General features: G+C 73.0%; 48 protein-coding genes. 28 read left to right on the forward strand and 20 right to left on the reverse strand.

The genetic code is table 11. The features are described from left to right. Window positions 1–303 precede the first annotated feature (303 nt). The 3 genes from ACFYNP_RS02040 to ACFYNP_RS02050 form a co-directional block, all read right to left on the reverse strand. Window positions 304–1,725 (reverse strand): hypothetical protein, encoded by a 1,422-nt coding sequence (locus tag ACFYNP_RS02040; RefSeq protein WP_388781733.1) that lies wholly within the window; start codon window positions 1,723–1,725, stop codon window positions 304–306. A 230-nt stretch (window positions 1,726–1,955) separates the two neighbouring features. Beyond that, a complete protein-coding gene (locus ACFYNP_RS02045) occupies window positions 1,956–3,527 on the reverse strand; it encodes a peptidoglycan-binding protein (protein WP_388413613.1) in 1,572 nt (523 codons plus the stop codon). 50 nt (window positions 3,528–3,577) lie between these two features. Further along, a complete protein-coding gene (locus tag ACFYNP_RS02050; RefSeq protein WP_388781735.1) occupies window positions 3,578–6,871 on the reverse strand; it encodes a BTAD domain-containing putative transcriptional regulator in 3,294 nt (1,097 codons plus the stop codon). A 292-nt stretch (window positions 6,872–7,163) separates the two neighbouring features. Between ACFYNP_RS02050 and ACFYNP_RS02055 the strand changes: the two genes are divergently transcribed. From ACFYNP_RS02055 to ACFYNP_RS02080, 6 genes are all read left to right on the forward strand, one after another. Then, window positions 7,164–8,612: a hypothetical protein gene (locus tag ACFYNP_RS02055; protein WP_388781737.1), complete on the forward strand. Its 1,449-nt coding sequence runs from the start codon at window positions 7,164–7,166 to the stop codon at window positions 8,610–8,612. A 174-nt stretch (window positions 8,613–8,786) separates the two neighbouring features. After that, a complete protein-coding gene (locus ACFYNP_RS02060) occupies window positions 8,787–8,942 on the forward strand; it encodes a hypothetical protein (RefSeq protein WP_388413622.1) in 156 nt (51 codons plus the stop codon). A gap of 393 nt (window positions 8,943–9,335) precedes the next feature. Beyond that, the gene (locus tag ACFYNP_RS02065; RefSeq protein ID WP_388781740.1) at window positions 9,336–10,928 is read left to right on the forward strand and encodes a phage tail sheath family protein; all 1,593 of its coding nucleotides are present in this window, start codon (window positions 9,336–9,338) and stop codon (window positions 10,926–10,928) included. 58 nt (window positions 10,929–10,986) lie between these two features. Beyond that, window positions 10,987–11,430, forward strand: a complete 444-nt coding sequence (locus ACFYNP_RS02070) for a phage tail protein (RefSeq protein ID WP_100575464.1) — start codon at window positions 10,987–10,989, stop codon at window positions 11,428–11,430. Beyond that, window positions 11,430–11,876: a hypothetical protein gene (locus ACFYNP_RS02075; protein WP_167158572.1), complete on the forward strand. Its 447-nt coding sequence runs from the start codon at window positions 11,430–11,432 to the stop codon at window positions 11,874–11,876. The genes ACFYNP_RS02070 and ACFYNP_RS02075 overlap by 1 nt, the downstream gene beginning before the upstream one ends. Further along, entirely contained in the window at window positions 11,873–12,031 is a 159-nt protein-coding gene (locus ACFYNP_RS02080; RefSeq protein WP_162952566.1) for a DUF6760 family protein, read from the forward strand. The genes ACFYNP_RS02075 and ACFYNP_RS02080 overlap by 4 nt, the downstream gene beginning before the upstream one ends. Window positions 12,032–13,164: 1,133 nt before the next feature. On the opposite strand, the gene ACFYNP_RS02085 is transcribed toward ACFYNP_RS02080, so the two are convergent. Further along, window positions 13,165–13,320 carry a hypothetical protein gene (locus ACFYNP_RS02085; RefSeq protein ID WP_388781743.1) on the reverse strand — a complete coding sequence of 52 codons (156 nt, stop codon included), beginning with the start codon at window positions 13,318–13,320 and terminating at the stop codon, window positions 13,165–13,167. Between the two features lie 246 nt (window positions 13,321–13,566). Continuing rightward, window positions 13,567–14,745, reverse strand: coding sequence for a hypothetical protein (locus ACFYNP_RS02090; RefSeq protein WP_388781746.1), 1,179 nt, complete (start codon window positions 14,743–14,745; stop codon window positions 13,567–13,569). Between ACFYNP_RS02090 and ACFYNP_RS02095 the strand changes: the two genes are divergently transcribed. The 9 genes from ACFYNP_RS02095 (at window position 14,744) to ACFYNP_RS02135 (ending at window position 23,760) form a co-directional block, all read left to right on the forward strand. After that, a complete protein-coding gene (locus ACFYNP_RS02095; RefSeq protein ID WP_388781748.1) occupies window positions 14,744–15,787 on the forward strand; it encodes a hypothetical protein in 1,044 nt (347 codons plus the stop codon). The genes ACFYNP_RS02090 and ACFYNP_RS02095 overlap by 2 nt on opposite strands. Window positions 15,788–15,835: 48 nt before the next feature. Then, window positions 15,836–16,273 carry a phage tail protein gene (locus ACFYNP_RS02100; RefSeq protein WP_100575468.1) on the forward strand — a complete coding sequence of 146 codons (438 nt, stop codon included), beginning with the start codon at window positions 15,836–15,838 and terminating at the stop codon, window positions 16,271–16,273. 2 nt (window positions 16,274–16,275) lie between these two features. After that, window positions 16,276–16,998: a LysM peptidoglycan-binding domain-containing protein gene (locus ACFYNP_RS02105; RefSeq protein ID WP_388413637.1), complete on the forward strand. Its 723-nt coding sequence runs from the start codon at window positions 16,276–16,278 to the stop codon at window positions 16,996–16,998. Then, window positions 16,995–18,920 (forward strand): VgrG-related protein, encoded by a 1,926-nt coding sequence (locus ACFYNP_RS02110; protein ID WP_388413640.1) that lies wholly within the window; start codon window positions 16,995–16,997, stop codon window positions 18,918–18,920. The genes ACFYNP_RS02105 and ACFYNP_RS02110 overlap by 4 nt, the downstream gene beginning before the upstream one ends. A 10-nt stretch (window positions 18,921–18,930) precedes the next feature. Next, window positions 18,931–19,371 carry a GPW/gp25 family protein gene (locus ACFYNP_RS02115; protein ID WP_100575471.1) on the forward strand — a complete coding sequence of 147 codons (441 nt, stop codon included), beginning with the start codon at window positions 18,931–18,933 and terminating at the stop codon, window positions 19,369–19,371. Continuing rightward, complete coding sequence (locus tag ACFYNP_RS02120; RefSeq protein WP_388413643.1) at window positions 19,371–21,317, forward strand: putative baseplate assembly protein; 1,947 nt, start codon at window positions 19,371–19,373, stop codon at window positions 21,315–21,317. The genes ACFYNP_RS02115 and ACFYNP_RS02120 overlap by 1 nt, the downstream gene beginning before the upstream one ends. Next, entirely contained in the window at window positions 21,314–21,883 is a 570-nt protein-coding gene (locus ACFYNP_RS02125; RefSeq protein ID WP_388781751.1) for a phage tail protein, read from the forward strand. Before ACFYNP_RS02120 ends, ACFYNP_RS02125 begins: the two co-directional genes overlap by 4 nt. A gap of 6 nt (window positions 21,884–21,889) precedes the next feature. Then, window positions 21,890–23,173 carry an NADase-type glycan-binding domain-containing protein gene (locus ACFYNP_RS02130; protein WP_388781753.1) on the forward strand — a complete coding sequence of 428 codons (1,284 nt, stop codon included), beginning with the start codon at window positions 21,890–21,892 and terminating at the stop codon, window positions 23,171–23,173. A gap of 239 nt (window positions 23,174–23,412) precedes the next feature. Further along, complete coding sequence (locus tag ACFYNP_RS02135) at window positions 23,413–23,760, forward strand: hypothetical protein (protein ID WP_388781756.1); 348 nt, start codon at window positions 23,413–23,415, stop codon at window positions 23,758–23,760. 108 nt (window positions 23,761–23,868) lie between these two features. On the opposite strand, the gene aspS is transcribed toward ACFYNP_RS02135, so the two are convergent. Continuing rightward, the gene (aspS, locus tag ACFYNP_RS02140; protein ID WP_388414272.1) at window positions 23,869–25,635 is read right to left on the reverse strand and encodes an aspartate--tRNA ligase; all 1,767 of its coding nucleotides are present in this window, start codon (window positions 25,633–25,635) and stop codon (window positions 23,869–23,871) included. Window positions 25,636–25,813: 178 nt separating this feature from the next. Here aspS and ACFYNP_RS02145 point away from each other — a divergent pair, with 178 nt between their 5' ends. Both ACFYNP_RS02145 and ACFYNP_RS02150 read left to right on the forward strand, forming a co-directional pair. Beyond that, window positions 25,814–28,015, forward strand: a complete 2,202-nt coding sequence (locus ACFYNP_RS02145; protein ID WP_388781757.1) for a SpoIIE family protein phosphatase — start codon at window positions 25,814–25,816, stop codon at window positions 28,013–28,015. Window positions 28,016–28,193: 178 nt separating this feature from the next. After that, window positions 28,194–29,174 (forward strand): hypothetical protein, encoded by a 981-nt coding sequence (locus tag ACFYNP_RS02150; protein ID WP_388781760.1) that lies wholly within the window; start codon window positions 28,194–28,196, stop codon window positions 29,172–29,174. A 48-nt stretch (window positions 29,175–29,222) separates the two neighbouring features. Here the strand turns inward: ACFYNP_RS02150 and ACFYNP_RS02155 are convergent, their stop codons facing one another. The 5 genes from ACFYNP_RS02155 to ACFYNP_RS02175 all read right to left on the reverse strand — a co-directional run bounded on the left by ACFYNP_RS02155 (window position 29,223) and on the right by ACFYNP_RS02175 (window position 33,337). Beyond that, window positions 29,223–30,299, reverse strand: coding sequence for an AI-2E family transporter (locus tag ACFYNP_RS02155; RefSeq protein ID WP_388781763.1), 1,077 nt, complete (start codon window positions 30,297–30,299; stop codon window positions 29,223–29,225). A 340-nt stretch (window positions 30,300–30,639) separates the two neighbouring features. Further along, window positions 30,640–31,596 carry a pirin family protein gene (locus ACFYNP_RS02160; RefSeq protein WP_388413662.1) on the reverse strand — a complete coding sequence of 319 codons (957 nt, stop codon included), beginning with the start codon at window positions 31,594–31,596 and terminating at the stop codon, window positions 30,640–30,642. 187 nt (window positions 31,597–31,783) lie between these two features. After that, window positions 31,784–32,245 carry an SseB family protein gene (locus ACFYNP_RS02165; protein ID WP_388413664.1) on the reverse strand — a complete coding sequence of 154 codons (462 nt, stop codon included), beginning with the start codon at window positions 32,243–32,245 and terminating at the stop codon, window positions 31,784–31,786. A 44-nt stretch (window positions 32,246–32,289) separates the two neighbouring features. Next, window positions 32,290–32,505 (reverse strand): DUF397 domain-containing protein, encoded by a 216-nt coding sequence (locus ACFYNP_RS02170; protein ID WP_388781766.1) that lies wholly within the window; start codon window positions 32,503–32,505, stop codon window positions 32,290–32,292. After that, on the reverse strand, window positions 32,486–33,337 hold the full coding sequence (locus tag ACFYNP_RS02175) for a helix-turn-helix domain-containing protein (RefSeq protein ID WP_388781769.1): 852 nt from the start codon (window positions 33,335–33,337) through the stop codon (window positions 32,486–32,488). Before ACFYNP_RS02175 ends, ACFYNP_RS02170 begins: the two co-directional genes overlap by 20 nt. A 119-nt stretch (window positions 33,338–33,456) precedes the next feature. Between ACFYNP_RS02175 and ACFYNP_RS02180 the strand changes: the two genes are divergently transcribed. The 6 genes from ACFYNP_RS02180 (at window position 33,457) to ACFYNP_RS02205 (ending at window position 41,267) form a co-directional block, all read left to right on the forward strand. Next, window positions 33,457–33,675, forward strand: coding sequence for a hypothetical protein (locus tag ACFYNP_RS02180; protein ID WP_388781772.1), 219 nt, complete (start codon window positions 33,457–33,459; stop codon window positions 33,673–33,675). A 115-nt stretch (window positions 33,676–33,790) separates the two neighbouring features. Continuing rightward, window positions 33,791–35,620, forward strand: a complete 1,830-nt coding sequence (locus ACFYNP_RS02185; RefSeq protein WP_388781774.1) for an acyl-CoA dehydrogenase — start codon at window positions 33,791–33,793, stop codon at window positions 35,618–35,620. A gap of 220 nt (window positions 35,621–35,840) precedes the next feature. After that, window positions 35,841–37,136: a M18 family aminopeptidase gene (locus ACFYNP_RS02190; protein WP_388413675.1), complete on the forward strand. Its 1,296-nt coding sequence runs from the start codon at window positions 35,841–35,843 to the stop codon at window positions 37,134–37,136. Between the two features lie 119 nt (window positions 37,137–37,255). Continuing rightward, the gene (locus ACFYNP_RS02195) at window positions 37,256–37,471 is read left to right on the forward strand and encodes a DUF6458 family protein (RefSeq protein ID WP_189764787.1); all 216 of its coding nucleotides are present in this window, start codon (window positions 37,256–37,258) and stop codon (window positions 37,469–37,471) included. Window positions 37,472–37,623: 152 nt separating this feature from the next. Further along, complete coding sequence (locus ACFYNP_RS02200; protein ID WP_388781777.1) at window positions 37,624–40,308, forward strand: BTAD domain-containing putative transcriptional regulator; 2,685 nt, start codon at window positions 37,624–37,626, stop codon at window positions 40,306–40,308. Window positions 40,309–40,466: 158 nt separating this feature from the next. Then, the gene (locus ACFYNP_RS02205; RefSeq protein WP_388781780.1) at window positions 40,467–41,267 is read left to right on the forward strand and encodes a DUF4232 domain-containing protein; all 801 of its coding nucleotides are present in this window, start codon (window positions 40,467–40,469) and stop codon (window positions 41,265–41,267) included. A 136-nt stretch (window positions 41,268–41,403) separates the two neighbouring features. On the opposite strand, the gene ACFYNP_RS02210 is transcribed toward ACFYNP_RS02205, so the two are convergent. After that, window positions 41,404–43,224 (reverse strand): NHL domain-containing thioredoxin family protein, encoded by a 1,821-nt coding sequence (locus ACFYNP_RS02210; RefSeq protein ID WP_388781782.1) that lies wholly within the window; start codon window positions 43,222–43,224, stop codon window positions 41,404–41,406. A 76-nt stretch (window positions 43,225–43,300) separates the two neighbouring features. Here ACFYNP_RS02210 and ACFYNP_RS02215 point away from each other — a divergent pair, with 76 nt between their 5' ends. After that, complete coding sequence (locus tag ACFYNP_RS02215) at window positions 43,301–43,795, forward strand: LURP-one-related/scramblase family protein (RefSeq protein ID WP_388413687.1); 495 nt, start codon at window positions 43,301–43,303, stop codon at window positions 43,793–43,795. Between the two features lie 475 nt (window positions 43,796–44,270). Here ACFYNP_RS02215 and ACFYNP_RS02220 read toward each other — a convergent pair whose 3' ends face one another. Then, window positions 44,271–45,101, reverse strand: coding sequence for a carbon-nitrogen family hydrolase (locus ACFYNP_RS02220; RefSeq protein ID WP_388413689.1), 831 nt, complete (start codon window positions 45,099–45,101; stop codon window positions 44,271–44,273). A gap of 165 nt (window positions 45,102–45,266) precedes the next feature. Between ACFYNP_RS02220 and ACFYNP_RS02225 the strand changes: the two genes are divergently transcribed. Next, entirely contained in the window at window positions 45,267–46,091 is an 825-nt protein-coding gene (locus ACFYNP_RS02225; RefSeq protein WP_388413691.1) for a maleylpyruvate isomerase family mycothiol-dependent enzyme, read from the forward strand. Between the two features lie 25 nt (window positions 46,092–46,116). On the opposite strand, the gene ACFYNP_RS02230 is transcribed toward ACFYNP_RS02225, so the two are convergent. The 6 genes from ACFYNP_RS02230 to pdhA all read right to left on the reverse strand — a co-directional run bounded on the left by ACFYNP_RS02230 (window position 46,117) and on the right by pdhA (window position 52,497). Next, a complete protein-coding gene (locus ACFYNP_RS02230) occupies window positions 46,117–47,415 on the reverse strand; it encodes a nitrate/nitrite transporter (protein WP_388781785.1) in 1,299 nt (432 codons plus the stop codon). Continuing rightward, window positions 47,412–48,074, reverse strand: coding sequence for a GntR family transcriptional regulator (locus tag ACFYNP_RS02235; RefSeq protein ID WP_388781787.1), 663 nt, complete (start codon window positions 48,072–48,074; stop codon window positions 47,412–47,414). Before ACFYNP_RS02235 ends, ACFYNP_RS02230 begins: the two co-directional genes overlap by 4 nt. Before the next feature lie 88 nt (window positions 48,075–48,162). Continuing rightward, entirely contained in the window at window positions 48,163–48,726 is a 564-nt protein-coding gene (locus ACFYNP_RS02240; RefSeq protein WP_388781789.1) for a hypothetical protein, read from the reverse strand. A gap of 195 nt (window positions 48,727–48,921) precedes the next feature. After that, a complete protein-coding gene (locus tag ACFYNP_RS02245; RefSeq protein WP_388781792.1) occupies window positions 48,922–50,349 on the reverse strand; it encodes a dihydrolipoamide acetyltransferase family protein in 1,428 nt (475 codons plus the stop codon). A 10-nt stretch (window positions 50,350–50,359) separates the two neighbouring features. Continuing rightward, entirely contained in the window at window positions 50,360–51,340 is a 981-nt protein-coding gene (locus tag ACFYNP_RS02250) for an alpha-ketoacid dehydrogenase subunit beta (protein ID WP_388413704.1), read from the reverse strand. 2 nt (window positions 51,341–51,342) lie between these two features. After that, window positions 51,343–52,497 (reverse strand): pyruvate dehydrogenase (acetyl-transferring) E1 component subunit alpha, encoded by a 1,155-nt coding sequence (pdhA, locus tag ACFYNP_RS02255; protein WP_388413706.1) that lies wholly within the window; start codon window positions 52,495–52,497, stop codon window positions 51,343–51,345. A gap of 385 nt (window positions 52,498–52,882) precedes the next feature. Here pdhA and ACFYNP_RS02260 point away from each other — a divergent pair, with 385 nt between their 5' ends. The 3 genes from ACFYNP_RS02260 (at window position 52,883) to ACFYNP_RS02270 (ending at window position 55,097) form a co-directional block, all read left to right on the forward strand. Beyond that, window positions 52,883–53,545, forward strand: coding sequence for a response regulator transcription factor (locus ACFYNP_RS02260; RefSeq protein WP_100575501.1), 663 nt, complete (start codon window positions 52,883–52,885; stop codon window positions 53,543–53,545). A gap of 106 nt (window positions 53,546–53,651) precedes the next feature. Further along, complete coding sequence (locus ACFYNP_RS02265) at window positions 53,652–54,068, forward strand: pyridoxamine 5'-phosphate oxidase family protein (protein ID WP_100575502.1); 417 nt, start codon at window positions 53,652–53,654, stop codon at window positions 54,066–54,068. A 15-nt stretch (window positions 54,069–54,083) separates the two neighbouring features. Further along, on the forward strand, window positions 54,084–55,097 hold the full coding sequence (locus ACFYNP_RS02270) for a phosphotransferase (protein ID WP_388413712.1): 1,014 nt from the start codon (window positions 54,084–54,086) through the stop codon (window positions 55,095–55,097). A gap of 15 nt (window positions 55,098–55,112) precedes the next feature. On the opposite strand, the gene ACFYNP_RS02275 is transcribed toward ACFYNP_RS02270, so the two are convergent. After that, window positions 55,113–56,825, reverse strand: a complete 1,713-nt coding sequence (locus tag ACFYNP_RS02275) for a protein kinase (RefSeq protein WP_388781797.1) — start codon at window positions 56,823–56,825, stop codon at window positions 55,113–55,115. Between the last annotated feature and the right edge of the window lies 1 nt (window position 56,826).

Genomic DNA, 56,826 nt, shown 5'->3' on the forward strand with positions numbered 1-56,826 from the left:
CCGGCGTCCCCCGGTCGCGCCCACCCGGCGGAGCCGCGCGAGTGCCACAGTCCCGCGCCCCTGTAGGTGACCCCGAATGCCTCGGTGCTGGCCCGCACCGGGCATTTCAGCCCGTCCGGCGATTGAGGACGAGCGCCCTTAAGGCGCGAACGGGGTCTGGGGCAGAGCCCCAGGGCTCAGCTGATCCAACCCGCCGCACGGGCGGGAGGGTGGGCAAACCCGCCGGGGTCTGGGGCAGAGCCCCAGGGGCCCGGAACCAACCAACCCCGGGCAACGGGCGGGCGGGTGGGCGAACCCCCCGGGCTACGGGACGATGCGCCAGCGTTGCTGATCCGCGGGCAGCGCCCCGCAGGGGCGAACCTCGATCACCTGGAGGTGCACCGTGTCGTTCGGCGTCAGGTCGGACATGCACCAGCCCCCGTCCTTGCTGACCAGGCGGACAAACCCGTCCGCCCCGTCGATCGGCTGGATCGACCACTTCTGGTTGCTGGTCATCTGCCCGTTCGTGAGCGAGGGGTCCCCACCCGAGGCCCCCCACATCTGCACCTGGTTCCCCTCCCGCGTGTTGTCCGCGACAGCCCACTTCTCGGACGACGCGCTGAAGGCGAACTCGTCCTTCGGCAGCGGCCGGACGTACCAGTACTGGTCCCACGTGGGGCTGTCCCGGATCTCGTGCGCCGCGTAGACGTAGCGCCCCTCCGGCTTCTGGTCCGTCGCCGTCGTGAGGTACATGCCGAGGCCGGACTGGATCCGGACCAGCTTGGTGGGGTCGTACTGCGGCTTCTTCGGACCGCCCCCGCCCCCACCACCGCCACCGGACCCGCCGCCATCCTGCTTCGGCTTGGGCGCCGGCGGCGCCGGGGCCGAGGGCGGCGGCGGAGCCGGCTGGGTCGACGGAGTGGGCGGCGCGGACGGCAGCGGGCTCTGCGAACCCTGCGGCAGCGGTATCTGCTTGGCGGGCGCCTGCTCCGAGGCCTGGCTCTTGACCCCGGTGTCGTGCCGGAGCCAGATCATCACGAACACCACGAGCAGCGCCAGCAGGATCGAACCCACCGCCAGGACCCAGCGCGGGAAGACCGACGGCTGGAGGTAGGTACCGCGCAGCTCCTGCGGAGCCGCGTCGCCGGACCTCAACACCCCCACGGTGAACGGGTGTTGACGCGTTCCGCCGAACCAGCTCACATTCACCGCGGTGAGCTCCACCTCCGCGAAACCGGCCCGGCCGGGGTCGACCTGCACCGCGGTGGGGTTGGCCTCGACATTGGCGGCGTCACCGTTGTCACGCGTGGAGAACGACGCGGTCAGAGGCTGGTTGCCGAGGTTGTCGACGGCCAGCCGGCCCCGCGCACGACGCCGGCCCCGCACCGAGCGCGGCACCAGCTCGGCACGCATCTCGGCGAACGGCCCGACGGTGAGGCGCCCCTCGACGACATCGGCCTCGTGCGGATGCTCACGCGGGTCCACCCGGATACCGAACACACTCGGCCCGGCGACCGCGTCCGAGGTGCGCGGCGGCGCGAACGTGAGGTCGGCGGTGCCCTCCGCCCCGGGATACAGCCGCAGCACGGCCGGCTCGATCCGCGCCCACCCGGCGGCATCCCCGACCGGAGTGAGCCGGTACTCCTCGACGGTGTCCCCCGTATTGCGCACCCGCAGCCTGACGACGGCGCTGTCACCGGGGGCGACGGTGGTGGCGGGGGGCTCCAGGGCAGTCCACATACTCACGCCACGAGTCAAGTGGGACGGGCATCGAAGTACAGGGCCGGAAGGGGCAGTTCCGGGGGCAGGAGTCGCTGCCCGACCGGCCATCCCCGCTGGTCCGGTGGCCCGGGCGGGGGGCCGCCCCGGAGAGCCGGCCCCGGACGGTCGCGGGGGAACGACCGCCCGGGAGTAGGGGGAGGCGAGCAGCTTCGCAGGCCTCGATCAGCAGGGCCTAACGCCCGCTAACGCCGACGCTAACGGCCCGGGTTTCCCCGGCCCTTCACATCGCCGCCGACCAGCCAGTTGATGGTCTTCGTGTCGGCGGTGCCGGTCGGCGGGAGGCCGACGGCACTCTGGTAGTCCTTGATCGCCTTGGCGAGGCCGCCGTCCGACTTCATCAGATGGCCGTTCTTCTGGCCCGCCTTGAAGTAGTCGATGCCGAAGTGGGCGTAGTCGCGGTCGCGGCCGAGGTCGACGTCCGAGATCTGGGCCTGGTTGGCCCACCACAGGGCGGCGGCGAGCTGGGTGACCTGATAGGTGTGCGCGCCGGGCTTCACGTCGTCGGCGCGGATGCCCTGCGCCCACATCGAGGTGAGGGTGGCCCGCCCCAGGGTGCCGAGCTTCTTGTCGGTCGCCGTCAGCTGCATGCTGCTCTTCTTGTCCCGCATGACGTGCTGCTGGTAGCAGGTCAGCGAGTCCTTGGTCGCCTGGTCGATGACCCCGGCGGTCCAGCCGGGCTTCAGCGTGCACTCGTTGCCGAGCGTGGCCAGGCGGTACTGGGCGAACGTGACGATGTCGTCCGGCTTGTAGCCCATGTCCCACACCGGGCCGGCCGGCGCGTTCGGCGCGGCGGCCGCCTTCTTCGGGGGCGGCGGCACGACGGGCGGCCCGCCGCCGAGTTCGGAGGCGGCCTCCCCGCCGCCGCCACCGCCACCGGAAGCGCCGCCCGAGCCGTCCCCGGCCGGGGCGGACGCGCCGTTCTGGGCGGGAGGCGCGGGCGGTGGGGCCGACGGCAGCGGGGCCTCGGCGCCCTGCGGCACCGCTCGCGCACCGGCGGCCGCCTGCATCTCGCCCGTCGCGGTGTTCACCTTCGGCTGGAAGGCCAGCCACAGCGCGACGCCCGCGATCGAGGCCGTGACGAGACCGCTGCCCACCATGAGCAGCCAGCGCGGCAGCACCGGACGCTGCTCGAAGCCGCCGGTCACCTGGAGCGGGGTGTCGTCGCCGGAGCGTCGCACCGACAGGGTCATGCGGTGGTGCTCGGCCGAGCCGGTCCAACGGACGTGCTGGGGGCGGATGTTGAGCCGGGCGAACGCGGCCCGGCCCGGCGCGACCTGGACCGAGTTCGGGGTCAGCTCGTAGGTGAGCCGGTTGGTTTCGTCGCGTACGGTCAGCGACGCCGTGAGCGCGGTGTTGCCGAGGTTGTCGACGGCGACCTGGGCCCGCCCGCGGAAGCGGCCCACCAGGTTCGGCGGCAGCAGTTCGGCGCGCACCTCGGTGAAGGGCGCGACCGTGACCTGGCCTTCGAGGACGTCCCGCACCTCGGAGTGCTCGCGCGGCTCGACCCGGATGCCGTACGGGGCCGGGCCCGCGGGGGCGTCGGGGGAGCGCGGCGGCGCGAAGGAGATCTCCGCGGTGTCCTCGCTGCCGGGGTACAGGCGCAGGGTGTCGGGCTCGATCCGGGCCCAGCCCGCGGGGGCGCCGACGATCGAGAGCCGGTACTCCTCGACCGTGTCCCCGGTGTTGCGCACGCGCAGCCGTGCGGTGGCCCGCCCACCGGGATCGACGGCGACGGCGGCCGGGTCCAGAGACGTCCACATGGTCATGGGGGAAGGCTAGGGGGCACGCCGAACCGGCCCCTGCCCAAAAGGCTCTGTCAGAGGGCAGCCCTGGCTGCACTCGCGGCCCCGCGGCCCGGCGGGGCGCCCGGCCGGCGCGGCACCGTGGGCGCGGTCCACAGCAGCGAGGTCAGCTCGTCCGCCTCCGCGGCGCCGCGCGCGCTCAGCAGGCGGTGCGCGGTGCGCAGCGAGGCCAGCGCCGAGAGCGCCGGGGTCTCGCCGAGCGCGAGCAGCGCCCGGCCGCGGGCCGCGAGCGCGAGCCCGCGGCAGAACGGGTCCCCGAGGTCGCCCTCGATGGCCAGGGCCTGCGTCGCGCAGGCCGCGGCCTCCCCGGGCCGTTCCCTGGCCAGCGCGCAGTGCGCGAGCCGGGCCCAGGCCAGCGCTTCCCAGCGCAGGTCCCCCACCCACTGGTGGTGCTGACGCGACTCGCGCAGATGCGCGGCCGCCCGTACCGGCCGGCCGCCCGCGAGCAACGCGCAGCCGATCTGGTACAGCACATGACCGAGCGTACCCCGGTCCCCCAACTCCCGTGCGGCGCGCAGCACTTCGTCGGCGGCGGCCTCGGCGCGCTCGCGGTGGCCGAGCACCATGTGGGCACGTACGACATGGGCGAGGACGCGCACCTCGTCGCCCCGGCTGCCCACGTCGACGAACCGGGCACAGGCCTGCTCGAACAGCGGCAGCGCCTCGTCGGTGCGGCCCATCGCGGCCAGGATCATGGCGAGTTCGTACGCCGCCTCGGACTCGGTCAGCGGGTCGCGGGCGAGCGCCGCGAACCGCAGGGCCTGGCGCAGGGTGCGTTCGATGCCCCGGTAGCTGTCGGCGCCCGGCTGCGGCACGGCGGCGATCAGCCGCAGCGCCCGGCCCGCCGAGCGGGCGTCGCCGTGGCAGTGCGCGAGGGCCAGCGCGCGCCGCGCGGGGCCCTGGAGTTCGCGGCGCCGGGCCGTGCCGAGGACGAGGTGCGCCCATCCGGTCAGGAGGTCCACCGCGGGCCGCAGCGCCGCTTCGCCCAGGTCCGGCCAGGGCCCCTTGCCCAGGGCCTGCTCGGCGGTGGCCCGGATCAGCTGGTGCGAGTCCTGGAGCCAGGCCCGGGCGGCCTCCGCGTCGGTGGGCCGGTAGCCGGGCGCCTGCGCCGCGCACAGCAGGTCGGGTACGCCGCTGAGCGGGCGCAGACAGCGCACGACGTGGGTGACGGTGGCCAGGACGTGGTGGAGCAGCCTGTGCTGGGCGGCGGGCCGCGCGACGGCGTCCGGGGAGTCGGCGAGCACCCGCCGGGCGAAGATGCGTACGAGATCGTGGAAGCGGTAGCTGTCGACGCCGGGTGCCTCCAGGAGACCGGCGTCGACAAGGGCCTCCAGGGCGTCCTCGGCCGCGTCCTCGTCGAGGTCGAGCAGGGCGGCCGCGGTGGCCCGGCCGAACAGCGGCACGGCGGCGGCGGAGGTGAGACGGAAGGCGCGGGCGGCGTCCGCGTCGAGGCCTTCGTAGCTGAGCCGGAAGGCGGCGTCCACGCCGAGCCCGTCGGCCTCCAGCTCGTCCAGGCGGTGGCGCTCGTCGCCGAGCCGGACCGCGAGGTCGGCCACCCCCCAGTCGGGGCGGGCGGTCAGGCGGGCCGCGGCGATCCGTACGGCGAGCGGCAAGTGACCGCAGGCGGCGACGAGTTGGCGGGCGGCGTCGCGGTCGACGGCCACGCGCCCGTCGGCCACGATCGTCTCCAGCATCGCGAGCGCGTCCTGTTCGCTCATCGCCTCCACGTCCAGGAGCCGCGCGCCGGGCAGGCCGGCGATCCGGGTGCGGCTGGTGACGAGGACCGCGCTGCCGGGGGTGCCGGGCAGCAGGGGGCGCACCTGGGCGGTGTCGCGGGCGTTGTCGAGCAGGATCAGGACCCGGCGGCCCGCGAGGAGCGAGCGGAACAGGGCGCCGCGCTGGCCCGCGTCGTCGGGCACGCCGCCTTCGGCGACGCCCAGGGAGCGCAGGAGGTGGGCCAGCACGTCCGCGCTGTCGGCGGGCTCGGCGTCCGCCCCGCGCAGATCCACGTACAGCTGCCCGTCGGGGAAGGCCCGGCGCGCGCGGTGTGCCGCCGCGGCGGCCAGCGCGCTCTTGCCGACGCCGCCGAGGCCGGTCAGCACGGCCAGACCGACGGCCCGGGACCCGGACGCCTCCTGGAGGAGCGTGGTCAGCTCGTCGAGCGGCCCGTCGCGTCCGGTGAAGTCCCGCATGGGGGGCGGCAGTTGGGTGGGACGGGTGCCGGCCCGGGGGCCGGCGGGAGCGGCCTTGTGCCCGGACCGCGGCGCGGGCGCGAGGGCGGGTGCGAGCGCGCCGGTCCGTGCGGGCGCGCGGGTGCGGGCGGGGGCGGGCGCGACCGCGGCGGTCCGCGCGGTGGGGGCGGCCACGGGACGCGCGGGGGAGGCGGAGGCAGGGGTCGCGCGCAGGGGGGCCGGGGCAGCGGGCCGGGCGGCGGCTGACTGCCGGCCGGGTACGGGCGGGGTCGGCGCGGGGCGCGCGTCCGCGGCCGGAGGCACGGCGGACTCCCGCCGGGTCAGCAGGCGGGTGTGCAGGGCGGTCAGTTCCGGGCCGGGCGGGACGCCGAGGTCCTCGGCGAGGGTGCGGCGGGTGGCCTCGTAGACCGCGAAGGCGTCCGCCTGCCGGCCGGCCCGGTGCAGGGCCAGCATCAGGAGGGCCTGGGTGCGCTCGCGCAGCGGGTGTTCGGAGGCGAACGCGCGTAGCGAAGCGATCGTGGAGACATGGCGGTCCAGCGCGAGGGCACCGTGGAAGTGGTCCTCGCGGGCGGAGAGCCACAGTTCGGTGAGCCGGTCGCGTTCACGTTCGGCGTGCGGACCGGGCAGCCCCGCGAGCGGGCTGCCGCCCCACAGGTCGAGCGCGCCGGAGAGTTCGCGGTGGGACGCCGCTACGTCCCCCGCACCGCGCAGCCGCGCGGCCTCGGCGAGCCGCGCCTCGAAGACGCTGGTGTCGAGCGCGGCCGAGGGCACCCGCAGGGCGTAGCCGTCGTCGGCCGACACCAGGAGCCGGGCCGGGGTGCGGGCGGGGCGGTTCGGCTCCAGGAGGGTGCGCAGGCGCGAGACGTAGGTGCGCAGGGTGCCCACTCCGCGCGGGGGCAGCCGTTCGCCCCAGATCGCGTCGAGGAGTTCCGGCATGGACACGGGCCGGCCGCCGCGCAGCAACAGCACGGCGAGCAGGGCCCGTTGCTGGGGTGGACCGAGTCGTAGGGGCCGGCCGTCGAATTCTCCCTCGACCGGCCCGAGCATCCGGAACCGCAGCCCGTCGGCTCCGCCGCCGGTTATGCCACCTTCGCCCGTTCCGCCGGATTCCGTCACGCGCCGCCGCCTCTTCCTCTCACTCGCCCCGGCCGTTTCGTCCCCCGACGTTTGCCCTTCCGGCCCCCCGGATCCTGTTCGTCCGGTCACCGAAACGCTACGCCAGGACCTCCCACGGGCCCGCATCAGCACATGTGTCGCCCAGGGAGTTGGCTTGAACTGTCCCCTGTATCCCGTGAGTAACCGGACGAAAGGGCACCCTCCCTGCCCCCAAGACGGTCCGGACGCCTCTCCCGTTCCGTAGGAGCGGCGTAAAGAATCGCGAGGCAACGAGCGAGGGGAGTGCACCACCGTGCGGGTCCAGCAGGAACAGCAGGCCGAGCGGGGACGCAGCACCCCGCCGGGCCGCCCCGCGCGCGGATCCGCCTCGGCGCTGGCCGCGCTCCACGCCACGGCCGGCAACGCCGCCGTGGCCCGGCTGTTCGGGCCGGCCGCCTCCCGCACCCGGGAGCCGGCCCCCGTCCAGCGGATCACCGACCACCCCGGCGGCTCCTACGACGCGCGGCCCCAACCCGGTGAACGAGGACCCTACTTCGTCTCGCAGGGCCCCGAGGCCCGCTGGGCCATGGGCGCCGGTGACGGCCGCGAGCCGCGCGACATCCGGGAGCGGCTGCGCTACGAACTCGCCGAGGTCGGCCCGGCCGACGCCCCGCTGCGCGTGGCCGACGACGGCACGCTCGCCGTGCACGGGGTGGACGAACCCAAGGAGTTCTACGCGACGCAGGCCGTGGTGGATTCGGCCAATGCCTCGCTGCGCGCGGTCAACAGCACGGTCGAGCTGACCACCGGCGGCCGCAGCATCGGCGTCGGCGGACTGCGCCTGCTCCGGGTACAGCCCACGGTCCTGAGCGAGCAGTCGACCGAGGGCCAACTGGGGCAGTTCGCCTCGCTGTTGCGTTCCACCTGCATCTCGGTGGCGTGCAGCCTGATCGGTTCCGAGCACTCCAAGCGCGCCCGGGCGGTGCTCGGCGACGGCACCGACTTCCTGCTCACCCCCGGCTCCGACAGCGACGACCGCGCCAACCGCCTGGCCGACGCGGTCGCCGGGGACACCGCGGGCACGCTCGGCACGGCCGGGGCGCTGGCCGCCGCCCGCGGCAGCCAGACCCCGGGCGCCGACCTCGGCAAACGCTATGGCGAGGCCACCCGGGACGGCGGCCGGGACGCCACCGAGGAACGCCTGGGCATCAACAAGTACGCCTCCCCCGGCCCCGGCGAAGGCTTCGCGATCTTCAGCATGCTGGCGGCCGACGACCGCGACCACTCGGTGTCGCCCCCGGTCGAGCGCGGCGAGAACGTGTGGGGCTACCACTTCGCGGCGGTCGTCGCCCGTTCCCTGGACGGCAGTTGCCAGGTCACGCTGGAGAACTACAGCCGCAACGAGTTCGGCGAGAAGGCCCGCTCGGACCTGTACGCCGTGCTGCTCAAACGGGCCAAGAGCGGCGGCGGCTGGTTCTCGCAGCTGAAGCCGCTCCTGGAGAGCGACGACCAGCAGGCGTTCAAGGCCAAGTTCGACGAGGTGCTCGCCGCGCTGGTCCGTGACCCCGAGGTCAGGAAGAACCGGGGCCTGCCCCGCCTCCAGCTCCAGCGGGACTTCGAGGACCACACCTGCCGATCCTGGTTCTTCCGGGTCTACGGCGGCGGCGCCGGCGAGAGCTTCCACGAACAGCAGGCCGCCTCGGGGTACTTCAACAACCCCATGACGCTACGGGTGGCCCGCCCGGATCCGGCCGGGCAGTAGCGGCCGGCCCCACCGGTCCTGGCCCATAAGGGAGTTGCTCGGCCGCACCCACTGGCCAGGGGCGGCATCGGGGGAGCACGCTGCTTGCAGCACGTACGTACGGACGGTTACTGCACGATCACGGGCTGGGGCGGCGTGGACGGAGCCGGCACATGTGCCTAGGGGGTACGCGCCATGGGTGACAGCAGTGCGGAACAGCAGGCGGCGGAGGACCGGCGACGGAGGGAGGAGCTGTTGGAGAAGGTCCGCGAGGCGAACCGGCTGAGCACCGGGCGGCCCTGCCCGCCCGCGGGCCCGGCGGTGGGGAACGACGAGGAGGACGAGGGCTGACCCCCCTCTCCCCCGGCGTACCGCCGCGGGGCACCCGCCCCTTCCGGGTTTCCGCCACGGGGAGCCGGGCACCGGTCCGGTACGCGCCGGGCACGGGACGGGTACGCGCCGGGCACGGGACCGGTGGGCGCCGTACCCGATCCGGCCGGACGAACCCCCGGCGATGACCGGAAGGGCAGCTTGTGCTGCCCTCGCCCACGCACCTTCTTCCCTCCCCGCGCCGCCCGCGCTACGCGAGGCTGGTCCGGTAATTGGCCGGTGGCAGCGTTTCGGGGGGCGGGACGACCGCATGCAGCTCGGATGCGGAGCGAGCCGTCCGCTCCGCTTCGTGGGCCCCTCAGCTTCTGGGCGCCAGCCCACCTCCGTACACCCAGCATCAAGGAGCAGCTTCCCGTGCCCAACTACCTGTCCCCCGGCGTGTACGTCGAGGAAGTCGCCAGCGGATCCCGCCCCATCGAAGGGGTCGGCACCTCGGTGGCCGCCTTCGTCGGGCTCGCGCCCGTGGGGCCGCTCAACGAGCCGACGCTGGTGACCAACTGGTCCCAGTACGTCGCCGAGTTCGGCGAGTTCACGGACGGGTACTACCTGGCGCACTCCGTCTACGGCTTCTTCAACAACGGCGGTACGGCCGCCTACGTGGTCCGTGTCGGCGGCACCGACGACGGCGCCGGAAAGGCCGCCGCCCCGCAGGCCTCCGCCACCGCCGCCCCGCAGGCGATCACCGCCGGCGAGGCCGTGGCGCTCGGCACGTTCAAGGTTTCCGCGATCACGGCCGGCACCGCCAACAACGGCGCGCTGACCGTCGAGGTCCAGGACGCCGAGGGCGAGGGCAACGGCGACCGCTTCAAGCTGGTCGTCAAGGACGGCGAGACCGTCGTCGAGAACTTCGACGTCAGCGCCAAGAAGTCGGCCCGCAACTACGTCGTCACGCAGGTCAAGCAGCGCTCCAAGACGATCACCGTCGAGGAGGCCGTGGCCGGCGGCCAGCTGGCCAAGCCGGACGCGCAGGCCGTCACCCTGGCCCCGCCGACCCCCGCCGCCGTGCCCGCCCCGGCGAGCAACGGCACGGTCGCCCGGATCGAGTCCGGCCAGTTCATCGGCGACTCCGCCGACCGCACCGGCTTCGGTGGCCTGGAGGCCTACGACGAGATCAACATGGTCTCGGTGCCGGACCTCATGTCCGCCTACCAGCAGGGCCTGATCGACCTGGAGCAGGTCAAGGCCGTCCAGCTCGGCCTGGTCTCGCACTGCGAGCTGATGGGCGACCGCATGGCCGTCCTCGACCCGCCGCCCGGGCTCAACGCCCGCGACATCCGCAAGTGGCGCATGGACGTGGCCGGTTACGACTCGCGCTACGCCGCCCTGTACTACCCCTGGATCAAGGTCTTCGACCCGTCCAGCGGCCAGACCAAGGTCGTCCCGCCGTCGGGTCACATGTCCGGCATCTGGGCCCGCAACGACTCCGAGCGCGGTGTGCACAAGGCCCCCGCGAACGAGATCGTGCGCGGCGCGGTCGACCTGGAGCTCCAGATCACCCGCGGTGAGCAGGACCTCCTGAACCCGGTCGGCGTCAACTGCATCCGCGCCTTCCCGGGCCGCGGCATCCGCGTCTGGGGCGCCCGCACCCTCGCCTCCGACCCGGCCTGGCGCTACCTGAACGTGCGCCGCTACTTCAACTACCTGGAAGAGTCGATCCTCATCGGCACCCAGTGGGTGGTGTTCGAGCCGAACGACCAGGCGCTGTGGGCCCGGATCCGCCGCAACATCTCCGCGTTCCTGGTCAACGAGTGGCGCAACGGCGCCCTGTTCGGCCAGCGTCCCGAGGACGCCTTCTACGTGAAGTGCGACCAGGAGACCAACCCGCCGGAGTCGGTCGACCTCGGCCGCGTGGTCTGCGAGATCGGCATCGCGCCGGTCAAGCCCGCCGAGTTCGTCGTCTTCCGGCTCGCCCAGTTCTCGGGCGGTGGCGGCGAGCTGGAGGAGTAAGTCACACCCCAACTCGCTCGTCCCACAGCCTTTTTCGCACGAACAGGAGTAAACCAGCATGTCGCTTCAGCCTGGTGATGCGCTCACTACACACAACTTCGGCCTCCAGATCGACGGTGTCATGGTCGAGTACTTGCAGGAGGTCAGCAGCCTCTCGATGGAGCAGGACGTCATCGAGTACCAGCAGGTCTCGGCCGACGGCAAGCCGATCATCAAGAAGCTCCCCGGCGTCAAGAAGGCCGGCGAGTGCACGGTGACCCGCGGTGCCACGCAGTCCGCCACGTTCTCCGAGTGGATCAAGCAGTCCATCGACGGGAACATGGGCTCGGCCCGCAAGAACGCCTCGATCATCATGATGGACTACCAGGACAACCCGGTGAAGCGCTACAACCTGCGCAACGCCTGGTGCACCAAGGTGGAGGTCAGCGCGGTCAAGGCCGGCGACGCCTCGGCCATGACCGAGCAGGTCACCATCACCTTCGAAGAGCTGGTCATCGAGTAATGCGCCGCGAAGGTCCTGGAACGGCCGGCGCGCCCGGGGTGGACACCGCCCCGGCCGCGTCCGGCGCGCGGGAGACCCTGCGCACCGAGTTCGAGTTCGAGCTGCCGCGCGGTTACGTCGACGAGTCGGGCACCGTGCACCGGCGCGGCGCGATGCGGCTCGCCACCGCCCGCGACGAGCTGGTCCCGCTGCGGGACGTACGGGTCCGCGAGAACCCGGCGTACCTCTCGGTGGTCCTGCTCGGCCGGGTCATCACCCGGCTCGGCACGCTCGGGGACGTCCACGACGGCACGGTGGAGAGCATGTTCGCCTCCGACCTGGCCTTCCTCCAGGACTTCTACCGGCAGATCAACGCCGAGGGCCACACCCGCGCCGCGGTGGCCTGCCCGCACTGCGAGCAGTCCTTCGAGGTCGAGCTGGCCGGGAGCCGCCTGGGGGAATCGTGACGTACGCGGCCGACCGGATCGAGGAGGAGACCGCGTACCTCGCCTACCACTTCCACTGGGACATGGACTCCATCCTCGACCTGGAGCATGCGGACCGGCGGGCGTACGTACGGCGGGTGGCGGCACTGGTGGAACAAGGCGAAGGGGAGCGGTGACGGGGGATGGCCCTGTTCAAGCGCCGGCGTAACCAGCCGTCGGAGGCCGCGGCGGCGGCCACGGCGGCCCCGGACGTCGCGCCCCCGGGCGCCCCGTCGCCGTCCCCCGCACCCGAGCGGGGGGACGGCGGCTGGGCCGCCGCGCCCGTGATGCAGCGCGCCCTGGCGGCCCCCCGCCTCACGGCCGAGTCGGGCTTCGGCTCGACGCTGGCCGCGCACCAGGACCTCTCGGTCGTCCGTCCGCTGACCCACGCGGTCTCGCCGACGGCCCCGCACGGCGTCCTCCACAACGCCCTGACCCCGGTCGCGGGCAGCCCCTCGCCCCACCCCCTGCCGGTGCTCCGGCTGCCGGTGGCGGCACGGGAGGCGGCGGGCGGGGGTGCGGCTGCCGGTGCGGGTGCCGGTGATTCCGTTGCGGCGCCGTTCGGTGGGCCGGCCGTCCAGCGGTCGGCCTCGGCCTCGGCTCCGGCCACCTCTTCGGCTCCGGCCGCTTCTCCGGCTCGGGGCTCGGCTCCGGCTCCGGCCGCCTCATCGGCTCCGGCCGCCTCTCCGGCTCGGGGCTCGGCTTCGGCCGCCAACTCGCTCATATCCGGGCGCAGTTCAGCCGCTACATCCGGTGGCTCTGCCCCCGCGCCCGGTGCTTCGGCTCCGGCTTCCGGTGGTTCGGCCCCGGCCTCGGGGCCTTCCGCCCGGGGGCTCGCTCCTTCCGCTCCGGCCCGCGGCGGGCCGGGCTCCGCCCCGGGTGGTTCCGCCCCGGCCCCCGGCCGTCCGGCCGCCGCGCCCGGCTCCTCGGCCCCCGCCTCCGGCGGTTCGGCCGCGGCTCCGGCTCCGGCTCCGGCTCCGGCTCCGGCTGTGCAGCGCTCCGCCGCGCCTTCGGCCGCCCCGGCTACCGCCCCTGCGGCCACCCCGGCTCCCGCCGTACAGCGCGCGGCGACGCCTCCGCGTGCCGCACAGGGGAGCGCCGGCACGACGCCGCGTTCCTCGACGCCGCCCGCCTCCTCGACCTCGGCCCCCTCAACCGGCGCCGAGCAGAGGCCCGTTGGGCCCGCATCACGTCCCGCGAGCAATGTCGCACCCTCGGCTCCGGCCACCCCGGCCGCCTCCGGTCCGGGGCCCGCCGTGCAGCGAACGGCTCAGCCTTCGTCCGGCCCGTCCGCGCCGGCCCAGCCCATGCCGGTCAAGCCCTCGCCCGGCGCCGCGAACACCCCCGCGCCGACGGCCCCGGCCGCCCCGGCCGTCCAGCGTGCGGCCACCCCGCCGAACGCTGCGGCGAGCGCCCACCCCGCCACGCCTCCGGCGACCTCGCCCCGCTCAACCCCGGCCGCCCAGCGCCCGGTTCAGCCCGCGCGAGGGACCACGCCCGGAGCGGGTAACGCCCCGGCGACCGCGAGCCCCGCTCCCGGCGCCCGGCTCCCCGACGCACCCGGGAGCGCGACCACCGCCTCAACGGATGCTGTACAGCGCCGAGTTGAGCACTCCGTCCAGCCCGCACAGGCACCCACCCCCGCACCCGCGACGCCCCCGACGACCGCCGTTCAGCGAGCCCGGGCCGACCGGCCGGCGACACCGGCGGCCCCGGTGCCTCCCGTACCCGCGGTGTCCCCCGCGCTGCCCGACGCTCCGCAGGGCGACACGGGCCTTCCCGTGCGCAAGAGCGGGCGCGACGAGCCCCGCTCCCCGGGGTCGTCCGGCATTCCCGCCGTGCAGCGGACCGCCACGCCGCCCGGGGCATCCTCAACTGCCGCCCCGGGCAAGGCCAGTGCTCCCTCCGCCCCCATGACTCCGGCCCCGGCAACCGGTGCCGACCCCGGCCCCGCCGTGCGGCGCCCCGTACCGCCGAGCCCCGCCGCGCCCGAGGCCATGCCCGTACGCGGCGAGGGGTCCAAGCCCGGCGCGACGCCGGCGCCGACTCCCGCACCGGCACGGACTCCCGCAGCCGCGCCCGCACCGGCGTCCCCGGTCCAGCGGGCCACGCCCGCGCCCGGGCCGCAGACCACCCCGCCCGCCCGCGCGGACAAGCCCGTTCCGGCGAGCCCCATCGGGCCGCCGATCCAGCGTTCCGCCGTGGTGCCGCCCAGCGCCGCGAACACCCCTCCGAGCACCGGCCCCGCCACCCGGCCGGGCACCACCGCGCCGAACCGGGCCGCGTCGGCACCGGCGCCTCGGGCCGCCGACGCCCCCGCGGTCGTGCAGCGGGCCGGTACGGAGGGCGGTCCGGTGGAGGCTCCCCGTGCGGCGACCCGGCCGACAGTGGGGTCGACTCCGCCCCTGCACATGCCGGTTGGGCCGTCGGCCGGCTCCGCCACCCCGGCAAGTCCCGCGAGCCCGTCGGGCAGTGCCGGGCACGGGGCGTCCGGGGTGACGTCCGGGGGTGGGGTACCCGGGTCGCGCCCGACGGGGCCCCGCTCGGCGGCTGCTCCGTCCAGCGGGTCCGGGGCGAGTCCCGCGGTGCAGCGGGCTGCCACGGCCCCGACGAGCCACCCCGGCTCGGCTGCCCCTTCCGCGGTGCCGCAGAGCCAAAGCCGTCCGGCCGCGCCTTCGGCGACCCCGGGGGGCGGGTCCGGTCCTGCCTCACCCTCGGCGACCCCGGCAGGCGCGACCCCGGCGGGCACGGTCCCGGCGGGCAACGCCCCGTCCGCCGCATCCACCGCAGCCCCGCAGGCCGCGCCCGTACGTCCGACCACCACGAGCGCGTCACCTCCCGTGCTGCCCATGCCTGTTCAGCGTGCCTCGGCCCCGGGCGGGCGCTCGCTCACTTCCGCCCCACGTGCGGTGGTGCCCTCGTACCAGCTCGACCCCGTCGGCGTGGTGCGGCGACCTGCCGCGCCGCCGGCACAGCCCGCGCCCCCCGCGTCCACCCCCGGCACGACTCCCGCTCCCGCTCCCGCCCCGGCCCCCGCTCCGGTGGAGGCCGCGCCCCCCGTGCAGCGCAAGCCCATGGTGCGGCGGGTCAGCCGGGTGCAGAGTCCGACGGCTCCGGAGGCCGGTCGGCGGCGGCCGCTCATCGGGGCGCCCATCACCCCGGCCCCGGCCCCCGCCCCCGCGCAGGCCCCGGCCCCCTCGCCCTTCGCCACCCCGGCCGCCGCTCCCTCCGCTCCCGCCGTCCAGCGCTCCAGCGCCCCCGAACCGGCGGTCCCGCCGACCCCCGCCGTCCCCTCCGCGCCCGTCGAGCCGCTCCGGAAGGTCCGCCTTCCCGGGCCGGCTCCCTTGCAGCGCGCGATCGCCGCCGGGCCCCCGCTCGCCTCCGCGCGCCCCCTCACCACCCGGCACCAGAGCGCGCCGAGTCTGCCCGGCGTGCCCAACTCCCAGGCTGCGGGCCGGAGTTCGGCCGCCCACCCCGCCCCGCTCAAGCAAGCGCCCGCCACCGGTGACAGCCGGCCCGTCGTGCCGCTGCGGGGTCCCGCCCCGCGGCCCGGCATCCCGCAGCCCACCGTGCAGCGGGCCGTCGCCGAACCCGCACCGGCGCCCGTCGTCCCCGTACGCCGGAGCAGCCCGATGCCCGCCGCCCCGGCCCCGGCGCCCGCGCCGAAGCCCGCGTACTCCGCCCCCGTACAGCGGCAGGCGGGTCCGACCCCCGTGCAGCGGACGGAACCGGCCGGTCACGCCACCGCGAGCGCCCCGCCCGCCGGGGACGCCGAGCCGCCGACGCACGACATCGACGCCCTGGCCCGCAGACTCGTCGCCCCGCTCTCCCGGCTGCTCCGCGCCGAGCTGCGCGGCGACCGTGAACGGATCGGGCGGCTGCGCGACCGCTGACCGGCCACCACCTGCCCGTAACCACTCCCACCGACGGAAGACCACCCCATGCCCTCCACCCTTGACCCCGGCTCCACCGTCTTCTTCAAGCTGACCATCGACGGCCAGAACCTCGGCCTGTTCAACGGGTGCGACGGTCTCGCGTCGGAGGTCGAGGTGGAGCAGCGCCAGGAGGGCGGCAACAACGGGTTCGTGTGGCAGCTGCCCACCCGGGTCACGTTCTCCACGATCCGGCTGACCCGGCCGCTGACCGCCGACACCTCCAAGGTGGCGTCCTGGATCTCCTCGCTCGCCACCGGCATCACCCGGCCCACCGCGCAGATCGCGGCGCTGCGCGCGGACGGTTCGATCGTCGCGCAGTGGGGTCTGGTCGAGGTCCTGCCGGTGCGCTGGACGGGTCCGAGCCTGGACCCGGCGAGCCCGAGCGTGGCCACCGAGACCCTGGAGATCGCCCACCACGGATTCACCGACGCGGGAGGTGCGTGAGCATGGCCGCTCCCACCGGAGGAAAGTCGGCGGGCCTGTCCCGCGCCACCCTCGCCATCCACCAGCCGCCCACCGACCTGGGCGGCTCGATGGGCGGGCGCATCGGCGAGGTGAAGTTCCAGTTCAACCCGTCCCAGGTGCAGCTCGGCCGGTCCGCGAACTGGATCACCACGCCCGCCATCTCCTACAGCAGGGGCGCGCCGCCGAAGTTCACCGGCGCGATGCCGGCCTCGCTGCAACTGGAGGTGTTCCTCGACGCCTCGGGCACACCCAGCTCCAACACCGTGCAGAACCAGGTGGAGTTGCTCCTGTCCTGCTGCGAGGTGACCTCGCAGAGCATCAGCGCGAAGGCGCCCTCGCCGCCGTGGGTGGAGTTCAGCTGGGGTTCGTTCTCGACGGTCCAGTTCGTCGCGTACGTCACGAGCGTGAACGCCAACTACACGCTGTTCAGCCCCAACGGCATGCCGCTGCGCGCCACGTGCACGCTGTCGCTGACCGAGGTGTCCAGCGAGACCAAGCGCCAGAACCCCACCTCGGGCGCCCTGTCCGCGCGCCGGGTGCACCGCACGGTGGCCGGGGACACCCTGGCCTCGCTCGCCTGGCGCGAGTACGGCGACGCCACCCAGTGGCGTGTGATCGCCGAGGCCAATGAGATCGACGACCCGATGCGGCTGCGGCCCGGCACCGAACTGCTGCTGCCCGCTTCCTCGGAGGACATCGCGTGACCGAGAAGACCTTCACCACCGTTCTGCACGTCCAGCTGAACGGCACCGTGCTGCCCGACCCGCTGGCGCTGCGCCTCATCGAGGGCTGGGTGGACTCCTCGGTCAATGTGCCGGCCGCCTTCCAGCTCACGTTCAGCGACAAGGACAGCCAGCTCACCACCAAGTTCCCGATGCTGAAGATCGGGGCCAAGGCGGTCCTGAGCCCGTTCACCGACGGCAGGCGGGGCGACCCGATGCTGACCGGCGAGGTGACCGCGATGGAGGTCGACGCCGAGCCCGGCGCCGGCCGCACCCTGGTCGTGCGCGGCTACGACCCCGGCCACCGGCTGCTGCGCAACCGCCGGGTCGAGGGCTACCCGAACATGACGGCCTCCGACATCGCGCGCCGCGTGGCCGGGATGAACGGCCTGTCGATCGGCAAGATCGAGTCGACGTCGACGGTGTACGACCTGGCGACCCAGCCCAACATCACCGACTGGGACTTCCTGTCCCGCCTGGCCGCCGAGAACGACGTGCGCCTGTCCTTCGACAACAAGGGCAAGTTCAACTTCGCGGGGCTCGCCCCCGCCTCTGGCGCCCCGTCCGACACCACGGCGGCCGCACAGAGCCCGTTCGTCCTCGACTTCGGGGCGAACACCCTGCACAGCCGGGCCTCGATGACGGCGGCCGGGCAGGTGCGGAAGGTGAACGTGCGCGGCTGGGACATGCGCACCCGCCAGCAGCTCAACGCCCCTTCCCCGGCGGTCACCAGCAAGGACATCGTCGCCGACATGACCCCGGGCCAGGTGACGCTGCCCTTCGGCCCCGCCGAGCTCACCGCGACCCAGGTCCCGCACACCACCCTGTCGGAGGTCACGCACGCCTCGCGCGCCCTCGCCGACGACGTGACGGGCGCGTTCGCGGAGCTGGAGGTCGCCGTCACCGGCAACCCCGAGCTCAAGCCGGGCACCCCGATCGCCGTGAAGGGGGCGGGCTTCCCCTTCGAGGGCAAGTACACCGCGACCGGTGTCCGCCACGTCTTCGCGTCCGGCGAGAAGTACACGACCTGGCTGAACGTCTCGGGCCGCCAGTTCCGCTCGCTGTACGGGCTCGCCTCGGGCGGCACCGACCAGGCGCCGCAGATGCCGGGTGTCGCGGTCGCCCTGGTCACGAACACCAAGGACCCGCGGCGCATGGGCCGGGTCCGGCTGCGCTTCCCGTGGCTGTCCGCGACGTACGAGAGCGACTGGTGCCGGGTCGCGCAGTTCGGCGGCCGGGACGGCGGCGGGCTGCTGCTTCCCGAGGTCAACGACGAGGTGCTGTGCGCCTTCGACCGGGGTTCGCTTGAACACCCGTACGTCATCGCCGGGCTCTACAACGGCATCGACAAGCCCACCCGCGAGCCCGACAACTATCCGGCCGTCGACCCGACCAGCGGCCAGATCAACTGGCGTTCCCTGACGGCCCGCAGCGGGCACACCGTCGAGCTGCTCGAAAGCGGCGGGGCGGCCCGCATGTCCAGCGGCATCCGGCTGCGCACCGGCAAGGGCAGGCTGCACATCCAGCTGAACGAGGCCCGCACCTCCCTGACGATCAACAGCGACGGCAGCGTCGAGATCAAGGGCATGCGCACCGTCGACATCGAGGCGGGCGGCAACCTGTCCCTGAAGGCCGGCGGCAACCTGAGCCTGAAGGCGGGCGGCGCCATCGAGATCGACGCGGGCATGGCCATCAACGTGAAGGCGGGCCTCGCCCTGGACATGAAGGCGGGCGGCGAGGCCTCCATCGGCGCGGGCGGCCTGATGGCGCTGAACTCGGTCGGCGCGACGACCATCAACGCCATCGCCAACCTCACCATCGACTCGGCGACCGTCCTCGTCAACGCGCCCGCCTTCTCGATCCAGTCGGCGGCCCCGCTGGTCAACGGCATGCCGATCGTCTAGGAGAGTTGAGATGAGCGAACACTTCGTCGGGGCCGGCTGGGCCTTCCCGATGCGCACCGAGCCGGGCGGCGGCATCGCCCTGGCCCGGCGCGACCGTGAGATCGAGGAGTCCATGCGCCTGGTGCTCGCCACCGCGCCGGGCGAACGTCCCATGCGTCCCGAATTCGGCTGCGCGGTGCACGACTTGGTGTTCGCGCCCGTCAACGACGCCACCGCCGGGCGCATCCGCTACGAGGTGCGCACCTCGCTCGACCGCTGGGAGCCCAGGATCGAGGTCGAGGACGTCACGGTGACCCCGGCACCCGACGAGCCGACCGTGCTCCACATCGACGTGCGCTACTCGGTGCGCGGCACCAACAATCCGCGCAGCCTCGTCTTCCCCTTCTACGTGATTCCCTCCGAGGGCGGCGACCAGCCAGGCCCGACGCCCGGCGAAAGCGAACGAAACTGATGGCCCTGCCCGCACCCCACCTCGACGACCGCCGCTTCCAGCAGTTCGTCGACGACGCCAAGCGCTACGTCCAGCAGCGCTGCCCCGAGTGGAGCGACCACAACGTCTCCGACCCGGGTGTCACCCTGATCGAGGCCGTCGCGCACATGGCGGACCAGCTGGTGTACCGGCTCAACCGGGTTCCCGAGAAGAACCAGCTGGCCTTCCTCGACCTGCTCGGCGTGACGCTGTTCCCGCCGTCGGCGGCCAAGGCCTCGGTGACGTTCTGGCTGTCGGCCCCGCAGTCGGAGCCGGTCGTGCTGCCGCGGGGCACCGAGGTCACCACCGGCCGCACCGAGACCGAGGAGGCGGTGGTCTTCGCGACCGACGACGATCTGACGATCGTGCCCTGCCGGCTCGACCAGGTGCTGCGCCAGCCGGCGGGCTCCGCCCCCGAGAACTGCTCGCAGGACGTGCTCGGCGGCACCGACGTCTCGGTGTTCAGTTCCGGCCCGCTCCCCGGTGACGTGCTGCTCTTCGGCCTGTCGGCGGCCCTGCCGAACTGCACGGCGGCGCTGCGCCTGGAGAGCCGCGTCGACGGTGTCGGCGTCGACCCGCGCCAGCCTCCGCTGGTGTGGGAGGCGTGGACGGCCGACGGCTGGGCCGAGTGCGAGGTCGCCGAGGACAGCACCGGTGGTCTCAACCGCCCCGGCGAGGTCATCCTGCACATGCCGCCCGCGCACACCGTCTCCCGGATGGGCGGCCTGGACGCGGGCTGGCTGCGCTGCCGCGTCACCGAGGCGGCGCCCGGCCAGCCGTTCTACAGCGTCTCGCCGACCGTGCGCGGCGCCTCCGCCTTCACCATCGGCGGCACCACGCGCGTCTCGCACGCCGAGTCGGTGCGCGACGAGTCGCTCGGCGAATCCGAGGGCGTTCCGGGCCAGCGCCTGATGCTGGCGCACGCGCCCGTCGTCGGCGGCGTACGCCTGGAGATCTCGGCGGGCGAGGGCTGGGAGGAGTGGGAGATGGTGGGCGACTTCGCGTCCTCGTCGCCCTTCGACCGCCACTTCACGCTCGACGCGGCCACCGGCGAGCTCGCCTTCGGCCCCTCGGTGCGTCAACCCGACGGCTCGGTAAGGCAGTTCGGGGCCGTGCCGATCAAGGGCGCGGCCATCCGCGCCTCCCAGTACGGCACCGGCGGCGGGCGCTCGGGCAATGTGGCCCGGGGCGCGATCCAGGTCCTGCGCAGCTCCATCCCGTACATCTCCCGGGTGGAGAACCGGGAGGCGGCGCGCGGCGGGGTCGACGGCGAGACCGTCGAGGAGGCCAAGACGCGGGCGCCGATCGCGCTGCGCGCCCAGGAGCGCGCGGTGACCGCGCGCGACTACGAGGAGCTGGCCCGCAGAGCCGCGCCCGAGACCGCCCGCATCGCGTGCCTGGCGGCGGACGCGGACGAGTCCGGCGACAACGCGGTGCGCGTCCTGGTCGTCCCGCAGGCCGTGCCGGACCGGGGCGGCCGGCTGCGCTTCGAGCAACTGGTGCCCGGCGACGAGCTGTTGGGCCGGGTGACGTCGTTCCTGGACGACCGCCGCCCGCTCGGCACCCGCCTCGCGGTGGGCCCGCCGTTCTACCAGGGCGTCACGGTGGTGGCGACCCTGCACTCGTTCCGCGCGGCCAAGGCCGACCACGTGCGCGACGAGGCCCTGAACGCGCTGTACTCGTACCTGGACCCGCTGACCGGCGGCGCCCACGGCACCGGCTGGCCCTTCGGGCGTCCGCTGCGGGCGGGCGAGATCTTCGCGGCGCTCCAGCGGGTGCCGGGCGTGGAGCTGGTGGACGAGGTGCTGCTGCACCCGGCCGACCCGCTGACCGGCCGCCGCGGCGACGCCACCGACCGCATCGAGCTGTCCCCCTCCGCCCTGCTGTTCCCCTTCGACCACCGCGTCCGCGTCATCGAGGCCCGATGAGCGCGCGCGGATCCGTCGACGGGCTCGCCTCCTCGCACCCGCTGGGCGGCCAGCTGCCCGCGGTGTACGCGGACGACGACTTCGCGCAGCGGTTCGTCGAGGGCCTGGACGTGGTGCTGGCCCCGCTGTTCAACGTCCTGGACTGCCTGGAGGCGTACTTCGACCCGGCGATCGCGCCGGAGGACTTCGTGGACTGGCTGACGAGCTGGGTCGGCACGGAGCTCGACGGCACCGAGCCGCTGGAGATCCGCCGGCACGCGGTGGCGACGGCGGTCTCCCTGCACCGCGTCCGGGGCACCGCCGAGGGCCTGTCGCGGGCGGTCGAACTCGCCTTCGGGGTACGGCCCGAGATCAGCGAGAGCGGCGGCGCGACCTGGTCGGCCCGGCCGCTCGGGCCGTTCCCCGGCGACGCCAAGCCGTCCCTGCGGGTGACCCTGAAGGTGTCCGACCCGTCCACCGTCGACCCCCACCGCCTCGAAGCGGTGGTGGCGGCCGCCCGTCCCGCGCACCTCCCTTTCACGGCCGAGGTATCCGCTCGCAAGACCCTCACCCCCGAAGGGAACTGACCTTTCATGTCCACCCCGGCCATGGTCCCCTGCCCCGACTGCGGCACCCCGGCCCGCGCCACCGGGCAGTCGTTCTGCGACTCCTGCGGGGCGTTCCTCCGCTGGACCGCGCCGGCGGCCCCCGCGGCCCCGCCGGCCCCGGACGCCGCTCCGCCCGCCCCGGCCGCCCCGGCCGCGCCCGCGTCGGCTCCTCCCGCTTCGGCTCCGTCCCCCGAGCCGGCCCGCCGGAGCATCGCCCCGGACGCCCCGACGCCGCCGGCCGGCACCCCGGTGTTCGTGCCGGGCACGCGGCCCGCGGGACCGTCGACGCCGCCCGCCCGGCCGGACGCGATGACCGTCCCGACCCCGGCGGTGCCGAACGAGCCGCGCAGCACCCCGGCCGCACGGGAGGCCCGTGACGCCCAGGACACCACCCCGGTCCCCGAGACGCGCGCCGCCTCGGCCTCCGACGCCGCCCGGGCCCTGCTCGTACCCGTGGCGGAGGCATCGGCGCCCGGGCCGGCGCCCGAGACCCCCGGCACCGTGCTCCCCGGCCGCCCCGAGGCCTCCCGGCCCCGGGTCCGCTCGGCCGGCCCCGTCGAGGAGACCGGCGCGCCGTGCCCGGCCTGCGGCACCCCCAACCACCAGCACCGCAACTTCTGCCGCAGCTGCGCGACCCCGCTCACGCCGCGCCGCCAGGACAACGCGACCGGCCCGTACGCCGGCCAGCGGCCCGCGCTGCACCGGGATCGCAAGCGCTGGATCGCCAGGGCCTTGATCGCGGTGGCGGTGGTGGGCGTCGTGGTGGGCGGCATCATCGGCGGCCCCCCGGCCGCGCGGGCGGTGCAGGACCACTTCGCCAAGCGCGTGGCCGTCCACCCCACGGACTGGAAGGCGTCCCACTCGGACCCCAAGCACGGCCCGCAACTGGCCGGTGACAGCTACTCCAACACCTGGTGGGGCACGGGCTACGCGGGCGACGCGGAGGGCACCTACCTGGAGGCGACGTTCGGCCAGCCGACCGACCTCCTGGCGCTCCTGATCACCCCGGGCACCTCCAAGCGCACGGGCCAGCAGTCGGAACAGGCCCGGCCGCAGGAATTCGACCTGATCGTCACCGACACGAGCGGCAAGCAGCACCTCTCGCACCGCTCGATCAACGACGGCGGAGTCCAGCAGATCAACGTCCGGGTGCGCGACGCCGCCTCGGTCCGCCTGATCCTCCGCTCGGCCTTCGGCGCGGCGAAGGACAAGCAGGTGGCCATCGCGGAACTGGAGTTCTTCGCCCGCTCGAAGAACAACAACAACTGACGCTCGGGCCGCGCCGCCTCCCGTCCGCCGCGGGCGCCCCGGCAGGGGCCGCCTCCGGCGGGCGGGTGGCGGGGCCGGACACGGGGCGGGGTGGAAGTTCCCCCACTCGGTCGCAGCAGAAAGGATTTGGCCTCCACGAACGGGCGACAGGACGCCCCACGGAGTTGGGAGGGCACGGCGACTCGGACAGGCTCGGGTCGAATCCGTCCCTCCGCACAGCCCGCAAAGGATGTCCCCCCATGCGTCTCCGTTCCGCCTTCGCCGCCGCCCTCGGCGCCTTCGCACTCGCCGTCACCCTGCCGACCTCCCCCGCCAGCGCCGCCAGCGGCCCGTTCCGCTTCACGTACGAGCGGGACGGCAAGACCCTTGAGGGCTCCCTGCTCAACCCCAAGGGCCTGTACTGCCTCACCCTGGAGCAGGTCGCCAAGCCGGACACGACGCCCGCGCACTCCCCGCGCAACCTCACCAACAGCATCGCGACGGTCTACACCGACGTCGACTGCGAGGGCGAGTCCTTCCCCCTGAAGATGCACGGCGGATCCGGCGGCAAGGACGTGAAGTTCCGTTCCGTCATCTTCGACCGGTAGCCCCGCGGCCCGCGTTCGGGCGAAAACGACCGACCCCCCGGGCCAGGGCCCGGGGGGTCGAATGCGGGCCGAGGCCCGCAGGTTGCACAACTGCCCTTGCGCGGCTGCCTACTTGTCGGCGACCGGCTTGCGCAGGGAGATGTTCAGCTCGCGCAGGCGCGACTCGTCCAGCTCCGTCGGGGCGCCCATCATCAGGTCCTGCGCGTTGCCGTTCAGCGGGAACGCGATGGTCTCCCGGATGTTCGGCTCGTCCGCCAGGAGCATCACGATGCGGTCGACGCCCGGGGCGATGCCACCGTGCGGCGGGGCGCCGAGACGGAAGGCGCGCAGCATGCCCGCGAACTCGGCCTCGACCGTCTCGCGGTCGTAGCCCGCGATCTCGAACGCCTTGAGCATCAGCTCGGGCTCGTGGTTGCGGATCGCGCCGGAGGACAGCTCGATGCCGTTGCAGACGATGTCGTACTGCCAGGCCAGGATGTCGAGCGGGTCCTTCTCCTCCAGGTCGGCGAGGCCGCCCTGGGGCATGGAGAACGGGTTGTGCGAGAAGTCGATCTTGCCGGTCTCCTCGTCCTTCTCGTACATCGGGAAGTCGACGATCCAGCAGAACCGGAACACGCCCTCCTCGAAGTGCCCGGCCCGCTTCGCGGCCTCGACGCGGACACCCGACATGATCTTGGAGACCTCGTCGAACTCGCCCGCGCCGAAGAACACCGCGTGCCCGGGGACCAGGCCGAGGCGCTCGGTGAGCACCTTGACGTTGTCGTCCGTGAGGAACTTGGCGATCGGCCCGGACAGCGAACCGTCCTCGCCGACCCGCACCCAGGCCAGGCCCTGCGCGCCGAGCGAGACGGCGTACTCGCCGAGCCCGTCGAAGAACTTGCGGGACTGACCGGCCACGTCCGGCACCGGCAGGGCGCGCACGTGCTTGCCGGCGAACGCCTTGAACTCCGAGCCCTCGAACACATCGGTGATGTCGGCGAGTTCGAGCTTGGCGCGCAGGTCCGGCTTGTCGTTGCCGTACTTCAGCATCGACTCGCGGAACGGGATCCGCGGGAAGGGCGAGGTGACGTGGCGGCCGTTGCCGAACTCCTCGAAGAGCTCCGTCATGAGCTTCTCGATGGGCTGGAAGACGTCCTCCTGCTCGACGAAGCTCATCTCGACGTCGAGCTGGTAGAACTCGCCCGGCGAGCGGTCCGCGCGGGCGTCCTCGTCGCGGAAGCAGGGCGCGATCTGGAAGTACCGGTCGAAGCCGGAGATCATGAGCAGCTGCTTGAACTGCTGCGGGGCCTGCGGCAGGGCGTAGAACTTGCCCGGGTTCAGACGCGACGGCACCACGAAGTCACGCGCGCCCTCGGGCGAGGTCGCCGTCAGGATCGGGGTGGCCATCTCGTTGAAGCCGAGCGCGACCATCTTGGAGCGGATCGAGGCGATCACGGCGCTGCGCAGCATGATGTTGCGGTGCATGCGCTCGCGGCGCAGGTCCAGGAAGCGGTACTCAAGGCGCCGCTCCTCGTTGACGCCGTCCTCGGCGTTGATCGTGAACGGCAGCGGGTTCGCGGTGCCGAGCACCTCGACCTCGCCGACCTCGATCTCGATCTCGCCGGTCGCCAGCTCGCCGTTCACGTTCTCGGTGCCGCGCGAGACGACCTTGCCGTCGACGCGGACGACGGTCTCCTTGGACAGCTTGTCCAGGGCCTCGGCGCCGGCCGTGCCGGGCCGGGCGACCAGCTGCGTGATGCCGTAGTGGTCCCGCAGGTCGATGAAGAGAATGCCGCCCAGGTCTCGGCGATTGTGCAGCCAGCCGCTCAGCCGGACGTCGCTGCCGACGTCGGAGGCGCGGAGCTCGCCGCAGGTGTGGGACCGGTACCGGTGCATCATTCGTCCAATTCTTCGCGCGACGGCGCGACTCTTCGCGAGATTCTTCGCGAGACAGGCGGGAATCAACCAGTCCAGGTTACCGCCCGGTGAGCGGCCCCCTCGCGGCCCGCTCACGGTCCGGTACGCGGCCGGCTCTCGGTGGCGGCGGACCCCGGGATCTTCTTAAATAGGGGCAATGCGCACAGAGGACGTCCTGGCCGCGATCGCGACTGGCCTGTGGCGCTGGGACAACGGATCCGGGACGGTCACCCTCGACGCGGAGGCCGCCCGGCTCCTCGGCCTGCCCGCCAAGCCCGCCACCCTGACGGAGTCCGCCGTACGCTCCCGGTTCCACCCCGTCGACTGGAACGAGGTCGACGGCATCGTGAACCTCGCCGTCGCCGAGGGCACCCTCGCCGAGGTCCGGCTGCGGATCATGGACGAGCACGGCCACGTCCTGCGCACCGTACGCAGCCGCTCCAAACCCGTCATCCGGGGCGGGGACTACCTCCTGATCGGCACCATCCAGGAGGTCGCCGAGCCCCAGCCCGGCACCACCGCGGCCCACCCCTCGATCACCGGCGACTGGCGGCGCTCGCGGGAGGCGTTCCTGCTCGACGCGGGCCGCGCGCTCGCCGAGGCCCGCTCCACCTCCGAGGTGCTCCGGGTCGCCGCGTCCCTGTCCATGCCGGGGTTCTCGCCGGACGGCCTCGCGGTGTTCGGGGTGGCCGGCGAGCGGCTGACGATCATCGGGCACCACGGGCACAACCCCGGGGACGACGGCCCGTTCACGGACATGGCGCTCGACACGGACTATCCGGCCGCCGACGTCGTGCGCAACGGGCGGGCGATCTATCTGCCGTCGCCGCAGGAGTACCGGCGCCGCTTCCCCGCCACCTGGCCGCTGGCCCAGCGCTTCGACCGCCACTCGTGGGCGTTCGTGCCGCTGATCGTCGCCGGGCGCACGATCGGCGCGTGGATGGCCGCGTTCAAGCACCCTGTCGCCTTCACCCCCGACGAGCGCTCGGTCCTCACCACGGTGGCCCGCATGCTGGCGCAGGCCCTGGCCCGGGCGGGCGAGGCGGAGAGCGAGCGGGAGCTCTCGCTCGGACTCCAGCGCGCGATGATGCCGACGCTGGGCCCCGAGATCCCCGGCATGACGGTCGCCGCCCGCTATGTGCCGACCGGCGGCGGCCTCCAGGTCGGCGGCGACTGGTACGACATGATCCCGCTGCCCGGCGGCGGCTCCCGCACGGACGGCGACGGCGGCAGGTTCGCCCTGGTCATCGGGGACGTACAGGGCCATGACGTGCGCGCGGCCGGCCTGATGGGCCAGCTGAGGATCGCGCTGCGGGCGTACGCGAGCGAGGGGCACAGCCCCGACGCCGTCCTCTCGCGCGCCTCCCGCTTCCTCTACGGGATCACCGAGTCGTACGGGGTGCCCGACCCCTACGGCGACGGCTACGAGGACTACGCGCCGCGCTTCGCCACCTGCCTCTACATCGAGGTCGACCCGGCCACCGGCACCCTCGACATCGCGCGGGCCGGCCACCCCGACCCGGTGATCCGCACCGCCGACGGCACCGCCCTGATCCGCTCCACGGCGGGCGGCCTGCCGCTCGGCATCGAGGCGGACTCCGACTACCCGACGACCCGGCTCGTCCTCGACCCGGCCGAGACGATCATGATCTGCACGGACGGTCTGATCGAGACCGGCGGCCACGACATGGCCAGCGGCTGGACGCGGCTGCGCCCGGTCCTGGAGAAGCACACCGGGGACAGCCTGGAGCAGCTCGCCGACGAACTGGTCCAGGCCGTGCACGGGCCCTCCTCGCACCACACCATCGGCCCGCTGGTGGACCGCCGCGAGGACGACATCGCGCTGCTGCTCCTGCGCCGCAACGCCGTCACCGGCCGGACCGGTCCCGCCTCGCCCGCGCCGGTCCGCCGCACCGCCCTGACCGTCGCGCAGGCGGAGCCGGAGCACATCGCGAGCGCCCGCCGCCAGTTGCGCGAGCTGCTGCACGACTGGGCGGACGAGGAGCAGGTCGACTCGGCGGTCCTGATGATCTCCGAGATGATCACCAACGTCCTGGTCCACACCGACGGCGACGCCCTCCTGGTGGCCGAGGCAAGGGGCCCCCTCGGCACCCGCCGGCTGCGCGTGGAGGTCGCCGACGCCAGCGACGAACTCCCCCACCGCCGCCGCCCCGGCGAGATGGCCTCCAGCGGGCGGGGCCTGATCCTGATGGAGATGCTGGCGGACGCGTGGGGCGTGGACCCCCGCGGCGACGGCAAGTCGATCTGGTTCGAGCTCTACGAGACGGGGGCGGAGAGTCCGTCGGATGCGGGGCCCGAGGAGCGGCCCGACCAGGGGCCGAGCCGTCCGACGGGATGACGGCGGAGGACTCCGGGCCGTCCTGAAATTTGAATGCGTTCAAGATCTTTGCACAGGGGCGCCGCGCAGGGGCCGGTTGTAACCTCATGATCGACGCCGAGAGCCGTGGGGCCGCGTCTGCGGGGCCCCTCGTCCGCGGAGACGGGCGGGGATCGCGTCGGGGGAGGTCCGGGGGAGCATGTCCGAAGCAATCCGTCGCCGTTCGGCCGGCACGCGGGCCGCGGCGGCGGTCGTGGCCGTCGTACTGATCGGGGCCGGGCTGGGCGCCTGGCTCCTGCTGCGGCCCGGGGACGGCTCCGGGTCCTGTGACCGGCTGCTCAAGGACCGCCGGGTCCAGGCCGCACTGGGCGCCCAACAGGGCCTCGGATGCGCCGACTTGGGGGAGGCCGTCAAGCGGGCCACCGCCTCCGCCGGAGGGACCGGGCAGCACAGCCTCCAGCAGGCACAGGCCATGAAGAACGTTCTCCTCGCCCTCGCCGACGACGGCGGGCCGGGCGTCGACGGCCGCGTGACGGTTCCACTCGCCGAGGCCGTCGCCGACTACGCCGACGACACCCACGCCGTTCTCGGCCCCGGCGACGCCGACTACGCGCGCCATGGCCTCGCCGCCGACGCGCCCTGGCAGGACGGGAACGGCGTCCACCTGGCCGTGGACCGCACCACCCTGCTCCGGGCCCTGGGCGCCCTGTCCGCCGAGCCCACGTCCTACGCCACCCTTCGCGCCGCCTCGACCCGGCGGGCGGCGCGTGAGCTGGCCTCCCCCGGCACCGATCCCGTTCCCGCCGTCCATCCGATGCGCAACGCCTGGGTCCTGGGGTCGTTCGACGCGGTGGCAGACCATGCCCGCAAGGCACTCGGCAAGGAGCGGCTCGGCACGTGGGACCGGACGGTTCAGAGCGTGCTCACCGCGCCCATGGCCGCCACGATCCCCCCGTACGCTCAGGACCCCGCGGGCCACGTCCTCGCCACCTGGCAGCGGAGCCTGCGCACCGCTCAGCCGGGCGCCGTGTTCACGCGCCTGGAAGAACAGGGCGTCCTCATGACACGGGCCTGGGGGGAGGCGCGGGGGACCGGCGCGGGCGAGTTGTCCTCCCTGGTCGGCCAGGCCCGTGACGTGGCGGACCATGCGCGCGGCGAAGGTCTTCGCTCCCTGAGCTGAGCACCCGCCTACTCCGCTACGGGGCCGGCTACTCCGCTACGGGGCCGGCTACTCCACTACGGGGCCGGCGTCCTCGGGGTCGGCGGAGTAGCGGTCGCGCAGTTCCCCCACCACGGCGAACCCGGCCGCCGCGACCGGTACCGCCAGGAGCATCCCGACCAGGCCCGCCACGCTCGCGCCCGCCGTCAGCGCGATCATGATCATCGCGGGGTGCATCTGGACCGTACGGCTCTGGATCACGGGCTGGAGGATGTGCCCTTCGAGCTGCTGCACGGCGAGCACGATCCCCAGGGTCCACAGCGCGGTGCCGAAGCCCCGGTCGGCCAGCGCGACGAGCACGGCGACGGCGCCGGACACGAAGGCGCCGAGGTAGGGGATGTACGCCCCGATGAAGACCAGCGCGCCGAGGCCGAGGGCGCCGGGGACGCGCAGGATCAGCAGGCCGACGGTGATGCAGACGGCGTCGATGAACGCGATGAACGTGGTGCCCCGCATGAACCCCTCGACCGCCTCAAAGGCCCGGCGGGCCATGGCCTCGACGACGTCCCCCGCGCCGCGCGGGGCCAGGGTGTGGGCGAGGCCCACGGCCCGGTCGGAGTCCTTGAGGAAGAAGAAGGTGAGCAGGAGCGCGAGCACGCTGGTGGCGAGCAGCGAGCCGATCAGGCTCAGCCCTTCGAGCACCCCGCTCGCGGCGCCCGCGCCGAACTTGGCCAGCAACTGCTTGGCGTTGTCGGCGAGGTTGGTGACGCCGTCCCCGCCGGCCACCCCGAAGTGGTCGGCGACCCACTGCCCCGCCTGCTTGAGCGAGGCGACGATCTGGTCCCCGGTGTCGAGCAGCGCGGTGACGACGACGTATCCGGCACCGCCGACCACCGCGACGAGCGCGACGCAGGTCAGCGCGGCGGCGATGGACCGCTTCAGCTTCATCCGGATCAGCCACCGGTGTACGGGTCCGAGCAGCGCGGTGCCGAGCAGGGCGAGCAGGACGGGCGTGACGGCGGTCTTGAAGATGATGCAGAGCCATACGGCGACGGCGACGACGCCGCTGACGAGCAGCACGACCACGCACCAGGCGGCGGTGCGACGGGCGGCTTCGGGCAGCGGATACGGCCGGGACGTCTCCATCCCGCCAGCCGACCATGGCCCGCGGGGCCGCGCCTCAGGAACGGGTCCGCCCGGGTGACGCCCCGTCAGCTACCGCTACCCCCAACCCGCTTTCGCCCTCGCGCCGCGCGTGGCTGCTCGCGCAGTTCCCCGCGCCCCTGGCAGTACCGGTACTGGGGCACCTACAGCCCGTCCGGCGATTGAGGACGAGCGCCGTTCAGGCGCGAACGGGGGTGCAGGGGGCAGAGCCCCCGCCCGGGGTCTGGGGCGCAGCCCCAGGGCTCAGCTCACCCAACCCGCCGCACGGGCGGGCGGGAGGGCAAACCCCCCGGGGCTGGGCGGAGCCCCAGGGGGCCCGGGGTTACATCCCGTGGACGGCCGGGATCGAGCCGAGGCGGCCCTTCTGGAAGTCCTCGAAGGCCTGCTCAAGCTCCGCCCGCGTGTTCATGACGAACGGCCCGTAGTGCGCCATCGGCTCCCGGATGGGCTGCCCACCGAGCAGCACGACCTCCAGGTCGGGCGCGTTGGAGTCCTGCTTCTCGTCCGCGCGGACGGTCAGCGAACCGCCCTCGCCGAACACCGCGGTCTGCCCCATGTGCACGGGCCGCCGCTCCGCGCCGACCGAGCCGCGCCCGGCCAGCACGTACGCGAGGCCGTTGAAGTCCTCCCGCCACGGCAGGGTCACGGACGCGCCCGGCCGCAGCGTGGCGTGCACCATCGTGATCGGCGTGTGCGTGATCCCGGGGCCGTCGTGCCCGTCCAGCGAACCCGCGATGACCCGCATCAGCGCGCCACCGTCCGGGGACGTCAGCAGCTGGACGGAACCGCTGCGGATGTCCTGGTAGCGCGGGGCCATCATCTTGTCCCGGGCCGGCAGGTTCACCCACAGCTGGAGCCCGTGGAAGAGCCCGCCCGACATGACGAGCTGCTCCGGCGGCGCCTCGATGTGGAGCAGACCGGCTCCGGCCGTCATCCACTGGGTGTCACCGTTGGTGATCGTGCCGCCACCCCCGTTGGAGTCCTGGTGGTCGAAGATCCCGTCGATGATGTACGTGACGGTCTCGAAGCCGCGGTGCGGGTGCCACGGGGTGCCCTTGGGCTCGCCCGGCGCGTACTCCACCTCGCCCATCTGGTCCATCATGATGAACGGGTCGAGGTACTTGTAGTTGATCCCGGCGAACGCGCGGCGCACCGGGAATCCCTCCCCCTCGAACCCCTGCGGAGCAGTGGTCACGGCAAGGACGGGACGGGCCGCGGCCCCCTCCGGCGCGGCTACGCGCGGCAGGGTCAACGGGTTTTCGACGGTCACAGCAGGCATGGGACGGCCCTCCTTGCGGGGATGCTCTACGTTCAAAGTAGTTGAATGGTGAACAGCTTGCAAGGCGTGCCCATTCCCGACCCCTTCCGGCCGCGCCCCCGGACGCGCTTCCGGGCCGCCCCGGACACGCTTCGGGCCCGCACCCCAAGGGGTACGGGCCCGAAGAACCAAGGGTCAGGCGGTACGGCTATCCGTACATCCGCCGCATCGCGAAGTCGACCATCTGCTCCACGGCCTTCGCGTCGAAGACCATCCGGTGGTCGCCCTCCATGTCGAGCACGAAGCCGTACCCGGTGGGCAGGAGGTCGATCACCTCGGCGCCGGTGATGATGAAGTACTTGGACTCCTTGCCCGCGTACCGGCGCAGTTCCTTCAGCGAGGTGAACATCGGGATCACCGGCTGCTGCGTGTTGTGCAGCGCCAGGAACCCCGGGTTGTCACCGCGCGGGCAGTACACCCGGGCCCCCGCGAAGATCTGCTGGAAGTCCTCGGCCGAGAGCGAGCCCGTGGTGAAGGCCCGCACCGCGTCGGCGAGCGAGGGCGGCGACGGCTCCGGGTACAGCGGCTGCTCCCCGTAACCGCCCTGCATCTGCTGCTGCGGCGGGGCGTACTGCTGCTGTGCGCCCGGGTTCTGGTCGTAGCCGTACATGGCCCCAAGACTACCGACGCGGGGTCCCGGCGGACAGCGCGATCTCAGGCGCGAAGCGCCGCGCCCTTGACCGCCTGAACGAACGGCACCCAGGCCCCGGCCGGGATGATCAGCGCGGGGCCGCTCGGCACCTTGGAGTCCCGTACGGGGACGACCCCGGGGAGGTTGTCGGCAACCTCGACGCAGTCGCCGCCGCTTGAGTTGCTGTACGTGCTCTTACGCCAGTAGGCGGCGCTCAAGTCATAGCGATTGCTTGCCATTTCGGTAGTCCTCTGCCGCAACTTGGAGAAGGGACAGGGACACCTCCGGCGGCAAGGCGGCGGCCCTCAGCAGATCGTAAGACCTGCGGTAGTCCCTCACGAGGGGGGCAAAATCAATGATTTGGCCGCTGTGAATACCCTCGGTGTAAGCGAGCGGCGGCGCGGCCGGGAAGGTCATGAGCTTGACCATGCCCATCATGAGCGGATAACCGGCAGCGGTTTCCGGGAGGACCTGCAAAACCCCGCGGGCCTGCACGACTATCCGCACGATGTGCTCCAGCTGGTCGGCCATCTGGTCAGGGGGCAACAAGGGCCGCCGGACCAGGGTTTCGTGCAGGATCACCCAGGCCGCTGGAGGTTCTTCCTTCGCCCATAGCTCCGCGCGCTCCATCCGGGTCGTGAGCTGCTTCTCGACCGTGGCCGGGGGTAGCCATGGGCTGCCGGTTCGAATGACCTTCGAGGCGTAGGCCGCCGTCTGCAACAGCCCCGGCACCAGCATGGGCGCCCACTCCTCAATGGTCTCGGCACCCCGCTCCATCTCCGCCACGTCAGCGAAGTACTCCGCATGTCCGGACTGCTTCGCACGGCGGGCGTCTTCACAGCGGCGCTGGAAAAAGCCGTCCGTACCCAGGCGCTCGTCCACGTGTCTGGCCAGATCCACCGGCATCCTGCGCTCGCCGCGCTCGATCTGGCTCAGGAACGGCACGCCGCGGAAGCTGCCCTCGGCCAGTTGCTCAAGCGTCAGGCCCGCCGCTTCGCGCTTGTAGCGCAGCTCCGCACCGTAGAAGGACGGCACATTCGCCGACGCGTCCGTGTCCTTGCGAGGGGGCACAACTCACCACCGCCATTTGCCAGTTGCCGAGCGCAATGGGAACCACTTCCGACGGTAGGGCACCCAGCGTCACTCTGTGAGGGGTTCGTCACACACCGCACTCACAGGAGGCACCCCCCATGAGCAAGACCCCCCTTCCGCCCCGCCGGGACGACACCTACGCCGTCGTCATGGAGCTGCGAGCCGCGCTCGCGGAGCACGGCATCACGCTCCCCTCCCTGGGGAGGGACTTCGGTACGCCACCGCTCGTCATCCTCGGGAACTGCAACGCCGCCACCGCGCGGGCGCTCGCCGGGGCGCTGGGGCGGGCGCCCCGGCAGGCACAGGCAGGTGCCTGACACGTCACAGTTCTCGGCCAGAGGTTGCGCGTTATTACCGGTGGGTAGCATCATCGGAGGTACTGACCTACTTGCTGGTAGATGTAACCGACACCCTGCTTACGGAGCCGTCGCCATGGGGCACTACAAGTCGAATCTCCGCGACATCGAGTTCAACCTCTTCGAGGTGCTCGGACGCGACAAGCTGTACGGCACCGGCCCGTTCGGGGAGATGGACGTCGACACCGCCAAGTCGATCCTGGAGGAGATCGCCCGTCTCGCCGAGAACGAGCTGGCCGACTCCTTCGCGGACGCGGACCGCAACCCGCCGGTCTTCGACCCCGCCACGAACACCGCTCCGGTCCCGGAGTCCTTCAAGAGCTCCTACAAGGCGTTCATGGACTCCGAGTACTGGCGGCTCGGCCTGCCCGAGGAGATCGGCGGCACCGTCTCGCCGCGCTCCCTGATCTGGGCGTACGCCGAGCTGCTGCTCGGTTCGAACCCCGCGATCTGGATGTACTCCTCGGGCCCGGCCTTCGCCGGCATCCTCTTCGCCGAGGGCAACGAGCAGCAGAAGAAGATCGCCGAGATCGCGGTCGACAAGCGCTGGGGCTCGACCATGGTCCTCACCGAGCCGGACGCCGGCTCGGACGTGGGCGCCGGCCGCACCAAGGCCGTGCAGCAGGACGACGGCTCATGGCACATCGAGGGCGTGAAGCGCTTCATCACGTCCGGTGAGCACGACATGGAGGAGAACATCCTCCACTACGTCCTCGCCCGCCCCGAGGGCCACGGCCCGGGCACCAAGGGCCTGTCCCTCTTCCTCGTGCCGAAGTTCCACTTCGACTGGGAGACCGGCGAGCTGGGCGAGCGCAACGGCGTGTACGCGACGAACGTCGAGCACAAGATGGGCCTGAAGGCGTCCAACACGTGCGAGATGACGTTCGGCGACCAGCACCCCGCCAAGGGCTGGCTGATCGGTGACAAGCACGACGGCATCCGCCAGATGTTCATGATCATCGAGTTCGCCCGCATGATGGTCGGCACGAAGGCGATCGCGACCCTGTCGACGGGTTACCTCAACGCCCTTGAGTACGCCAAGGAGCGCGTCCAGGGCAGCGACCTCTCGCAGTTCATGGACAAGACCGCGCCGAAGGTGACGATCACTCACCACCCGGACGTACGGCGCTCGTTGATGACGCAGAAGGCGTACGCGGAGGGCATGCGCTCGCTCGTCCTCTACACCGCCTCCATCCAGGACGCGATCCAGGTCAAGGAGGCGGCGGGCGAGGACGCGAAGGCGCTCGTCGGCCTCAACGACCTGCTGCTGCCCATCGTGAAGGGCTACGGCTCGGAGAAGTCGTACGAGAAGCTGTCGTCCGAGTCGCTCCAGACCTTCGGCGGCTCCGGGTACCTCCAGGAGTACCCGATCGAGCAGTACATCCGTGACGCCAAGATCGACACCCTGTACGAGGGCACGACGGCGATCCAGGGCCAGGACTTCTTCTTCCGGAAGATCGTCCGGGACCAGGGCGCGGCCCTGAACGCCCTCTCCGAGGAGATCAAGAAGTTCCTCGCGGAGCAGAACGGCAACGCGGAGCTGGGCGGCGCGCTCGACTCCCTCGCCAAGGCGGCCGTCGACCTGGAGGCGATCGTCGGCACGATGATCACCGACCTCACGGCGACGGGCGAGGACGTCAAGAACATCTACAAGGTGGGTCTGAACACGACCCGTCTGCTGATGGCCTCGGGTGACGTGGTCGTCGGCTACCTGCTCCTCAAGGGTGCGGCCGTCGCCGCCGAGAAGCTGTCCTCGGCCTCCGCGAAGGACGTCCCGTTCTACACCGGCAAGATCGCGGCTGCGAAGTTCTTCGCGGCGAACGTGCTGCCGGGTGTCGGTACGGCGCGTGCGCTGGCCGAGACGGTGGACAACTCCCTGATGGACCTGGACGAGGCGGCCTTCTAGGCCTCCGCCGAGGGAGGGGCTCGGGGTGGTCGGACCCCGGGCCCCTTTCGGCATGCCCGGGTCCGGCCCGGAACCCGGCCTTCCGTGGGGCGGGCGGGGGTGGCCCCCGCCGGATCGTTCGGCCCCCGTCGCGCAGGCGAAAGGGCAGATCCCCGGGGCCCAAACGGGGCAAGACGCTCGGGGCCCGAAGGCGGGGGCGGGCCGCCGCTAGGGTGGCGGCATGAGCACACCGCCCCGCTTCGACCGCGGCCACACCGACGACCTGATGACCTTCCTCGCGGCGAGCCCGTCGCAGTACCACGCCGTGGCCAACGCAGCCGCTCGCCTGGAGAAGGCCGGGTTCCGGCAGGTCCAGGAGACGGACGCCTGGGACGGCACGCACGGCGGGAAGTACGTGCTGCGCGGCGGCGCCATCGTGGCCTGGTTCGTGCCCGAGGGCGCCGAACCCCACACCCCGTACCGGATCGTCGGCGCCCACACCGACTCCCCGAACCTGCGCGTGAAGCCGCAGCCGGACTCGGGGGCGTACGGCTGGCGCCAGGTCGCCGTCGAGGTCTACGGCGGGACGCTGCTCAACACCTGGCTCGACCGCGACCTCGGCATCGCGGGCCGCCTCACCCTCAAGGACGGCAGCCACCGCCTGGTCAACGTGGACCGCCCGCTGCTGCGCGTGCCGCAGCTCGCCGTCCACCTGGACCGCTCGGTGAACACCGACGGGCTCAAGCTCGACCGCCAGCGCCACCTCCAGCCGATCTGGGGCCTCGGCGACGACGTGCGGGAGGGCGACCTCATCGACTTCCTGGAGCAGGAGGCCGGGCTCGCCGAGGGCGAGGTGGCCGGCTGGGACCTGATGCTGCACTCCGTCGAGGCGCCCGCCTACCTCGGCCGCGACCGGGAGCTGGTGGCCGGGCCGCGCATGGACAACCTGCTGTCCGTGCACGCGGGAGTCGCCGCCCTCGCCGCCGCGTCCGGTGCCGACGAGCTCCCCTTCATCCCGGTGTTCGCCGCCTTCGACCACGAGGAGGACGGCTCGCAGGCCGACACCGGCGCCGACGGCCCGCTCCTCGGCAACGTCATGGAGCGCTCGGTGTTCGCCCGCGGCGGCAGCTACGAGGACCGTGCCCGCGCCTTCGCCGGGACCGTCTGCCTGTCCTCCGACACCGGCCACGCCGTCCACCCCAACTACGCCGAGCGGCACGACCCCACGCACCACCCGCGCGCCAACGGCGGACCCATCCTCAAGGTCAACGTGAACGCCCGGTACGCCACCGACGGCGCCGGCCGTGCCGTGTTCGCGGCGGCCTGCGAGCGCGCCGGGGTGCCGTGGCAGACCTTCGTCTCCAACAACGCGATGCCCTGCGGCACCACGATCGGGCCGATCACCGCGGCCCGGCACGGCATCCAGACCGTCGACATCGGCGTGGCCATCCTGTCGATGCACAGCGCGCGCGAACTGTGCGGCGCGGACGACCCGTTCCTGCTCGCCAACGCGCTCACCTCGTTCCTCGCCGACTGAGCCGACCGGTACGGGCGGAATGCACCCTTGTGCCCGAACCCGCTTGCCGCACACGGGGGTTGGCCGTCCGGGGCCCGGGTACCCGGACGGTCCACCACCTTTTCACGGAGGCGAGATCCATGGGCCTGGGCGGCTGCATCATCCTCATCGCGGTGGGGGCCATCCTCACGTTCGCGACGGACTGGCACACGAGCGGTGTGAACGTCCACGTCGTCGGCCTGATACTCATGGCCGTCGGCATCATCGGCGTCGCCGTCTTCACCAGCGTGCTGCGCAGGCGGCGCATGGTGCCGGGGGCGACCGTCGTCGAGGAGGACCGCGACCACCTGATGTGAGACCCGGGACGCCGGCCGCCGTCATGGCGGCCCCGCGCCGCCCGTGCGCCGCGACCACCTCGTGTGCCCCGTGCGCGCGCCCCGCGTATCCTCGACTGTCCGGGCCCTGACCAGGTCCGGGTGGGAACGGGGAGCAAGGGGGTGTCGCCACCGTGGAGTTCCGCGTCCTGGGAACGGTGGCCGTGGCGACGGAGGACGGCGCGTTCCTCCCGCTCGGCCCCGCCAAACGCCGCAGCCTGCTGGCCATGCTGCTGCTCCAGCCCAACACGGCCGTCCCGGTGGAACGCCTCACCGAGGCCCTGTGGGACGAAGAGCCGCCCCTGCACTCCCGCACCGTCCTCCAGGGCCACATATCGCGGCTGCGCGCCCTGCTCGCCGAGCACGGCGCCGAGGCGTACGGCATCGAACTGGCCACCCAGGGACCGGCGTACGTCCTGCGGCTCCCCGACACCCTCATCGACGCGCACCGCTTCGAGGAGCTCGTCTCGCTCGCCCGCGCCCAGCGCGGTCCCGGTGACGCGGTCCTGATGCTGCGCGAGGCGCTCGCCCTGTGGCAGGGCCCCGCCCTCACCGGCACCGTCACCAGCCCGCCCCTGCAAACCGCCGCCCACGCCCTCGAAGAGCTCAGGCTCGCCTCCGTCGAGGCGCTCGCCGAGGCGTACGGGGAGCTCGGCGAGCACGGCCGGGCCGCCGCCGTCCTGCGCACCGAGGCCGTCGCCCATCCCCTGCGCGAGCCCCTGTCGGCGGCGCTGATGCTGGCCCTGAGCCGCTCGGGCCGCCAGTCGGACGCCCTCGAATGGTTCCACCGCACCCGCCGCCTGCTCGCCGACGAACTCGGTGTCGACCCGGGCCCCGCCCTCTCCGACGCGTACGCCACGATCCTGCGCACCGGCACCCCCGTCGCCCCGGTGGAGCAGAGCACGAAGAAGCCCGAACCGATCACCTGCGTACCGGAGTTGCTACCGCGCAGACCCCGGGGCTTCACCGGCCGGCAGACCGAGCTCGACGCGCTCGGCGCGGCCGCCGACGGGCAGTACGGCGCGGTCGCGGTGGTCACCGGCGGCGCCGGAGTCGGCAAGACCGCGCTCGCCGTGCACTGGGCGCACGAGCGCCGGGCCGACTTCCCCGACGGCCGCCTCTTCGTCGACCTCTGCGGCTACAGCGACACCCCGGCCCGTCAAGTGACCGTCGTCCTGCGGGAGTTCCTGCTCGCTCTGGGTGTGCCCGTCCAGCGCATCCCCGAGACCGAGGCCGGCATGGGCGCGCTGTACCGCTCGCTGACCGCCGAGCACCGGATGCTGGTCGTGCTCGACAACGCCCGCGACTCCGAGCAGGTCCGCCCGCTGCTCCCGGGCGGCGACCACTGCGTCACCCTGGTCACCAGCCGGGACCGGCTCGGCGGCCTCGTCGCCTCCGATGCCGCGCGCCCGGTCCGCCTGGACGAACTGCCCGCCGCCGACTGCACCGCCCTGCTCGGCGCGGTGCTCGGCGAGGACCGGGTCGCCGCCGAACCCGAAGCGGCCGCGCGCCTCGCCGCACTCTGCGACGGCCTGCCGCTCGCCCTGCGCGTCACCGCCGCCCGGCTCGCCGCCCGCCCGCAGTGGACGCTGGCCGCCCTCGCCGGTGAACTCGCGGACGAACAGCAGAGGCTGGGGCTGCTGAGGATCGAGGACACCGGCGTCGCCGCCGCCCTGCGCCTGACCGTGCAGCAACTCCCGGAGCAGGCGCGGAGGATGTTCCGCGCGCTCGGCCTGCACACCGGCTCCGAGCTCGACCGCTACACCGCCGCCGCCCTGGCCGGCTGCACCCCGGACCAGGCCGCCACCGCTCTCGAACGGCTCGCCGCCGCCCACCTGCTCGTCGAGTCGGGCCCGCACGGCCCCGACCCGCGCACCCGCCCCGACTCCTACGCCTTGCACGATCTCGTACGCCTCTACGCCCGCGCGCTCGCCCCCGAGGCGGACCCGGACGGACTCACCCGGCTCTTGGACCACTATCTGCACACCGGTCTGGTCGCGACCGCCACCGCCGAACCGGGCAGCCAGCCCTGCTTCGTGCCGCCGCCCGGATCCCGGCGGCCGGCGGCGGTGCGCGAGTTCGAGGACCGCCAGGCCGCGCTCGCCTGGTACGAGGCCGAACGGGCCACCCTGCGCGGGGCGGTCGCCGCGGCCGTCGCCGCCGGAATGCACGACCGGGCCTGGCGGCTCGTCCTGTTGCAGTGGCCGCTCATCCTGTGGCGGGTCCGCGACGGCTGGGCACCCCTGCTCGAACAGGCTCTGGAATCGGCCGAGTTGGAGCAGGAGCTGGACGCACAGTCGCGCACGCGCGCCCTGCTCGGCTGGGTGCTGCACGAGGAGGGCCGCTGGGACGAGGCGCTCGCCCAGCTGGAGAAGGCCCCCGATCTGGCCCGCCGGGCGGGCTGTGTCACCAGCGAGGCCATCGCCCGGATGAACCTCGCGCTCGTCCTCGCCCAGTACGGCGAGGCCGGCCGGGCCGGTGAACTCCTCGGCCAAGCCCTCACCTTGGCCGGCCGGGCCCGCGACCGCTCGACCGAGATGCTCGCCCACCAGCACCTGGCCCGCCACTTCCTGGACGCGGGCGACCACGAACGGGCCCTGGAGCACGCCTCCTCGGGCCTCGAACTGGGGCCCTCGCCGGAGGCCATCCCGCGCCGGGTGCTGCTGCGCACCAGTTACGGCGAGGCGCTGGCCGGCCTCGGCCGCGTCGAGGACGCCCGCCGCCAGCTCACGGACGCGGCCCACGAGGCCGACGACCACGGCTACGAGGAGGGGGCCGCGGCGGCCCGCGCCCAACTGGCCAAGCTGGCCTCCGCATAGGCCCACCGCGCCGAACCGGTCGAGCCGGCGCCCGCGTAGGCCCACCGCGCCGAACCGGCCGAGCCGGCGCCCGCGTAGGCTCACGCGGCGTTAGCCGGGCGATAGCGGCGGGCGTGAGGCTGGTGCGGCACACGGACACTCAGAGGGAGCGGGGCGCGATGCGCGGGGACAGGGGGAGTGCGGCCGGGGGTACGGCCGTCGTCGGCCTGGTCGCCGCCGTGCTGCTCGGCGCCCTGACCGGCTGCACGGACCGCGTGCCCGCCGCCGCTCCCGCGACCTCCGTGCGGTCGGTGGCGCACAGCTCCCCGGCGCCCGGGGCCCCGACTCCGCGGGAGCGGCCGATTCCGTCCGCCTCCGCCTCGGGGACGGGGGCGGGCCGGCCCGGGGCCGGCCCCTCGCCCGGTGCCGGGTCCGTGGTGCCTTCGGGGCCGGCCGCGGCGACTCCGACGCAGGGGAAGCCGGGTACGGGCACGCCCACCGGCCCGGCCGACGACGGGGGCGAGGACGCCCGGGTCTTCTGCTCGCCCACCGCGCTGTCCTTCGCCTTCCGCGTCGTCGACCCGTCGGGCAGGGGCGTTCCGCGCCACGGCGCCGACGCCCGGGCCGGAGGCGACGCGGTCCTGGTGGCCCGCAACACCTCCGGGCACATCTGTGTGCTGCGCGGCACCCCCACGCTGACCGTCCTGGCCGACGGCGGCCGGGGCGCCCCGCTCGTCTCCACCCCGGCCCAGCCGTTCGCGAAGCCCTTCGTGCTGCACCCCGGCGCCAACGGGGTGGCCCGCATCCGCTACTCCCCCCGCCGCGGCTGCCCGGCCGTCGGTTCGACGGTGCGGGTGACCCTGCCCGGCTACGACGCCGCGATCCTGGTCGCGGTCCTGGACGCGCACGGCCACCCGGCCGCCCTGCCGCTGTGCGGGCCGGCCCCACGGACCGGGCCGTTCAAGCCGGGCTTCGCCTAGAGCGGGGCTCGGCGGGGCGGGGCGCGGCGGGCGGGCCGAGCCGGGGAGTTCTGGCTCGGGGCTCCGGCCCGCTCGGGCTCGGGGCTCCGGCCCGCGACTCCGGCCCGCTCGGGCCCGCGGCTCGGGCCCGCGGTTGCTAGGAGGCCTCGGCCGGGTCCATTCCGGCCAGCACCAGCGGCAGCCGGCTCGCGCCGCCCGCGACGAGCCGTACGGGCACGCCCCAGTCCTGCTGGTGCATGTGGCAGGCCGGGTACTCGTTCGCGGGGTCGTCGTCGCAGGAGGCGGCCATCGCCGACACGTGCAGGACGCCCTCGGTGACCTCGGGGTTCAGGGCGAGCTCGCGCGCGAGGTCGGTGCCCGTGCCCTCGCCCGTGAGCAACAGCTCGGGCGGGGTCGAGGAGACGAGCAGCCGGGTGGAGGGCCCGTAGCGGGTGTCCAGCTTCTGGCCGGCCGGCGCCTGGAACACCACGTCCAACTGGAGCCTGCCCGGAGCGACTTCGGTCGCCGCACGCTGGGTCCGGTGCGCCACCGACTCGACCCGTACCGCCTCCTCCGGCAACCTCAGCCGGGTCAGCCGGTGCCGCGCCGATTCGACGACGACGATCTCGTCCCCGGCCAGGACCGCGTCGCTCGGCTCCCTCAAGTCCGTTGCCAGCGTGGTGACTTGACCCGTCGCCGGGTCGTAGCGGCGCAGCGCGTGGTTGTACGTGTCGGACACGGCGACCGAGCCGTCCGGCAGCACGGTCACGCCGAGGGGGTGCTGGAGCAGCGCCTGGGCGGCGTCCCCGTCGCGGTGCCCGAAGTCGAAGAGACCGGTGCCGACGGCCGTGTGCACCGCGCCCTCGACGTCGACGTAGCGCAGCGCCGAGGTCTCCGAGTCGGCGACCCAGAGGCGGTCCTCGGTGGCCGCGAGCCCGGACGGCTGCGCGAACCAGGCCTCGTCGCCCGGCCCGTCGACGAGCCCCTCGTTGGTGGTGCCGGCCGCGACCTCGACGGTCCTCGTCTCCGGGTCGTACGTCCACAGCTGGTGCACCCCGGCCATGGCGATCCACACCTTGCCCCGCCACCAGGCCACGTCCCACGGCGAGGAGAGGTCGACGTCGAGGGCGGGCCCGGAGGTGGGCTGCCCCTGCCACCACTGCCTGCCGGTGCCCGCCAGCAGCTCGATCTCCCCGCTGACCGGGTCGAAGGTGCGCAGCGCGTGGTGCACAGTGTCGGCGACGACGACCTTGCCGTCCGGGAGCAGCGCGAGACCCTGCGGCTCCTTGAACTGCCCGTCCCCGCCGATCCGGCGCACCACGCCCTCGCCGTCCGGGCCGAGCTCGACCAGCTGGTGGCGGGTGGTGTCGGACACCAGGAGGTTCCCGCTCGGCAGCGCGATCGCCTTGCCGGGGAAGCGCAGGTCGGTGGCGACGGGCTCCGGCGGCACGTAGGGGCCGTCGCCGCGCCGCAGCGTGCCCTGGGCGCCGTGCTCGGCCTCCAGCTCCTCGACGAGCCGCTCAATGGCGTGAGCATGCCCTTCACCGGCGTGCTGGGCGACGACGTATCCCCCGGGGTCGATCACCACGAGCGTGGGCCAGGCGCGCACCGCGTACTGCTTCCAGGTGGCGAGCTCAGGATCGTCGAGCACCGGGTGCTCCACCCCGTACCGCTCCACGGCGTCGACCACGGCCTGGTGCTCGGCCTCGTGCACGAACTTCGGCGAGTGCACGCCGACGATCACGACGGTGTCCCGGTGCTTCTCCTCCAGCTCGCGCAGCTCGTCGAGGACGTGGAGGCAGTTGATGCAGCAGAACGTCCAGAAGTCGAGGATCACGATCCGCCCGCGCAGCTCGGCGAGGCTCAGCTCCTTCCCTCCGGTGTTCAGCCAGCCGCCCTTGCCGATCAGCTCGGGGGCACGGACTCGGGCACGGCGGGGGGCGGGCGCGGGGGTGGGCGCCGGGGCTGCGTCGTTCATGCTTCAAGCTTGCCATCCCCGTATGAACACCCTGTGTCGCCGTTCGGCGGGGCCCCGGGGCGGGCAGAGGGTAGCCATGAAATACCTCGTGCGGGACAAGATCTTCGCCATCGGCGACGACTACTGGATCGAGACCGAGGACGGCCGCCAGGCGTTCCTCGCCGACGGCAAGGCGCTGCGGCTGCGCGACACCCTGGAGCTGAAGGATCCCGCCGGGCGGGTCCTGATCACGCTGCGGGAGAAGATGTTCAGCCTGCGGGACGCGATGACCATCGAGCGGGACGACCAGGCGCTCGCGACGGTCCGCCGCAAACGCCTCTCGCTGCTGCGCAACCACTACCGGGTCCGGCTGGTGGAGGGTACGGAGCTCGACGTCACGGGCCGGATCCTGGACCGCGAGTTCACCGTCGAGTACGACGGCGAACTGCTGGCCCACGTCTCGCGCAAGTGGTTCCGGGTCCGCGAGACGTACGCGGTGAACGTGGTGCGGGAGGACGCGGATGTGGCGTTGCTGCTCGCGGTGGTGATCTGCGTGATCCGCATGGACGAGAAGGAACGCGACGACGACTGACCCCTGGGGCTCCGCCCCAGACCCCGGGGAAGCCCCCACCCCGCCCCTTCCCTAAACCCTCCGGGGGCTGAAGGATCCTGGGGCTCCGCCGCGACCGGGGCGCGACCAGGAGGCTCCGGTCACCTACAGGGGCGCGGGGAACTGCGCGACCAGCCACGCACGGCCCGCAGCCGGTACCGGGTTTTGGGGGCGCGGGGAACTGCGCGAACGGCCACGCACGGCGGGCGGACGAGACCGGGGTCGGGGGCGCGGGGAACTGCGCGAACGGCCACACACGGCCCGCAGCCGGAAACGGGTTTTGGGGGCGCGGGGAACTGCGCGATCAGCCACGCACGGCAGGCGGACGAGAACGGGGTCAGGGGCGCGGGGAACTGCGCGAACGGCCACCACCGGCGCGCCAGTGCCCCGCACCCGGGAGGCCCCGCGTCCGCGACCGCGTCCGGGACCGCACCAGGGACCCGTACGCCGCCGGGAGCTACCGCTGAGGTCGCTCCAGGCCCAGGACCCTGTCCTTGAGGGCCGGGAAGACCTCCCGGGTCTCGGCCACCCGGGCGGGGTCGAGATCCACCGTCAGGATCTCCTCCCCCGGCCCCGCCTCGGCGAGCACCTCGCCCCAGGGGTCGACGGCGATACTGTGCCCCGCCTGCTCGACCCCCGCGTGCGTACCCCCCGTACCGCAGGCCAGCACGTACGCCTGGTTCTCGACCGCCCGCGCCCGCGCGAGCAGCGTCCAGTGCGCGCGGCGCCGCTCGGGCCAGCCGGCCGGGATCACGAAGGCCTGCGCGCCCGCGTCGACCAGGCCCCGGAACAGCTCCGGGAAGCGCAGGTCGTAGCAGGTGGCCAGGCCGAGCGTGAGGCCGGGCAGCGGCACGGTCACGAGCTGTGAACCCGCACCCATCAGCACCGCCTCGCCCTTGTCGAAGCCGAACCGGTGGATCTTCCGGTAGCTGTGCGCGAGTTCGCCGTCGGGCGAGAAGACGAGGGAGGTGTTGTAGAGCACCCCGTCCGCGCCCCGCTCCGGCACGGACCCCGCGTGCAGCCAGACCCCGGCCTCCCGGGCCGCCTCGGACATCTCCCGCACGGTGGTCCCGGCCGGCGCCCCGTCACCCGTGCCGCCGCCCGCTCCGGCCAGCGTCTCGGCCCCGTCCGCGAAGAGTTCGTACGCGAACGCCCCCACCGTCCACAGCTCGGGGAGCACGACCAGATCGCTGCCGCGTTGCTCGCGAACCAGCGAACCCACGCGTCGGCGGCGGGAATTGATGGGCTCATCCGGGTTGACGTCGATCTGAATGAGCGAGGCGCGCACAGTACCACCGTCCTGTCCTTCGAGCCGTCAGCACTATGGGAAACAGCCTACGATCGTCACACGAAAGCACTGCCGGGGTGCTGCCCGGCAGCGTAACTTAGCGACCAAGCCTCCCACGCAGTCCCGCAGTCCAGCCCGCGTACAAAAGAACCGCCGAGGGGTCCCGTGACCGTCCATCCCAGCCTTCAGACCTACGCCGATGCCTGGACCCACTCCATCGAGGCGATATCCGAGCTGGTGATGCCGCTCGTCGAGGGTGAGTGGAACCGGGCGACACCCTGTCCCAACTGGTCGGTACGGGACATCGTGTCGCACATCATCGGCATGGAGTGCGAGCAACTGGGCGACCCGAGGCCGATCCACACCCTGCCGCGGGACATCTTCCATGTGCAGACCGATCTCGCTCGCTATATGGAGATGCAGGTCGATGTGCGCCGGCACCATACGGCGCCGGAGATGACGTCCGAGCTGGAGTACACGATCATCCGTAGGGCGCGTCAGCTGCGCAACGAGAACCGCGACCCCGACACCAAGGTCCGCGCCCCCCTCGGCACCGAGCAGACCCTGGAACTCGCGCTGCGGATGCGGGCGTTCGACGTGTGGGTGCACGAGCAGGACCTGCGCTGGGCCCTCAACAGGCCGGGCAACCTGGACTCTCCGGGCGCGTACGTGGCGCGCGACGTCCTGCTGCACACGCTGCCCCGCGTCGTGGCGAAGGACGCGGGCGCGCCGCCGAGCTCCGCGGTCGTCTTCGACATCCACGGGCCGGTGGAGTTCCTGCGGACGGTACGGGTCGACGCGGACGGCCGCGGCACGGTGGACGGCGCGCCCTCGCTGGGCCCGCTGGTCACCCTCGTCATGGACTGGGAGACCTTCGTGCGGCTCGCGTGCGGCCGGGTCCGCCCGCACGCGGTCGCCGACCGCGTCAAGGCGGAGGGCGACCAGGCACTGGCCGACGCGATCCTGCGGGAGTTCGCGGTCACTCCGTAGCGCCGACGGGCCGGGGCGGCCCGCGCTATACGGGCACGTGCACGGCTTCCACCCTGCTGGCCACCAGGTGGTCCCGCTCGCGCCGCTGGGCGCGCGCCCGCAGCCGCAGGATCTGGACGAGACCGAGGGCCTCCAGGAAGAACACCGACGAGAACGCGATCCGGTAGTTGTCCCCGGTCGCGTCGAGCAGCACGCCCACCGCGAGCAGCGTCGTCATGGAGGCGATGAAGCCGCCCATGTTGGTGATGCCGGACGCGGTGCCCTGGCGCTCCGGCGGGTTGGCCGGGCGGGAGAAGTCGAAGCCGATCATCGAGGCGGGACCGCAGGCCCCGAGCACCAGGCAGAGTGTGATGAGCAGCCACATCGGCGCGTGCGCACCGGGATAGGCGACGGTGGCGGCCCATATGAGCGCGGTGGCTCCTACGGTGCCGAGCGCCAGCGGAAGCCGGGCCGCATGGTGGCGGGCGATGACCTGGCCATACACCAGACCCACGACCATGTTGGAGAGCACCACCAGGGTCAGCAGCTCCCCGGCCGTGCCCCGGCTCAGGCCCTGCGCCTCGACGAGGAACGGCATCCCCCACAGCAGCAGGAACACCATGGCCGGGAACTGCGTCGTGAAGTGCACCCACATCCCGAGCCGGGTGCCGGGCTCGCGCCACGACTCGGCGATCTGCCGGCGGACGAACGCGGCCCCCGCGTGGTGCGCGGGCGGCGGCTCGTGGCCCTCGGGGTGGTCGCGCAGGAAGAGCAGCACCAGGACCAGGACCACCACTCCGGCGAGCGAGCTGCCCGCGAAGGTCTGGGTCCAGCCGATGCCGTGCAGCGAGCGGGCGATGACGATGGTCGACACCAGGTTGCCGGCCATCCCGAACAGCGCGGCGACCTGCCCGATCATCGGGCCGTGCTTGGCGGGGAACCAGCGCGAACCGAGCCGCAGCACGCTGATGAACGTCATCGCGTCACCGCAGCCGAGCAGCGCCCGGGAGCCGAGCGCGGTGGCGTACGAGGGTGACAGGGCGAAGCCGAGCTGTCCGACGGTGAACAGGACGGTCCCGAGGACCAGGACCTTCTTGGTGCCGAGCCGGTCGACCATGAGGCCGACGGGTATCTGCATCCCCGCGTACACGAGCAGCTGGAGTATGGAGAAGGTGGACAGGGCCGAGGCGTTGACGTGGAAGCGCTCGGCGGCGTCCAGGCCGGCGACTCCGAGCGAGGTGCGGAAGATGACGGCGACGAAGTAGACGCCGACGCCTATGCTCCACACGAACGCGGCCCGGCGCCCGCCCAGCGGCCGTGGTGCGGGCAGTGCGGCAGAACTCATCGGTCGTCCCCCCTGACCAGAACCTTGACCCAGCTGAGGTGCTGGCGCACACAGTGCGCGGCTCGCTCGCCGTCGCCGGCCCTGATCGCCTCCAGCATCTCCTCGTGTTCGGCGATGTTCTTGGCGATGCGGTCCGGCTGGGCGTGCATGACGGCGACGCCCATGCGCAGCTGGCGGTCCCGCATCTGGTCGTAGAGCCGGGCCAGGATCTCGTTCCCGGCGTTGCGCACGATCTCGGCGTGGAAGCAGCGGTCGCTGACGGCGACGGCGGCCAGGTCCCCGGCGGCCGCGTGCGCCTTCTGCTCGGCGAGCAGCTCCTGGAGGCGCCCGATCAGCCGCTCCGGCGCGGGGACCGCCCTGCGTACCGCGAACTCCTCGACCAGCAGCCGGGTTTCGACGACATCGGCGGTCTCCTGCGCGGAGACGGCGAGCACCAGCGCGCCCTTCTTCGGATAGAGCTTGATGAGCCCTTCCACTTCGAGCTTGAGCAGCGCCTCGCGCACCGGCGTGCGCGACACCCCGACCGCCTCGGCGAGCTCGCCCTCGGTGAGCAGGGTGCCGCCCTCGTAGTGGCGGTCGAGCACAGCTTGCTTGACGTGCATGTAGACGCGGTCGGCGGCGGGCGGCTGCTTGGTGGCGGGGGCCGGGGCGGGAGGCATGCGCACAGGATAGATACAACAGGGGTGCATCAGAAAGAGCCGTCCGGATCGCGGAACGGCAGCGGAGGAACGGGGTCGGCGGTCGTGGTCAGTGCCCGGCGGCGGGCCTCCCGCAATCCTTCGGGAGCCGGGGGAAGTCCTGCACCTGGTACGGGGCCTGCGGGCCGCCCTCGACCTTGGTCCGGAGCCGAGGCGCGGGCCCGTACGGCGTGCGGATCTCGGCGCGGATGCCGGCCGACGCGGGCAGAGCGGGATGCTTGCGGTCGAGCCGCCCCAGGCCCGGGACGGGATTGCCGGGCCCATCGCTGAAGGTGACCGCCGGCCCCGCCGGGCCGAGGGTCAGCAGCGCGGTGACACCGGCACCGATGGAGACTTCGAGGGAGGCGGTGCAGGCCTTCGCGGAGGGCGCGGGAGGCACGGCCGCCGGGCCCGGGGGCGGCGCGGAGGCCAGGGGGGATGGGGAGGTCATCGGGGTTGGGGAGGCCAGGGGGGATGGGGAGGTCACAGGCGGCACCGGGGCCGGGGAAGCCGCCGGGGCCAGGGACTCCGGGGAGGCCACGGCCGGGCGTACGACAGCCGGGTCGAGCAGGGCTCCGGCCAGGGCGACCCCGGCGAGTGCCGCGCCGATCGGGACACCGGCGTACCTCCGCATGTGCTGCTCCCTCGGGCCCGGCCTGCCCCCTGCCTTCACTCTCGGCCCGGGCCGACGCCCTGTCCACCGGGACCGTGCGCCGACCGCTCCTCCGCCCGGCCGGGAGCGGGGCCCCGGGCACGCCTCGGCCCCCGGCGTGCGGAGACGCGCCGGGGGCCGGAGCAGCGACCGATCAGGCCCGGGTCGGGCCCGGCCTCAGGCCCAGGTGATGAGCCGCTTCGGCTGTTCCAGGATCGCCGCCACATCGGCGAGGACCTTCGAGCCGAGCTCACCGTCGACCAGACGGTGGTCGAAGGAGAGCGCGAGCGTGGTGACCTGGCGCGGCTTGACCTTGCCCTTGTGGACCCAGGGCTGGAGCTTGATCGCGCCGATCGCGAGGATCGCGGACTCGCCCGGGTTCAGGATCGGGGTGCCGGTGTCCACGCCGAACACGCCGACGTTGGTGATGGTCACCGTGCCGCCCGACATCGCCGCCGGCGACGTCTTGCCCTCGCGCGCCGTCGACACCAACTCACCCAGCGCCTGCGCGAGTTGGGGCAGGGTCTTGTCGTGGGCGTCCTTGATGTTCGGGACGATCAGACCGCGCGGGGTCGCCGCCGCGATGCCCAGGTTCACATAGTGCTTGAGCACGATCTCCTGGTTCGCCTCGTCCCACGAGGCGTTGACGTCCGGGTTGCGCTTGATCGCGACGAGCAGCGCCTTGGCGATCAGGAGCAGCGGATTGACCCGAAGGCCCGCCATCTCCTTGTCGGACTTGAGCTCTTCGACCAGCTTCATCGTCCGGGTCACATCGACCGTCACGAACTCCGTGACGTGCGGCGCCGTGAACGCCGAGCCGATCATGGCCTGCGCGGTCGCCTTGCGTACGCCCTTGACGGGAATGCGCGTCTCGCGGCCGTCACCCTGAACGGGAGCTGCCGGAGCGGGAGTTGTTTCACGTGAAACGGGGACGTCCTCGACGACCGGAGCCACCGCCGCGTGAACGTCCTCACGGGTGACGATGCCGTCGGGGCCGGTCGGCACCACGGTGGCGAGGTCGATGCCGAGGTCCTTGGCGAGCTTGCGGACCGGGGGCTTGGCGAGCGGCCGGGCCGGTGCGGGCACCTGCCCGTTCAGCTCGGTCTGCACGGCCCGCAGCGCCTCGGCCGGGGCCTGCTCGGGGACCTGGGCACCGCCCTTGCGCGGGCGGCGCTTGGTCGAGGCCTCGGAGACGCCGTAACCGACGAGGACGGGCTGGCGGCCCTTGGGCGCCTCGTCCTCGGCGGACTCGGCGGGCGCGGCGGACTCGGCGGGCGCGGTGACGGCAGCCGGTGCCGTTGCCTGCGCGGCCTCGGCGAGCGGGGCGTCCCCGCTTCCGGGGGCCACGTCGATGGTGATGATGGACGTACCCACGTCCACCGTCACGCCCTCGTCGAAGTTCAGCTTGTGCACCACGCCGTCGTAGGGGATGGGCAGTTCGACGGCCGCCTTGGCGGTCTCGACCTCACACACCACCTGGCCGTCGGTGACGGTGTCGCCGGGCTGGACGTACCACTTGAGGATCTCCGCCTCGGTGAGCCCCTCGCCGACGTCCGGCATCTTGAACTCGCGGTAGCGGGCTGCGTTCTCAGTCATTGTCGTCACGACCATTCCCTCAGTACGCCAGCGAGCGGTCGACGGCGTCGAGCACCCGGTCCAGGCCCGGCAGGTACTCCTCCTCCAGGCGGGCCGGCGGGTACGGGGCGTGATAGCCGCCGACCCTGAGCACCGGGGCCTCCAGGTGGTAGAAGCAGCGCTCGGTGATCCGGGCGGCGATCTCCGCGCCGGCGCCGTAGAAGACCGGCGCCTCGTGCACGACGACCAGGCGCCGGGTGCGCTCGACCGAGGCCTGGACGGCGTCGAAGTCGATGGGCGACATCGAGCGCAGGTCCACGACCTCGATCGACTTGCCCTCCTCCTGCGCCGCGGCCGCGGCTTCCAGGCACACCTTCACCATCGGCCCGTACGCCACGAGCGTCAGGTCCGAACCGTCGCGCACGGTACGGGCCTTGTGCAGCGGGCCGGGGATGGCGTCGGTGTCCACCTCGCCCTTGTCCCAGTAGCGGCGCTTGGGCTCGAAGAAGATGATGGGGTCGTCGGACTCGATGGCCTGCTGCATCATCCAGTACGCGTCCGACGCGTTGGACGGGCTGACCACCTTCAGGCCGGCCACGTGCGCGAACAGCGCCTCGGGCGACTCGCTGTGGTGCTCGACCGCGCCGATGCCGCCGCCGTACGGGATGCGCACGACGACCGGCAGCTTGATCTTGCCGAGCGCGCGGGCGTGCATCTTCGCGAGCTGGGTGACGATCTGGTCGTAGGCGGGGAAGACGAATCCGTCGAACTGGATCTCCACGACGGGCCGGTAGCCGCGCAGTGCCAGGCCGATCGCGGTGCCGACGATCCCGGACTCGGCGAGCGGGGTGTCGATGACCCGGTCCTCGCCGAAGTCCTTGAACAGGCCGTCGGTGACCCGGAAGACACCGCCGAGCTTGCCGACGTCCTCGCCCATGATCAGGACCTTGGGGTCGGTCTCCATCGCCTTGCGCAGCGACTCGTTGATCGCCTTGGCGATCGGCAACTTCTGTACGGCCATGGCTAGTTGCCCTCCCCGTCCGAGAACGACGCCTGGTAGGCGGCGAACTGGGCGCGCTCCTCGTCGACCAGCGCGTGGCCGTCGGCGTAGATGTTCTCGAAGATCGCCATCGGCTCGGGGTCGGGCATGGCACGCACGGCCTCGCGCACCCGCTTGCCCAGGGTCTCCGACTCGCTCTCCAGCTCCTCGAAGAAGGCGGCGTCCGCGTGGCCCGCCTTCTCCAGATAGCTGCGCAGGCGCAGGATCGGGTCCTTGGCCTCCCAGGCCTCGCGCTCCTCGTCGGCCCGGTACTTCGTCGGGTCGTCGGAGGTGGTGTGCGCGCCCATCCGGTAGGTGAACGCCTCGACCAGGGTGGGCCCTTCGCCCCGGCGGGCCCGCTCCAGGGCGGACCGCGTCACGGCCAGGCAGGCCAGCACGTCGTTGCCGTCGACCCGCACACCGGGGAAGCCGAAGCCCTGCGCGCGCTGGTAGAGCGGCACGCGCATCTGCTTCTCGGTGGGCTCGGAGATGGCCCACTGGTTGTTCTGACAGAAGAACACGACGGGGGCGTTGTAGACGGCGGAGAAGGTGAAGGCCTCCGCCACGTCGCCCTGGCTGGAGGCGCCGTCACCGAAGTAGGCGACGACCGCGCTGTCCGCGCCGTCCTTCGCGATGCCCATCGCGTACCCGGTCGCGTGCAGCGTCTGGGAGCCGATGACGATCGTGTACAGGTGGAAATTGTTGGTGTTGGGGTCCCAGCCGCCGTGGTTGACGCCACGGAACATGCCGAGCAGGTTCGTCGGGTCGACGCCGCGGCACCAGGCGACGCCGTGCTCGCGGTAGGTCGGGAAGACGTAGTCGTCGTCCCGCAGCGCACGTCCGGAGCCGATCTGCGCGGCCTCCTGACCGAGCAGCGAGGCCCACAGGCCCAGTTCGCCCTGCCGTTGCAGGGCGGTGGCCTCGGCGTCGAAGCGGCGCGTGAGGACCATGTCGCGGTAGAGGCCGCGCAGTTCCTCCGGGCTCAGGTCGACGTCGTAGTCAGGGTGCTCGACCCGCTCGCCCTCGGGCGTCAGCAGCTGTACGAGCTCGGGCTCGGCGGCCGTCTTCCTTGCGCCGGCCCCGGCGGTGCGCTTGCTGCTGCGGCGCGGTTTGCGCGCGGCAGTGCTCTCCACGGTCACGTGCGTGCTCCTCCGTCTGTCCGGCTCCCGGGTTCGCCGGTGAGCCTGGGGGTCCCCCCGGCTCGACCAGAGCTTGGGGGAGGCTCGCCTGTCCGTCTCAAGTGCACGGGGGTGTGCGCGCTCGGCCGGGATCAGGCGTGACAGGTGCCCCGGCGAGCGCCCTGACAAAAGCACGTTACCCAGTGCTGCGCATTACTGCGAAACCCCACTTGACCTGCGATTTTGCTTGGATTTCCAAGTAAATCGAGAAAGTGGGGAACAGCCGCTGGTCACAGCCTTGCAGGCCGCCGGAACAACGGCACGTTATCCCGGCCGCGCGGGTTCGGGAAGGGGTCTCTTATGGCACCTTCCGGCGTCCTTCGGATGAATGTGTGAGACTGATTCCGTGCGCGAAACAGGCAAAATCACCGTATTCCTGCTGGACGACCACGAGGTGGTCCGTCGCGGCGTCCACGAAATGCTCTCCGTGGAGGACGACATCGAAGTGGTCGGCGAGGCCGGCACCGCGGCGGACGCCCTGGTCAGGATCCCCGCCACCCGTCCCGATGTCGCCGTGCTCGACGTCCGGCTGCCGGATGGCAGCGGGGTCGAGGTCTGCCGGGAGATCCGTTCGCAGAACGAGGACATCAAGTGCCTGATGCTCACCTCGTTCGCGGACGACGAGGCCCTCTTCGACGCGATCATGGCCGGTGCCTCCGGATACGTCCTCAAGGCGATCCGCGGCAGCGAACTCCTGACCGCGGTCCGTGACGTGGCGGCCGGCAAGTCGCTGCTCGACCCGGTGGCCACCGCACGGGTCCTGGAGCGGCTGCGCGACGGCGGCAAGAGCAAGGGCGACGACCGCCTGGCCAACCTCACCGAGCAGGAACGCAAGATCCTCGACCTGATCGGCGAGGGCCTGACCAACCGCGTGATCGGTGAGCGCCTGCACCTCGCGGAGAAGACGATCAAGAACTACGTCTCCTCGCTGCTCTCCAAGCTCGGCATGGAACGCCGCTCCCAGGCGGCCGCGTACGTGGCCCGGATCCAGGCCGAGAAGAACCACTGACCGCCTCCCGAAAGAGCCCGGGCCGCGCGCATTAGGGACCTACGGCCCGCACGCGTGGGGCGCCGGGCTCTTTCAGCGGACGGGTGCCGGGCGCGAAGGTGGGGGCATGTCCTCCGAGGAAGCCCGCGCCATCGAGCTGCTCGGCCGTGTTCCGTACGGCCGCGTGGCGACCAGCATGCGAGCCCTGCCGTTCGTGGCCCCGGCCCGCCACATCGTGGTCGACGGCTGCGTGATGCTGCGGCTGCACGCGGGGCTCGGCTACCACCACGCCTGCCTGGGCAGCGTGGTCGCGTACGGCGCCGACAACCTGAGCACGGGCGAGCAGCACGTGTGGTCGGTGCAGTTCACCGGGACCGCGGAGCCCTTCGAGCCGACCGCGGCGCAGCTCAAGCTGTTCGGCAGCGACCCGCGCGAGGTGGACGGGGAGCCCTTCGACGCCGTGTACATGCGGATCGAACCCCAGTTCGTGACCGTCCATTCGCTGGACTACTCCACGGAGCGCCGACTCAAACACGCTGCGTGATCTAACATCTGACGAGTGCCGCGCTCATCTGCAACTCCCCCCGTGAGCGAGCTCCTGCGCCGCTACGAGACCCCCGGTGAGCCGCTCTCCTGCGAACGGGTCGCCCAAGGCCTGCTGAACCGCGGCTACCGGCTCGCCACCACCCGCGGCGACTACTTCCTCAAGCACCACCTGGACGGCGACCACGAGGCCATCGCCCGCCAGCACCGCGCCACCGAACGCCTCCAGGCCCTGGGCGTGCCCGTGGCCCCGCCCGTCCCGGACGCGGCCGGCGACACCGTCGCGGTGATCGGCGGCCACTGCTACGCCCTGCACCCGTGGGTGCACGGCCGCCACCGCGACGGGGCCCAGCTGTGCGCCGTGGAGTCCCGCAGGCTCGGCGCGCTGCTCGGGCTCGTGCACACCTGCCTGGCGCAGGTCATGGAGCCCGACGTGCCGCAGGCGGAACACCGCAGCGCCGACCCGGCCGACACCCTCGCACTCATCGACGACCTGGTGGCACGGGCCCGCAGACACCAGCCCCGGGACGCCTTCGACGAGCTCGCCGAGCACCGCCTCCTGGAGCGCCGCTTACTGCTCGGCCTGCACGCCCACCGCCGCCCGGCGGCCCCCGCGACCGGCGCCTGGGTGCACGGCGACTTCCATCCGCTGAACCTGCTGTACCGGGGCGAGGGCCGCTCGGCCGAGCCCGCCGCGATCGTCGACTGGGACCGCCTCGGCGTCCAGCCGCGCGCCGAGGAGGCGGTCCGGGCCGCGGTGATCTTCTTCGTCCGCCCCTCGGGCGAGCTGGAACTGGCGAAGGTACGCGCCTACGCCCGCGCCTACCGCCGGGCCGCCGGAGCCGACGCCGAGGAACTGGCGGCCGCCGTGCACCGGGTGTGGTGGGAGCGGCTCAACGACTTCTGGATCCTGCGCTGGCGCTACCAGCTGCACGACCGAAGGGCCGACCCGCAGTTTCCTGCGGCGTCGGCCCTTGCGGTCTGGTGGACCCGCGAGTACGAGGCGGTGTGCGAGGCCTTCGCGGGGTGAGGGGTCGGGCTCCGGTCAGGAGTTGCCCTTCGTGGTGCTCCCGTCGGCGCCCGCGGTGGTGCCCTTCGTGGTGGTGCCTTCGGTACCCGCGGACGTGCCCTTCGTGGTGCTGCCTTCGGTACCCGCGGACGTGCCCTTCGTGGTGCTGCCTTCGGTACCCGCGGACGTGCCGGTAGAGGTGCTGCCTTCGGTACCCGCGGAAGTACCGGTAGAGGTGCTGCCGTCGGTACCCGCGGAAGTACCGGTAGAGGTGCTGCCATCAGTGCCCGCGGACGAACCCTGGTCCGTGCCCGGCGAATGCGAGGACTGCGACTTGCTCGGCGACGGGGATGCGGAGCGCGAGCGGTGCCGCGAGGGCGACTCGCCGTTGCCGTTCGAGCTGCTGCCGTAGGTCTGGCCCTGGGTGGTGCCCGGGGTGTCCGGCGTCGACGGGGTGTCGGACGCGGAGACCGACGGTGACGTCTTCGGGGAGTTCGAGGACGTCCCCGCGCCACCCCCGGAGCTTCCGCCCGTGTCCTGCGTGGCCTTCACCGCGAACGCCACACCCACGGCGATCGCGACGATCGCGAGGACCACGAACAGCACCATCTTGCCGCCCCGGCCGCCGCCGCCCTGCTTGTGGCCGCCGTGGTCGTAACCGTCGTAACCGCCGTCGTTCGGGTTCATCGGCGGCAGGATCGGGCCGCCGAACTGCGAGGTCTCCCCGTGCATCGGGTGGCCCATGGCCGCCGTGGCGCCAGGGCTGCCCATCGCGGGTGTGTGGCCGCCCTCGTGCATCAGCTCGACCGGGCCGGTGTTCCAGGTGCCGGTGTGGCCGCCCTGCTGCTGGAGCATCTGCAAGCCGTACTGGACCAGGCCGCGCATCTCCTCGGCGGACTGGAAACGGTCGTCCGGGTCCTTGGCGAGCGAACGCATGACGAGGCCGTCGAGCTCCGGCGGCGCCACGTGCGCCACCTGCGACGGCGGCACCGGCATGTCCTGGACGTGCTGGTAGACCACGCTCAGCGGCGTCTCACCGATGAACGGGGGCCGCAGCGCGAGGAGTTCGTACAGCAGACAGCCCGTGGCGTACAGGTCGGAGCGGTGGTCGACGGCCTTGCCGAGCGCCTGTTCCGGCGAGAGGTACTGCGGGGTGCCCATGACCATGCCGGTCTGGGTCATCGTCGACTGGGCGCCGTGCAGCGCCCGCGCGATGCCGAAGTCCATCACCTTGACCGCGCCCGTGTCCGTGATGATCACGTTGGCGGGCTTGATGTCACGGTGCACGATGCCGTGCTGGTGCGAGTAGGCGAGCGCCTCCAGGACGCCGGAGACGATGATCAGCGCCTGCTCCGGCGGCGGGGCGTCCGCGTCAACGAGGAGGTCGCGGATGGTGCGGCCCTCGACCAGCTCCATCACGATGTACGGGACGGTCTGGCCGCCCACGAAGTCCTCACCGGAGTCGTACACGGCCACCACCGCGTGGTGGTTGAGTCCGGCCACCGACTGTGCCTCACGCGTGAAGCGCGCCTTGGACACCGGGTCCTCGGCCAGATCGGCGCGCAGCAGCTTCACGGCGACGGTACGGCCGAGGCGCACGTCCTCGGCGGCGAACACCTCCGCCATGCCACCGCGCCCGAGGCGGTGCGTGAGGCGGTAGCGGCCGTCGCCGACGAGTCCGCCGACCCACGACTCGTGGTCCTGCGCATCGGCCATCCCGGCGCCGTTTCCGTCGGGTTCGGGTGCCATC

The sequence above is a fragment of the Streptomyces sp. NPDC006691 genome (genome assembly GCF_042869955.1).
In the GTDB taxonomy this organism is placed as follows: Bacteria; Actinomycetota; Actinomycetes; order Streptomycetales; family Streptomycetaceae; genus Streptomyces.

What these genes read in the sequence shown, in the direction of transcription:
- ACFYNP_RS02215 (WP_388413687.1), top strand. Translation starts at nt 43,301, where the DNA reads ATGAAATACCTCGTGCGGGACAAGATCTTCGCCATCGGCGACGACTAC.
- ACFYNP_RS02180 (WP_388781772.1), top strand. Translation starts at nt 33,457, where the DNA reads ATGAGCAAGACCCCCCTTCCGCCCCGCCGGGACGACACCTACGCCGTC.
- ACFYNP_RS02160 (WP_388413662.1), bottom strand. Translation starts at nt 31,596, where the DNA reads ATGCCTGCTGTGACCGTCGAAAACCCGTTGACCCTGCCGCGCGTAGCC.
- aspS (WP_388414272.1), bottom strand. Translation starts at nt 25,635, where the DNA reads ATGCACCGGTACCGGTCCCACACCTGCGGCGAGCTCCGCGCCTCCGAC.
- ACFYNP_RS02195 (WP_189764787.1), top strand. Translation starts at nt 37,256, where the DNA reads ATGGGCCTGGGCGGCTGCATCATCCTCATCGCGGTGGGGGCCATCCTC.
- ACFYNP_RS02250 (WP_388413704.1), bottom strand. Translation starts at nt 51,340, where the DNA reads ATGGCCGTACAGAAGTTGCCGATCGCCAAGGCGATCAACGAGTCGCTG.
- ACFYNP_RS02090 (WP_388781746.1), bottom strand. Translation starts at nt 14,745, where the DNA reads ATGGGCAGCACGGGAGGTGACGCGCTCGTGGTGGTCGGACGTACGGGC.
- ACFYNP_RS02235 (WP_388781787.1), bottom strand. Translation starts at nt 48,074, where the DNA reads ATGCCTCCCGCCCCGGCCCCCGCCACCAAGCAGCCGCCCGCCGCCGAC.
- ACFYNP_RS02230 (WP_388781785.1), bottom strand. Translation starts at nt 47,415, where the DNA reads ATGAGTTCTGCCGCACTGCCCGCACCACGGCCGCTGGGCGGGCGCCGG.
- ACFYNP_RS02170 (WP_388781766.1), bottom strand. Translation starts at nt 32,505, where the DNA reads ATGGCAAGCAATCGCTATGACTTGAGCGCCGCCTACTGGCGTAAGAGC.
- ACFYNP_RS02060 (WP_388413622.1), top strand. Translation starts at nt 8,787, where the DNA reads ATGGGTGACAGCAGTGCGGAACAGCAGGCGGCGGAGGACCGGCGACGG.
- ACFYNP_RS02190 (WP_388413675.1), top strand. Translation starts at nt 35,841, where the DNA reads ATGAGCACACCGCCCCGCTTCGACCGCGGCCACACCGACGACCTGATG.
- ACFYNP_RS02100 (WP_100575468.1), top strand. Translation starts at nt 15,836, where the DNA reads ATGCCCTCCACCCTTGACCCCGGCTCCACCGTCTTCTTCAAGCTGACC.
- ACFYNP_RS02045 (WP_388413613.1), bottom strand. Translation starts at nt 3,527, where the DNA reads ATGACCATGTGGACGTCTCTGGACCCGGCCGCCGTCGCCGTCGATCCC.
- ACFYNP_RS02210 (WP_388781782.1), bottom strand. Translation starts at nt 43,224, where the DNA reads ATGAACGACGCAGCCCCGGCGCCCACCCCCGCGCCCGCCCCCCGCCGT.
- ACFYNP_RS02115 (WP_100575471.1), top strand. Translation starts at nt 18,931, where the DNA reads ATGAGCGAACACTTCGTCGGGGCCGGCTGGGCCTTCCCGATGCGCACC.
- ACFYNP_RS02070 (WP_100575464.1), top strand. Translation starts at nt 10,987, where the DNA reads ATGTCGCTTCAGCCTGGTGATGCGCTCACTACACACAACTTCGGCCTC.
- ACFYNP_RS02205 (WP_388781780.1), top strand. Translation starts at nt 40,467, where the DNA reads ATGCGCGGGGACAGGGGGAGTGCGGCCGGGGGTACGGCCGTCGTCGGC.
- ACFYNP_RS02240 (WP_388781789.1), bottom strand. Translation starts at nt 48,726, where the DNA reads ATGCGGAGGTACGCCGGTGTCCCGATCGGCGCGGCACTCGCCGGGGTC.
- ACFYNP_RS02165 (WP_388413664.1), bottom strand. Translation starts at nt 32,245, where the DNA reads ATGTACGGCTACGACCAGAACCCGGGCGCACAGCAGCAGTACGCCCCG.
- ACFYNP_RS02135 (WP_388781756.1), top strand. Translation starts at nt 23,413, where the DNA reads ATGCGTCTCCGTTCCGCCTTCGCCGCCGCCCTCGGCGCCTTCGCACTC.
- ACFYNP_RS02095 (WP_388781748.1), top strand. Translation starts at nt 14,744, where the DNA reads ATGCCTGTTCAGCGTGCCTCGGCCCCGGGCGGGCGCTCGCTCACTTCC.
- ACFYNP_RS02075 (WP_167158572.1), top strand. Translation starts at nt 11,430, where the DNA reads ATGCGCCGCGAAGGTCCTGGAACGGCCGGCGCGCCCGGGGTGGACACC.
- ACFYNP_RS02185 (WP_388781774.1), top strand. Translation starts at nt 33,791, where the DNA reads ATGGGGCACTACAAGTCGAATCTCCGCGACATCGAGTTCAACCTCTTC.
- ACFYNP_RS02120 (WP_388413643.1), top strand. Translation starts at nt 19,371, where the DNA reads ATGGCCCTGCCCGCACCCCACCTCGACGACCGCCGCTTCCAGCAGTTC.
- ACFYNP_RS02155 (WP_388781763.1), bottom strand. Translation starts at nt 30,299, where the DNA reads ATGGAGACGTCCCGGCCGTATCCGCTGCCCGAAGCCGCCCGTCGCACC.
- ACFYNP_RS02130 (WP_388781753.1), top strand. Translation starts at nt 21,890, where the DNA reads ATGTCCACCCCGGCCATGGTCCCCTGCCCCGACTGCGGCACCCCGGCC.
- ACFYNP_RS02265 (WP_100575502.1), top strand. Translation starts at nt 53,652, where the DNA reads ATGTCCTCCGAGGAAGCCCGCGCCATCGAGCTGCTCGGCCGTGTTCCG.
- ACFYNP_RS02105 (WP_388413637.1), top strand. Translation starts at nt 16,276, where the DNA reads ATGGCCGCTCCCACCGGAGGAAAGTCGGCGGGCCTGTCCCGCGCCACC.
- ACFYNP_RS02125 (WP_388781751.1), top strand. Translation starts at nt 21,314, where the DNA reads ATGAGCGCGCGCGGATCCGTCGACGGGCTCGCCTCCTCGCACCCGCTG.
- ACFYNP_RS02275 (WP_388781797.1), bottom strand. Translation starts at nt 56,825, where the DNA reads ATGGCACCCGAACCCGACGGAAACGGCGCCGGGATGGCCGATGCGCAG.
- ACFYNP_RS02145 (WP_388781757.1), top strand. Translation starts at nt 25,814, where the DNA reads ATGCGCACAGAGGACGTCCTGGCCGCGATCGCGACTGGCCTGTGGCGC.
- ACFYNP_RS02150 (WP_388781760.1), top strand. Translation starts at nt 28,194, where the DNA reads ATGTCCGAAGCAATCCGTCGCCGTTCGGCCGGCACGCGGGCCGCGGCG.